The 55,802-nt window shown below is 35.4% G+C and carries 63 protein-coding genes, 4 tRNA genes and 5 pseudogenes (1 of these 72 running past the window's edge); 23 read left to right on the top strand and 49 right to left on the bottom strand.

Translation table 11 applies throughout. The annotated features are described in order from the left end of the window. Positions 1-604: 604 nt before the first annotated feature. The 9 genes from DMC01_RS00005 to rpmJ all read right to left on the bottom strand — a co-directional run bounded on the left by DMC01_RS00005 (position 605) and on the right by rpmJ (position 4,846). Complete coding sequence (locus DMC01_RS00005; protein ID WP_142692268.1) at positions 605-979, bottom strand: hypothetical protein; 375 nt, start codon at positions 977-979, stop codon at positions 605-607. 332 nt (positions 980-1,311) lie between these two features. Continuing rightward, positions 1,312-1,473, bottom strand: coding sequence for a hypothetical protein (locus DMC01_RS12895; RefSeq protein WP_185908511.1), 162 nt, complete (start codon positions 1,471-1,473; stop codon positions 1,312-1,314). A 102-nt stretch (positions 1,474-1,575) separates the two neighbouring features. After that, positions 1,576-1,713, bottom strand: coding sequence for a hypothetical protein (locus tag DMC01_RS12900; RefSeq protein ID WP_185908513.1), 138 nt, complete (start codon positions 1,711-1,713; stop codon positions 1,576-1,578). 227 nt (positions 1,714-1,940) lie between these two features. Beyond that, positions 1,941-2,294, bottom strand: a complete 354-nt coding sequence (rplQ, locus tag DMC01_RS00010) for a 50S ribosomal protein L17 (protein WP_142692269.1) — start codon at positions 2,292-2,294, stop codon at positions 1,941-1,943. Then, entirely contained in the window at positions 2,291-3,310 is a 1,020-nt protein-coding gene (locus DMC01_RS00015) for a DNA-directed RNA polymerase subunit alpha (protein WP_142692270.1), read from the bottom strand. Before DMC01_RS00015 ends, rplQ begins: the two co-directional genes overlap by 4 nt. Positions 3,311-3,321: 11 nt before the next feature. Then, the gene (rpsD, locus tag DMC01_RS00020) at positions 3,322-3,948 is read right to left on the bottom strand and encodes a 30S ribosomal protein S4 (RefSeq protein WP_142692271.1); all 627 of its coding nucleotides are present in this window, start codon (positions 3,946-3,948) and stop codon (positions 3,322-3,324) included. 13 nt (positions 3,949-3,961) lie between these two features. Beyond that, entirely contained in the window at positions 3,962-4,354 is a 393-nt protein-coding gene (rpsK, locus tag DMC01_RS00025; protein WP_142692272.1) for a 30S ribosomal protein S11, read from the bottom strand. A 3-nt stretch (positions 4,355-4,357) separates the two neighbouring features. Then, positions 4,358-4,729: a 30S ribosomal protein S13 gene (rpsM, locus tag DMC01_RS00030; protein ID WP_142692273.1), complete on the bottom strand. Its 372-nt coding sequence runs from the start codon at positions 4,727-4,729 to the stop codon at positions 4,358-4,360. Positions 4,730-4,732: 3 nt separating this feature from the next. Next, complete coding sequence (rpmJ, locus tag DMC01_RS00035) at positions 4,733-4,846, bottom strand: 50S ribosomal protein L36 (RefSeq protein ID WP_142692274.1); 114 nt, start codon at positions 4,844-4,846, stop codon at positions 4,733-4,735. Positions 4,847-5,116: 270 nt separating this feature from the next. Between rpmJ and DMC01_RS00040 the strand changes: the two genes are divergently transcribed. Then, positions 5,117-5,332: a hypothetical protein gene (locus DMC01_RS00040; protein ID WP_142692275.1), complete on the top strand. Its 216-nt coding sequence runs from the start codon at positions 5,117-5,119 to the stop codon at positions 5,330-5,332. A 220-nt stretch (positions 5,333-5,552) separates the two neighbouring features. Here DMC01_RS00040 and infA read toward each other — a convergent pair whose 3' ends face one another. The 5 genes from infA to DMC01_RS00065 form a co-directional block, all read right to left on the bottom strand. Beyond that, a complete protein-coding gene (gene infA, locus DMC01_RS00045) occupies positions 5,553-5,771 on the bottom strand; it encodes a translation initiation factor IF-1 (protein WP_142692276.1) in 219 nt (72 codons plus the stop codon). 124 nt (positions 5,772-5,895) lie between these two features. Then, a tRNA-Ser gene (locus tag DMC01_RS00050) sits at positions 5,896-5,983 on the bottom strand. A 70-nt stretch (positions 5,984-6,053) separates the two neighbouring features. Beyond that, positions 6,054-6,127, bottom strand: a tRNA-Cys gene (locus DMC01_RS00055). Between the two features lie 164 nt (positions 6,128-6,291). Continuing rightward, positions 6,292-6,379: transfer RNA gene (locus DMC01_RS00060), tRNA-Leu, on the bottom strand. 3 nt (positions 6,380-6,382) lie between these two features. Then, positions 6,383-6,457 (bottom strand) — tRNA-Gly (locus tag DMC01_RS00065). Positions 6,458-6,978: 521 nt separating this feature from the next. Between DMC01_RS00065 and DMC01_RS12905 the strand changes: the two genes are divergently transcribed. Both DMC01_RS12905 and DMC01_RS15635 read left to right on the top strand, forming a co-directional pair. Next, positions 6,979-7,125 (top strand): hypothetical protein, encoded by a 147-nt coding sequence (locus DMC01_RS12905; protein ID WP_221887113.1) that lies wholly within the window; start codon positions 6,979-6,981, stop codon positions 7,123-7,125. A 153-nt stretch (positions 7,126-7,278) separates the two neighbouring features. Further along, positions 7,279-7,404, top strand: coding sequence for a hypothetical protein (locus DMC01_RS15635; protein WP_282432199.1), 126 nt, complete (start codon positions 7,279-7,281; stop codon positions 7,402-7,404). 252 nt (positions 7,405-7,656) lie between these two features. Here DMC01_RS15635 and DMC01_RS00070 read toward each other — a convergent pair whose 3' ends face one another. Both DMC01_RS00070 and DMC01_RS00075 read right to left on the bottom strand, forming a co-directional pair. After that, the gene (locus DMC01_RS00070) at positions 7,657-8,274 is read right to left on the bottom strand and encodes a flagellar basal body-associated FliL family protein (RefSeq protein ID WP_142692277.1); all 618 of its coding nucleotides are present in this window, start codon (positions 8,272-8,274) and stop codon (positions 7,657-7,659) included. A gap of 9 nt (positions 8,275-8,283) precedes the next feature. After that, positions 8,284-9,591: an ATP-dependent DNA helicase gene (locus DMC01_RS00075; protein WP_142692345.1), complete on the bottom strand. Its 1,308-nt coding sequence runs from the start codon at positions 9,589-9,591 to the stop codon at positions 8,284-8,286. A gap of 134 nt (positions 9,592-9,725) precedes the next feature. Between DMC01_RS00075 and DMC01_RS00080 the strand changes: the two genes are divergently transcribed. The 4 genes and pseudogenes from DMC01_RS00080 (at position 9,726) to DMC01_RS00085 (ending at position 12,603) form a co-directional block, all read left to right on the top strand. Then, positions 9,726-10,232 (top strand): hypothetical protein, encoded by a 507-nt coding sequence (locus DMC01_RS00080; protein WP_142692278.1) that lies wholly within the window; start codon positions 9,726-9,728, stop codon positions 10,230-10,232. Between the two features lie 712 nt (positions 10,233-10,944). Then, positions 10,945-11,097 carry a hypothetical protein gene (locus DMC01_RS12910; protein ID WP_185908517.1) on the top strand — a complete coding sequence of 51 codons (153 nt, stop codon included), beginning with the start codon at positions 10,945-10,947 and terminating at the stop codon, positions 11,095-11,097. Next, positions 11,075-11,182: pseudogene (locus DMC01_RS14595) on the top strand (IS1595 family transposase); the annotation flags it as partial. The gene DMC01_RS12910 and the pseudogene DMC01_RS14595, both read left to right, overlap by 23 nt. Positions 11,183-11,268: 86 nt before the next feature. After that, entirely contained in the window at positions 11,269-12,603 is a 1,335-nt protein-coding gene (locus DMC01_RS00085) for an SH3 domain-containing C40 family peptidase (RefSeq protein WP_142692279.1), read from the top strand. 966 nt (positions 12,604-13,569) lie between these two features. Here the strand turns inward: DMC01_RS00085 and DMC01_RS00090 are convergent. The 3 genes from DMC01_RS00090 to DMC01_RS00100 form a co-directional block, all read right to left on the bottom strand. After that, positions 13,570-14,127: a HepT-like ribonuclease domain-containing protein gene (locus DMC01_RS00090; RefSeq protein WP_142692280.1), complete on the bottom strand. Its 558-nt coding sequence runs from the start codon at positions 14,125-14,127 to the stop codon at positions 13,570-13,572. After that, positions 14,120-14,443 carry a nucleotidyltransferase family protein gene (locus tag DMC01_RS00095; RefSeq protein ID WP_142692281.1) on the bottom strand — a complete coding sequence of 108 codons (324 nt, stop codon included), beginning with the start codon at positions 14,441-14,443 and terminating at the stop codon, positions 14,120-14,122. The genes DMC01_RS00090 and DMC01_RS00095 overlap by 8 nt, the downstream gene beginning before the upstream one ends. 444 nt (positions 14,444-14,887) lie before the next feature. Then, complete coding sequence (locus DMC01_RS00100) at positions 14,888-15,757, bottom strand: aminotransferase class IV (protein ID WP_142692282.1); 870 nt, start codon at positions 15,755-15,757, stop codon at positions 14,888-14,890. A gap of 161 nt (positions 15,758-15,918) precedes the next feature. Between DMC01_RS00100 and DMC01_RS12915 the strand changes: the two genes are divergently transcribed. From DMC01_RS12915 to DMC01_RS00115, 4 genes are all read left to right on the top strand, one after another. Then, a complete protein-coding gene (locus tag DMC01_RS12915) occupies positions 15,919-16,065 on the top strand; it encodes a hypothetical protein (RefSeq protein ID WP_185908519.1) in 147 nt (48 codons plus the stop codon). Between the two features lie 140 nt (positions 16,066-16,205). Next, on the top strand, positions 16,206-16,886 hold the full coding sequence (locus DMC01_RS00105) for a hypothetical protein (RefSeq protein WP_142692283.1): 681 nt from the start codon (positions 16,206-16,208) through the stop codon (positions 16,884-16,886). Positions 16,887-16,895: 9 nt separating this feature from the next. Next, positions 16,896-18,695: a hypothetical protein gene (locus tag DMC01_RS00110; RefSeq protein ID WP_142692284.1), complete on the top strand. Its 1,800-nt coding sequence runs from the start codon at positions 16,896-16,898 to the stop codon at positions 18,693-18,695. 790 nt (positions 18,696-19,485) lie between these two features. Beyond that, entirely contained in the window at positions 19,486-19,977 is a 492-nt protein-coding gene (locus tag DMC01_RS00115; protein WP_142692285.1) for a hypothetical protein, read from the top strand. Here the strand turns inward: DMC01_RS00115 and DMC01_RS00120 are convergent. From DMC01_RS00120 to rpsO, 8 genes are all read right to left on the bottom strand, one after another. Next, positions 19,965-20,792: a hypothetical protein gene (locus tag DMC01_RS00120; RefSeq protein WP_142692286.1), complete on the bottom strand. Its 828-nt coding sequence runs from the start codon at positions 20,790-20,792 to the stop codon at positions 19,965-19,967. The two genes, DMC01_RS00115 and DMC01_RS00120, sit on opposite strands and share 13 nt — an antisense overlap. A gap of 4 nt (positions 20,793-20,796) precedes the next feature. Further along, on the bottom strand, positions 20,797-21,738 hold the full coding sequence (rsmH, locus tag DMC01_RS00125; protein ID WP_282432201.1) for a 16S rRNA (cytosine(1402)-N(4))-methyltransferase RsmH: 942 nt from the start codon (positions 21,736-21,738) through the stop codon (positions 20,797-20,799). A 429-nt stretch (positions 21,739-22,167) separates the two neighbouring features. After that, a complete protein-coding gene (locus DMC01_RS00130; RefSeq protein WP_142692287.1) occupies positions 22,168-23,049 on the bottom strand; it encodes an aspartate carbamoyltransferase catalytic subunit in 882 nt (293 codons plus the stop codon). A gap of 551 nt (positions 23,050-23,600) precedes the next feature. Beyond that, positions 23,601-26,408 carry an excinuclease ABC subunit UvrA gene (uvrA, locus tag DMC01_RS00135; RefSeq protein WP_142692288.1) on the bottom strand — a complete coding sequence of 936 codons (2,808 nt, stop codon included), beginning with the start codon at positions 26,406-26,408 and terminating at the stop codon, positions 23,601-23,603. A 371-nt stretch (positions 26,409-26,779) separates the two neighbouring features. Then, positions 26,780-28,261 carry an ATP-dependent nuclease gene (locus DMC01_RS00140; RefSeq protein WP_142692289.1) on the bottom strand — a complete coding sequence of 494 codons (1,482 nt, stop codon included), beginning with the start codon at positions 28,259-28,261 and terminating at the stop codon, positions 26,780-26,782. Positions 28,262-28,401: 140 nt separating this feature from the next. Further along, the gene (locus tag DMC01_RS00145; RefSeq protein WP_142692290.1) at positions 28,402-29,379 is read right to left on the bottom strand and encodes an OLD family protein; all 978 of its coding nucleotides are present in this window, start codon (positions 29,377-29,379) and stop codon (positions 28,402-28,404) included. A 168-nt stretch (positions 29,380-29,547) separates the two neighbouring features. Then, complete coding sequence (locus DMC01_RS00150; RefSeq protein ID WP_142692291.1) at positions 29,548-30,339, bottom strand: sulfite exporter TauE/SafE family protein; 792 nt, start codon at positions 30,337-30,339, stop codon at positions 29,548-29,550. Between the two features lie 626 nt (positions 30,340-30,965). After that, positions 30,966-31,241: a 30S ribosomal protein S15 gene (rpsO, locus tag DMC01_RS00155; RefSeq protein WP_142692292.1), complete on the bottom strand. Its 276-nt coding sequence runs from the start codon at positions 31,239-31,241 to the stop codon at positions 30,966-30,968. A gap of 120 nt (positions 31,242-31,361) precedes the next feature. Between rpsO and polA the strand changes: the two genes are divergently transcribed. Together polA and motA are read left to right on the top strand one after the other, a co-directional pair. Beyond that, positions 31,362-33,995, top strand: coding sequence for a DNA polymerase I (gene polA, locus DMC01_RS00160; RefSeq protein ID WP_142692293.1), 2,634 nt, complete (start codon positions 31,362-31,364; stop codon positions 33,993-33,995). 60 nt (positions 33,996-34,055) lie between these two features. Then, complete coding sequence (gene motA / locus DMC01_RS00165) at positions 34,056-34,829, top strand: flagellar motor stator protein MotA (protein WP_142692294.1); 774 nt, start codon at positions 34,056-34,058, stop codon at positions 34,827-34,829. Between the two features lie 488 nt (positions 34,830-35,317). Here the strand turns inward: motA and DMC01_RS12920 are convergent, their stop codons facing one another. After that, on the bottom strand, positions 35,318-35,491 hold the full coding sequence (locus DMC01_RS12920; RefSeq protein WP_185908521.1) for a hypothetical protein: 174 nt from the start codon (positions 35,489-35,491) through the stop codon (positions 35,318-35,320). Between the two features lie 541 nt (positions 35,492-36,032). On the opposite strand from DMC01_RS12920, the gene motB reads away from it, so the two are divergent. After that, the gene (gene motB / locus DMC01_RS00170) at positions 36,033-36,782 is read left to right on the top strand and encodes a flagellar motor protein MotB (protein WP_142692295.1); all 750 of its coding nucleotides are present in this window, start codon (positions 36,033-36,035) and stop codon (positions 36,780-36,782) included. Positions 36,783-38,152: 1,370 nt separating this feature from the next. Here motB and flhB read toward each other — a convergent pair. From flhB to DMC01_RS12940, 13 genes and pseudogenes are all read right to left on the bottom strand, one after another. Further along, on the bottom strand, positions 38,153-39,229 hold the full coding sequence (gene flhB, locus DMC01_RS00175; protein ID WP_142692296.1) for a flagellar biosynthesis protein FlhB: 1,077 nt from the start codon (positions 39,227-39,229) through the stop codon (positions 38,153-38,155). Positions 39,230-39,836: 607 nt separating this feature from the next. Then, a complete protein-coding gene (locus DMC01_RS00180; protein ID WP_142692297.1) occupies positions 39,837-40,934 on the bottom strand; it encodes a hypothetical protein in 1,098 nt (365 codons plus the stop codon). A gap of 12 nt (positions 40,935-40,946) precedes the next feature. Then, a complete protein-coding gene (locus tag DMC01_RS00185; RefSeq protein WP_142692298.1) occupies positions 40,947-41,231 on the bottom strand; it encodes a hypothetical protein in 285 nt (94 codons plus the stop codon). Positions 41,232-41,403: 172 nt separating this feature from the next. After that, positions 41,404-41,624, bottom strand: a pseudogene (locus DMC01_RS00190) (hypothetical protein); the annotation flags it as partial. A 54-nt stretch (positions 41,625-41,678) separates the two neighbouring features. After that, complete coding sequence (locus DMC01_RS00195) at positions 41,679-41,960, bottom strand: type II toxin-antitoxin system RelE family toxin (protein ID WP_246058909.1); 282 nt, start codon at positions 41,958-41,960, stop codon at positions 41,679-41,681. Continuing rightward, positions 41,953-42,174, bottom strand: coding sequence for a hypothetical protein (locus DMC01_RS00200; RefSeq protein WP_142692299.1), 222 nt, complete (start codon positions 42,172-42,174; stop codon positions 41,953-41,955). Before DMC01_RS00200 ends, DMC01_RS00195 begins: the two co-directional genes overlap by 8 nt. 715 nt (positions 42,175-42,889) lie before the next feature. Then, a pseudogene (locus tag DMC01_RS14600) lies at positions 42,890-43,520 on the bottom strand (hypothetical protein); the annotation flags it as partial. Between the two features lie 74 nt (positions 43,521-43,594). Beyond that, on the bottom strand, positions 43,595-43,726 hold the full coding sequence (locus DMC01_RS15640) for a hypothetical protein (RefSeq protein ID WP_282432202.1): 132 nt from the start codon (positions 43,724-43,726) through the stop codon (positions 43,595-43,597). Further along, positions 43,727-43,879 carry a hypothetical protein gene (locus DMC01_RS12930; RefSeq protein WP_185908523.1) on the bottom strand — a complete coding sequence of 51 codons (153 nt, stop codon included), beginning with the start codon at positions 43,877-43,879 and terminating at the stop codon, positions 43,727-43,729. 253 nt (positions 43,880-44,132) lie between these two features. After that, the gene (locus tag DMC01_RS00210; RefSeq protein ID WP_142692300.1) at positions 44,133-44,498 is read right to left on the bottom strand and encodes a Cj0814 family flagellar-dependent secreted protein; all 366 of its coding nucleotides are present in this window, start codon (positions 44,496-44,498) and stop codon (positions 44,133-44,135) included. A 26-nt stretch (positions 44,499-44,524) separates the two neighbouring features. Then, on the bottom strand, positions 44,525-44,683 hold the full coding sequence (locus tag DMC01_RS12935; RefSeq protein WP_185908525.1) for a hypothetical protein: 159 nt from the start codon (positions 44,681-44,683) through the stop codon (positions 44,525-44,527). Between the two features lie 56 nt (positions 44,684-44,739). Then, positions 44,740-44,970, bottom strand: a complete 231-nt coding sequence (locus DMC01_RS00215) for a hypothetical protein (RefSeq protein WP_142692301.1) — start codon at positions 44,968-44,970, stop codon at positions 44,740-44,742. A gap of 3 nt (positions 44,971-44,973) precedes the next feature. Further along, the gene (locus DMC01_RS12940; RefSeq protein WP_185908527.1) at positions 44,974-45,123 is read right to left on the bottom strand and encodes a hypothetical protein; all 150 of its coding nucleotides are present in this window, start codon (positions 45,121-45,123) and stop codon (positions 44,974-44,976) included. Positions 45,124-45,279: 156 nt separating this feature from the next. On the opposite strand from DMC01_RS12940, the gene DMC01_RS00220 reads away from it, so the two are divergent. From DMC01_RS00220 to DMC01_RS00245, 7 genes and pseudogenes are all read left to right on the top strand, one after another. Beyond that, positions 45,280-45,876 (top strand): C39 family peptidase, encoded by a 597-nt coding sequence (locus DMC01_RS00220; RefSeq protein ID WP_142692302.1) that lies wholly within the window; start codon positions 45,280-45,282, stop codon positions 45,874-45,876. A gap of 242 nt (positions 45,877-46,118) precedes the next feature. Beyond that, on the top strand, positions 46,119-46,343 hold the full coding sequence (locus DMC01_RS00225) for a hypothetical protein (protein WP_142692303.1): 225 nt from the start codon (positions 46,119-46,121) through the stop codon (positions 46,341-46,343). A gap of 147 nt (positions 46,344-46,490) precedes the next feature. After that, positions 46,491-46,730, top strand: coding sequence for a hypothetical protein (locus DMC01_RS00230; protein ID WP_142692304.1), 240 nt, complete (start codon positions 46,491-46,493; stop codon positions 46,728-46,730). A 66-nt stretch (positions 46,731-46,796) separates the two neighbouring features. After that, positions 46,797-46,970 carry a hypothetical protein gene (locus DMC01_RS12945; RefSeq protein ID WP_185908529.1) on the top strand — a complete coding sequence of 58 codons (174 nt, stop codon included), beginning with the start codon at positions 46,797-46,799 and terminating at the stop codon, positions 46,968-46,970. A gap of 7 nt (positions 46,971-46,977) precedes the next feature. Beyond that, the gene (locus tag DMC01_RS00235; protein WP_427846079.1) at positions 46,978-47,379 is read left to right on the top strand and encodes a Cj0814 family flagellar-dependent secreted protein; all 402 of its coding nucleotides are present in this window, start codon (positions 46,978-46,980) and stop codon (positions 47,377-47,379) included. Next, a complete protein-coding gene (locus DMC01_RS00240) occupies positions 47,376-47,696 on the top strand; it encodes a hypothetical protein (protein ID WP_142692306.1) in 321 nt (106 codons plus the stop codon). The genes DMC01_RS00235 and DMC01_RS00240 overlap by 4 nt, the downstream gene beginning before the upstream one ends. 138 nt (positions 47,697-47,834) lie before the next feature. Beyond that, positions 47,835-48,074, top strand: a pseudogene (locus tag DMC01_RS00245) (peptidase C39); the annotation flags it as partial. A 487-nt stretch (positions 48,075-48,561) separates the two neighbouring features. On the opposite strand, the gene DMC01_RS16265 reads toward DMC01_RS00245, so the two are convergent. Further along, a complete protein-coding gene (locus tag DMC01_RS16265; RefSeq protein ID WP_185908531.1) occupies positions 48,562-48,735 on the bottom strand; it encodes a hypothetical protein in 174 nt (57 codons plus the stop codon). Beyond that, positions 48,680-48,918: pseudogene (locus DMC01_RS16270) on the bottom strand (IS1595 family transposase); the annotation flags it as partial. The gene DMC01_RS16265 and the pseudogene DMC01_RS16270, both read right to left, overlap by 56 nt. Positions 48,919-48,996: 78 nt before the next feature. On the opposite strand from DMC01_RS16270, the gene DMC01_RS00250 reads away from it, so the two are divergent. Then, positions 48,997-49,182, top strand: a complete 186-nt coding sequence (locus DMC01_RS00250; protein ID WP_142692308.1) for a hypothetical protein — start codon at positions 48,997-48,999, stop codon at positions 49,180-49,182. Between the two features lie 22 nt (positions 49,183-49,204). Here DMC01_RS00250 and hisC read toward each other — a convergent pair whose 3' ends face one another. The 6 genes from hisC to lysA all read right to left on the bottom strand — a co-directional run bounded on the left by hisC (position 49,205) and on the right by lysA (position 55,483). Continuing rightward, the gene (gene hisC / locus DMC01_RS00255) at positions 49,205-50,410 is read right to left on the bottom strand and encodes a histidinol-phosphate transaminase (RefSeq protein WP_142692309.1); all 1,206 of its coding nucleotides are present in this window, start codon (positions 50,408-50,410) and stop codon (positions 49,205-49,207) included. Beyond that, the gene (gene pheA, locus DMC01_RS00260) at positions 50,400-51,473 is read right to left on the bottom strand and encodes a prephenate dehydratase (protein WP_142692310.1); all 1,074 of its coding nucleotides are present in this window, start codon (positions 51,471-51,473) and stop codon (positions 50,400-50,402) included. Before pheA ends, hisC begins: the two co-directional genes overlap by 11 nt. Before the next feature lie 311 nt (positions 51,474-51,784). After that, complete coding sequence (locus DMC01_RS00265; protein WP_142692311.1) at positions 51,785-52,549, bottom strand: HAD-IIA family hydrolase; 765 nt, start codon at positions 52,547-52,549, stop codon at positions 51,785-51,787. Beyond that, entirely contained in the window at positions 52,512-53,321 is an 810-nt protein-coding gene (locus tag DMC01_RS00270) for a type II restriction enzyme (protein ID WP_221887114.1), read from the bottom strand. The genes DMC01_RS00265 and DMC01_RS00270 overlap by 38 nt, the downstream gene beginning before the upstream one ends. After that, positions 53,314-54,222: a DNA adenine methylase gene (locus tag DMC01_RS00275; protein WP_185908533.1), complete on the bottom strand. Its 909-nt coding sequence runs from the start codon at positions 54,220-54,222 to the stop codon at positions 53,314-53,316. The genes DMC01_RS00270 and DMC01_RS00275 overlap by 8 nt, the downstream gene beginning before the upstream one ends. 58 nt (positions 54,223-54,280) lie before the next feature. Then, on the bottom strand, positions 54,281-55,483 hold the full coding sequence (lysA, locus tag DMC01_RS00280; RefSeq protein ID WP_142692349.1) for a diaminopimelate decarboxylase: 1,203 nt from the start codon (positions 55,481-55,483) through the stop codon (positions 54,281-54,283). 117 nt (positions 55,484-55,600) lie between these two features. Here lysA and DMC01_RS00285 point away from each other — a divergent pair, with 117 nt between their 5' ends. Continuing rightward, positions 55,601-55,802, top strand: partial view of a DEAD/DEAH box helicase gene (locus DMC01_RS00285; protein WP_185908535.1) — the 5' portion only. It continues 4,910 nt past the right edge of the window; 202 of the gene's 5,112 nt are visible here — the first part of the coding sequence; the start codon lies at positions 55,601-55,603; the stop codon falls past the right edge of the window.

Below are 55,802 nucleotides of genomic sequence, written 5' to 3' on the forward strand. Positions count from 1 at the left end.
TTCGCTCCGAAATGTAGGGCAAAAATATATACTTGTTTAACATCGATTTTACCAACCTTTCAGCCGTAATTATATCAGCTAAAAGTATCAATCGCCAAAGAAATTGTGAATTTCTAGGGCTTTGCTAAATTTAGACTTGCCAAACTAAAAAAGAAAATTTTGTTCTTCATTTAAAAGAAATAGATTTTAGATATAAGGCGAAAATTTTAGGACAAAATTCTCATCAAAATTTATTAAGGTTGCTAAGAGAAAATTCTGTTAAAGTATATTGAGCCAATATAAAATTGCAAGGCTAAAAGCCACAGTTCCTTGTTTTAACTAAACCTCATTTGACAAAAAGGTTTCTCTTTTAGATCTTTATTTTGTCAGTTGCGCAAGATTTAATACTACAAAGAAGAACACTGTTTTCAAAAATCATATTTTTATAAAAAAATTCTTGTAGTTTTAATAGAAATTTAGATATTTTTCTAAGTTTCACTAACATTCATCTTTATCATCTTACAAGCCTAGTTTTTTAGACAACAAAATTTATTTAGAAAATCCATTTTATCCTAAGCTTACAAACCGCATTCTTGCCATATTAAAACAAGGTTAGCATTTTTAACTATAAATTCTCAGCCAAAAGTTCTTTTAAAATCAACCCATCAACCCTAAATTTATAAGCTTTTTTAAGGTTTTTTAAGGAGCTTGTGATGAGTAAGATCTTGCTATCAAAGAGATAAAACTCAGCCATCTTACTTGCCCTTTTGGCTAATTTTTCATTTTCTATTAAGATAAATTCAGCTCTGACAGCATTTGCAAGTAAGATCTCATCCTCATTTTTCGCCAAAATACCAAATTTCACATCTGCTTGTAAAGCCATTTGAATTAGCTCCTGGCTAAATTCAAAACAGTTTATGCCCTCTTGAAATTTAGCCTTTTGATCCTTTATAAGATAAAAATTTGGGCATTTTATAAGCTTGTGTCCGTAAATTAGCACTGCATATCCTTTCTTTTGTGAATTTTTATAAAAATAAAACTCAATCAAGGGTGTGAATGTATTTAAAATATTAAACAAGATAACAACTCAATTAAATTTAATAGAAGTTTATTTTATCAACTTTAATAAATTTTGATAAACACTTATCCTACATTTTTATATTATATATAAATTGGCTCAAGATATTTTAATAGAATTTTACCTTATCAATTTTAGTAAAACTTAACATAGATCTTGTCCTAAATTTTTTATCTTAATTAAGTTTTTTTTAAGTGAAGGATAAAATTTTCTTTTTTAGCTATTAAATTTAGCTAAAAAAATTTTGCAAAGCCTCAAAAATTCACAATTTCATTTATGTGGATTTGTCCCTTTGCAAACTCGTTTTTAGAGTGTTTTACAAGCTCTTGTACTTTTATTCCTTCTTGCAAAATTACAAGACGCGTAGCATTAAGTAAAAACACAGACATTTTCTTACTAGCTCCATCTGCACGCATTCTGCGCACTCTTTTTGCCTCTTTTGCTTACAGTTACAAGCAAAGCGAAGTAAAAAAGAACTATCACCCTATTCAATCTCAGCACTCATTTTAGAAAGCTTCTCATATTCTTTGGCTATAAAAATGCAAATTTGCTTTTACATGCAACTTTGATGACGAAAAAGTTAGAGGATTTTTCGCCTCTAAATAAAGGCTTCTTGCAAAGGGAGGGGACGAAAGGCTAAGTAAAAAATACTTCAAAAATGCCCTTACATTTGGCGAAGTTAATAAACTGTTCTTTGTTTTTAATAGAACTTAAAAGCCCTTTGATTTAAGTTTAATTGAGTCAAAGTAAAAATTTTAACTAAGTTATGAATTTCAAACATAAACCTAAATTATATGCGAAAAATTCAAGGTTTGTCCTTGCAAAGCATTACAAATGCTAGAATAATAATTAAAATTCACGCAATGCGTGAATTTTAATTATTTTATGCGACAAACTCCACAAAAGCCATCTCAGCAGCGTCTCCACGGCGAAGGCGGGTTTTTATTATTCTAGTGTAGCCTCCGTTTCTTTCCTTAAAATTCACAGCGATTTCACTCACTAATTTATTTGTAGCCCTTTTATCTTGCAAGCTAGCAAACACAGCCCTATGAGCGTTCGCGTCCCCTACCCTTGCCCTTGTGATGAGCCTTTCAATGTAGCTACGAAGTTCCTTTGCCTTTGGCAGAGTGGTTTCAATCTTGCCTGAATTTATGATGGCAATGCTGAGATTTTTAAGCAAAGCCGTCCTGTGAGAGCTTGTGCGTCCTAGTTTGCGGTATCCGTGTTTGTGTCTCATTGTTTGCCTCCATTTTGTGCCTTAAGCTCGGCTATTTTCTTGCTTAAAAGTTCTTTATTATCACTAAGTTTTGAGGTACCAACTGGTAAGCCTATGCTTTCCATAACGCTTTTAATTTCCTCTAAGGATTTTTTGCCAAGGTTTTTGAGAGATGAAAGCTCGGTAACGCTCATCAAGGCAAGCTCACCTATATAAGAAATATCAGCCTTTTCAAGGCAATTAAAGCTTCTTGCACTTAAATTTAAATCCGTAATATTTTGCAAAAGCTTCATATTTTCTATTTCATTGTTTGTACTTTGATTTTTAATGATAGCACCAGCGTTTGTGATCTTATTAAATACAGAAAGTTGCTTATACATAGCCTCCAAAGCGTTTTCAAAAGCCTTTTCGGGAGTGATTTGCCCATCTGTGCTAACTGTGAAAACAACCTTTTCATAGTCAGGATTATCCTCAAAAAGCACCTTTTCTATGTCATAAACGGCTTCTCTAACAGGGGTAAAAAAGGCATCAAGAGTAATGTAGCTTATGTCTGGGATGAGATTTCTTATCTCTTCACTTGGCACATAGCCTATGCCCTTTTCTATGATGAGCGTGAATTCAAGCTCAATGTCCTCATTTATGGTAGCTAGGTAGCTCTCGCCATTTACGACCTCGACTATGTCGCCGTTTAAATCAGAGCCGTGAATTTCCTTGGGACCCTTGAATTTAAAGCTTATCATCTCTTTGTCCGCGTCATTTTTAAGCTTGAAACGAAGTTTTTTAAGATTGATGATAAAAAGCGTAACATCTTCTAACATTCCCCGCAAGCTGTCAAACTCGTGGCTAACGCCCTCTATGTGCAGTGCTGTGGGTGCAAAGCCCACAGTGCTAGCAAAAAGCAAGCGGCGAAGTGGGTGTGCCAAAGTAATGCCATAGCCTATCTCAAAGGGCCAAGCCGAGATTTTAGCCGTGGTTTCGTTTATGTTGTCAATGCTAAATTGAGTAGGCGTGTTCGCTGATGTAGTGATGGTTCTCATATTTAAGCCTTTTATTTAGAGTAAAGCTCGACTATGAAGCGTTCCTCAACAGGGATAATCACTTCTTCTCGCTCTGGTGTCCTTGTAAAGATGCCAAATCTCTTGTCCTTTTCGACATCTACCCAAGCCACAATGCCTGTTTGTGCTGTTAAATCAATGGCGCGTGAAATTTGTGGGTTGTTTTTGCTCTTTTCTCTCACCTCAATTTTTGCCCCTGCCTCCACACGAAAGCTAGGTATATCAACCCTCTTGCCATTTACCAAAATGTGTCCGTGCGTAACAAGCTGCCTTGCAAAACGGCGAGTTGTCGCAAAGCCCATTCTATACACCACATTATCAAGCCTTTGTTCTAAAAGCTGAACTAGCAAAACGCCCGTGTTGCCCTCACGGCGTGCAGCTTCTGCAAAAAGGCGGCGAAACTGCTTTTCGCTAAGCCCATACATAAATTTAGCCTTTTGCTTTTCTTTGAGCTGTAAGCCGTATTCGCTGATTTTACCGCGTCTTGCACCGTGCTGACCGGGTGCGTAAGGACGTTTATCAAGCGCACTTTTACCAGCAAGCCTCCTTTCGCCCTTTAAGGCAAGGCTTACTCCAAACCTTCTTTCTAATTTCTCAACAGGTCCTCTATATCTTGACATTTTCTATCCTTTCTCACACTCTGCGGCGTTTTGGAGGGCGGCAGCCATTGTGTGATAGTGGCGTAATGTCCTTTAAGAAAAGCACCTTTATGCCCTCATAAGCACCAACGCTTTTTATGGCGGTTTCTCTGCCGCTACCCGGTCCTTGCACCTTGATGCCAACCTCTTTGATGCCGTGTTCCTTTGCCTTGCTCATCGCGTCCTCTACTGCTTGCTGTGCGGCGTAGGGGGTTGATTTTTTTGAGCCCTTAAATCCCAAGCCTCCAGCACTGCTCCACGCTATCGCGTTTCCCATTTCATCGGTAACGGTAACTAGGGTGTTGTTAAAGGTTGCACTGATATAGACTATGCCACGAGCAATATTTTTCTTAACTACCTTTTTTTTTGCTACTTTTCTTGTTGCCATATCTTATCCTTTAGCTACCGAACCAACAGTTTTTCGCTTACCCTTGCGGGTTCTTGCGTTTGTTTTGGTTTTTTGACCTCGCACAGGTAAGCCCTTGCGGTGTCTTAAACCCCTATAACTTCCTAAATCCATAAGAGCCTTAATGTCCATAGCCACTTGCTTTCGCAAATCGCCCTCCACCATATAATGCTCTTGAATTTCCTTGCGAATCGCCGCAGCCTCGTCCTCGCTTAGCTCGCTCACTCTTTTATCGTAGGAAATGCCTGTTTTATCAAGGATTTTCCTAGCACTAAACAGCCCTATACCATAGATATAGGTTAATCCATACTCCACCCGCTTTTTCTTGGGTAAATCCACACCTGCTATACGAGCCATTGCCTAACCCTGCCTTTGCTTGTGTTTTGGATTTTCGCAAATTATGCGAACTACGCCCTTGCGGCGGATAACCTTGCACTTGTCGCACATCTTTTTGACCGATGGTCTCACTTTCATAAGTATCCTTTAAGGTAAATTCCACTTCCTAGCGACCCTCATTAGGCTTGTGCCAACTATTTTCAAAACAAGTGGTGAATTTTGAAAATACTTCTTTGCTAGTTTTGAGTGTCGCAAAACGCTAATTATATCCAAAAAAGTTAAATTTCAATTAATGCTTATACAAAATTTTGTGTTTTTTTGAAACAAAGTTTTGAAATTTAGAACTTGCTTTGAATTTTTTTGGCTAGTTTTTATTAAATAAACATAAATTTGTGTTACAATGCCCATATGAGTGTCGAAAGAATAAAAGCCGAATTAGACGAGTTTAAAACATATCGCAATACTGCTATGGGCATTATAATAGCAATTTCAGGCTTTATTGTAACGACTTATAAGACAGCCGAAAATTTTGTGATAATTTGTGGCGTAGGTGCGATTATACTTTTATTGATAGTTTTGGCTGGACTTAGCTTTGCAATTAGAGAGCAGATTAAAAAACTATAAAGGAGGAAGTAATGGATTTTGTGCCTTATTTTGTGCTTGGTGTTTGCGTAGCCTATGGACTTTTCGCCTTGTGGCAAGTTAAGAGTATGCAAAAGGAATCTAAAAAATAAGCATTCATTTGCAACTTTGCTTTGAAATTAAATTTTAGCTTTTGCTAAAAAGATTCATTAAAAGTTTCTCAAATTCGCTTTTTTTAAATACCTAAAAGCCTTTCAAAGCCCTATTTATAGCGAAAGGTAATGCGTCCCTTATCAAGGCTATAAGGCGTAAGTTCTACACGCACACGGTCTCCTGGCATTATGCGTATATAATGCATCCTCATCTTGCCTGCTATGTGGCACAAAATGGTGTGTTTGTTGTCAAGTTCTACTCGAAAATTCGCATTTGGCAAAGCCTCTACCACATTGCCATCTATTTCTATGACATCATCTTTTGCCAATCTTCCCCCTTAATCTCAAATTTTAATCCTTTTAGGACAGATAAATTTAACAATTTTTATGTTTTTTGTAAATTAGATCTAAGCTTTTCAAAAAAATTGACTTTATCATACATAAAATTCACAATGGCCGAGAGAGAGGGATTCGAACCCCCGGAGGCTTGCACCTCAACGGTTTTCAAGACCGCCGCTTTCGACCACTCAGCCATCTCTCGTCAAGTTTTAATAAGGCTCTTTTAATGAAAAAGCCATTATATCACAAATTCAAGCATTTTGTTTGAATTTTGGAGGCGACACCCGGATTTGAACCGGGGATCAGAGCTTTGCAGGCTCGTGCCTTACCACTTGGCTATGCCGCCATACAGAACACAGACTACGGATTACAGAATGCGGATTGCAAAAATTCAGGGTTTGCATTGCCACACACCGCGTTTAAAACGCATAAATTCAAGACTTTGCCCTAAATGCCTTTAAAAACGCTACCAAAATTCCGTGTTTTGTTGTCCGTTTTCCATTATCTGTATGGTGCCCGAAATCGGACTTGAACCGATACGGAAGTAATTTCCGAGGGATTTTAAGTCCCTTGTGTCTACCAATTCCACCACCCGGGCACTTGGAGCGGGAAACGAGATTCGAACTCGCGACCCCAACCTTGGCAAGGTTGTGCTCTACCCCTGAGCTATTCCCGCACAAAATAAAGGCAAATTTTATCATTTTAAGCTTAAAAATGTTTTAAAGTATAGGGCTAATTATTTGATAAACTAAGCCTGTATGCCTTAAATTCAAATACTAACTTATCATTTAATATGTATTTTGATACAAAAAATTTGCAAAAATTAAAAAACGCGGAGTAAAATATAAAAACAAGCTTAAATTTTAAAGTTAAGCCAAGATAAAATTACTTAGGCTCAATATATTTTGAGTTTTTTAACTTTGCTTTTAAAAACAATACTTCAAGCCTATTTTATAAATTAAAATAGGCGATTGATACTTTTAGCTGATATAATTACGGCCCAAAGCTTGGTAAAATCGATCTTGGTATATATTTTTGCCCTACATTTTTGAGCGAAAATTTTAGCAATTTTAGAGTGCTTTTGTGCTGATATTTGCGTAAGCAAAATCGCTGTTTTGTGTAAGGTTTCTCGCCTTTGCGTGAATGCAACAGTGCGGCAAAATTTTGATAGCCAAAGGGTACGAAAAAATCTCTAAAATGAGTGGTAAGCTTGAAGTTGATGAGAGTTATTTCGGAGCAAAAAGAGTGCGTGGTAAGCGTGGGCGTGGGACTGGTCGCAAAAGTTTTTACTTCGTTAAGCCTCTTGTAGCTGTAAGCAAAAGGCTTGCTAAAACGCTAGGCTAACATTTATACATAGGTAGTAAAATGCTGCTTGGCAAAAGAGCTATTGTCTATTATAAAGAACTTTTCAAAGCTTAAAGAAAGTGAAATTTACAGAGATAAACTAAAATTCTATTATGGCTTGGTGGATTTTTTACTTCGCTAGGCTTGTGTCTTTTGCAAGAAGGAGCAAAGGCACATTATATGGTAAAACACTCTAAAAACGAGTTCGTAAATGGACTAAGCCACATAAACGAAATTGTGAATTTTTTTGCTTCGTGTTACGCACTTGCAAGTGCGTAGTATAAGGAGCTAGGCGAAGTTTAGAACTGTCAAATTTAATGGCTAAAAAAAATTTTATCCCTCACTTAAAAGAAACGCAATTAAGACAAAAAATTATGACACAACTCTCATCAAAATTTATTAAAGTTGATAAGGGCAAATCCTATCTAAGTTTAATTGAGCCAAACAAAAACAATAATATTTATTTGATAAATACCTAGCTTGCATCAAGCTTTAATGCAAGAACTACGCACTTTTTTAAAAAATGTCAAACTAAAATTCAGGGCTTGTCAAATTTGCATCTTTTAGCTGTATAGGCTGGGGGGGTATATTTGTAGGCAAGTTTTGCAAGATATTTAGATCTAGATCATCAACCGTTTTATCCTCCTCATTTAAAAGGCTATTTATGTTTGGAAGTGGTGGTATTTTAGGGATATTAATGCTTAGGTTTTGTTCTTTATTTTCTTCTTTTTTCTCTTCTAGCTTGGTTAATTTTGTTTCTTTGTTAATGTTACCGTCATCTTGTAAGAAGCTTTTAAGCTCCTCTATATCAAATTTTTCTATGCCCCTTAAAGAAAGTATGTAAATTGAGCTAATTTTAAGCTTATATTTTTTGTTTATGAAGCGAGTTAGGGTATCTTTGAAACGCAATTTTCCAAGCTCTGTAAAAAGATCCTCATAAAAAAAGCCAGATACTACTATGTTTGTAGAATCTAAAATTTTAGCTTCGTTTTTGAGCAAATCATCGCCCTCAAGCTCCAAGGAAAGCTCGATTTTTTTGAGCGAATTTTTACCCTCCTTGCTGTAAAGTTCTGTTCTTAATTTGTCTATTTTTAAGCTTTGACTAAAACAAAAGCTCATCAAAAGTCCAATAATTAGCCATTTTTTCATAACTACCCCTCATTCTAAGCTTAAAAATTCACCATTTGAGTAAAACTCAAGCACGGATTTATCAAATTTCAAAGCATTTGCAAAATACGCTCTAAAATCTCTTTTGGTGCAAAGAATTTTTAAATTCTTTGGCTCAATAGCCCTTGATAATGCTACATAAAGTTGTCCGTTTTCAAAGATATTATCTATATCACACACCAGCCTTGCTATGCTCATACCCTGAGACTTGTGGATGGTTATGGCATAGGCAAGTTTGATGGGAAATTGCGAAAATGTCGCTAGGACCTCGCCATCCTCACTAAAATTTTCAAGCTTAAACTCATAAGGAGCGATATTGACAAGGGTATCATTGTCCTTTAAGATCTGTATGTAGGTATCTCCATCCTCTTCAAAGATGGATGAAACCTCGCCTTGTTCGCCGTTATAATAACCAGCATCGTAGTTATTAACGCAAAAAATCACCCTTGCACCAATCTTCAAACGAAGCTCATCAAGCACATTTAGGCCTTTGATCCACTTTTGAAGCGTTAACTCATTTAAATTTGGATCTATCTTCTCGCAAAGCCCCTTAAAGACCTGAGCCTTGCCCTCGATTTTGGCTAGTTTTTGCTCGTTTATGGTATCTGCTTTTTTATTAATCCCACAAAGCAAGGTAAAATCATCATCAAGCTCACTTAACTCCTTTGAGCTTATAAGCATTTTTTCAAAATAAGCTAAGAGCTCCTCGCTTAAAACGCCCCTTCTCATAGCAAAAAGATGATCATAAAATTCCTTGTTGCTTGTTCTTTTTGAGATCTTTAAAAGCACATTTTTGAATTTAAAATCCACCCAGGACAAGGATGAAAAGGCATAAGTGCCTTTAAAGAGTGAATTTGCAAGCTTTTGCTCCTCTTTTAAAATAGGGGGCAATTGAAAAAAATCCCCCACCACAAGCACCTTGCCATCAAATTCACTGTTTTTCAAGCGAAAGGAAATGAGATCAAAAAGCTCAGCACTTACCATAGAAATTTCATCAATGATTAGCAAATCAAGCTTTTTTAGCACCTTGCTAAGCTTTTTAAGCTTGTCTTTTTGCTTTCTATCAAAGAGCATAAGCTCGTTTAAATTCGCACAAATTCCAAAGGCAAAGAAGCTATGAAGCGTTACTCCTCCTACATTAAAAGCAGAAATCGCAGTAGAGCCAAGAGCTACCACAGTTTTGCCCTCTTTTTTGTAGGCAAGCTTTAACTTATTTGTAAGATAAGACTTGCCAACTCCTGCTCCTCCGCTTAAAAAGACATTATTTGTTTGTAAAATTTCTCTTAGATAACTAAGTATTTTCATAAGCTTTAAGTCCAAAATTTCGCACAGATAAAATAAAATTATAACAAAGTTTTTTTAGCTTTTTTGTATATTATAAGTTTTTTATAGGATAATTTATAGTAAAATTAAAGCTTTTAAGGTAGTTAAATATGCGCATAATTTTCATCTTGCTTTTATCCTTCTTGCTTTTAAATGCCAATGAATTAAAATGGCACGAACTTGATAATAATCAAAAAAGAACAGCAAAAATCATTTATAGAATGGTTGAGGATAAGGATGAAAGGCTAGCCCTCATAGCCATAGCCTTTCAAGAAAGCAAGCTTGGTAAATTTCCTATAAATATACAAGATCCAAGTTGTGGTGCCTTTCACATCCTCTTGCCTACCTATCTTAATACAAAAAACATCATAGATAGTTCTTATAATAGAAATGTCCATTGTAGTGAGCTTATAAACGATACTGTTTTAAGCACCAAAACAGCCCTAGAAATCTTACACTTTTGGAAAAGCTATCATAGAGGAAATTTAGAAAATGCCATCAAAAGCTACAATACAGGCTTTAATTTCAATAGCCCTCAAGCAAATGCCTATCTTAAAAATGTCAAAAATAACATACAAATCATCTTAGAGCTAGTTCAAAATGGGACTTTAAGATAAAAGTTTTGATTTTTCTTAACCTTGTGCTTAAATTTAGTCCTTTGCTTTTAGCTTAAAACGATTTAGTATTTGTTTTGATAAAAGGCTTGATCTTTGAATTTATTTTTAGGGTTTTATGGATGTTATTAGGGATTCTTTTATAAAAAATGTTGGTTTATCGTATAAATTTGTGATTTAAGCCAAAAAATTCATTTTATAAAGAAACTTCGTTTTGATAGGATTAAAGTGTGCTAAGATAGATAAATATCAATGTTTTTTTAAAAGAGCCTTAAAATAAAGGCTTTCAAAAGCCAAAATCCCATTTAAGCCACAATTCATAGTAAATTAAAAACAAATCAAGCCTTACAAGCGTCCATTTTAAATTCACACAGTTTCACTTGCCTGAATTTAAGGCGATTGATGCTTTTAGCTCATATAATTTAGTTCTAAAATCTTGGTAAAATCGATCTTAGTATATATTTTTCCATACATTTGAAAGCGAAAATTTTAGCAACTCTTAGAGTGCTTTTGTGCTGATCTTTGCGTAAGCAAAATCGCACTTTTTGTAAGATTTATCGCCCTTGTGTAAATAAAATAGTGTAGCAAAGTTTTAATAGCCAAATAATGCGAAAAATCAGCAAAACGAAGTTTCTTTAGAAAATGAGTGGTGAGGTTGATGAGAGTTATTTTTTACAACGCTAGGCTCGCAACTGCGTAGTAGAAGGTGCAAAATGTGTTCGTGGCAAGCGTGGGCGTGGCAAGAAAACGTCTATGTTTTTACTTCGTTACGCCTCTTGTAACTGCAAACAGAGGGGGCTTTACAAAGGCTAGCTTAGGTCAGTTTCACGGCAAGGGAATTTTTATACCTTCATTTGAAGGAGAGTGAATTTAGATATAACGCCAAAGTTAAGAATGAAAATTTGTATAAAATTTCGTTAAAATGGCTTAGGAAAAATCCTAGATCATTTTAGCTAAAATTATCAATCGCCAAATTTAAATCTTTAAAAGGCAACATTAAGCTACTTTGGCTATAATCTTTGCTTTAAAAGGCTTTGTTGTGAAGAAATATTTATTTTTATTTTTCCTCTTTTTTTTATTCTCTTGCGTTAGCACAAAGGATGTGAAAGAACCTGAGTTTTCTAAGGAATTTTCAAAGTTTAATATGCCCTTAAAATATAAGCAAGATATAAGGATCCTAGCTGATTTTAAGCCAAGCATCGTAGAAACAAGTGCTAAAAGCTACAAGCAGTATTTTTTCTACGCTTGGAATGCCAAAATAGGCAAGATCAAGGCAAAGGATGTCTTTTGGTCCTTTAATGGATACCTAAGCAAGGAGTATTATTTTTTCAACAAGCAGCCTATACCAAGAAGCTTTTTTGAAGAAGCCATAGAAAATGCCAACTCAAAGGACTTTTTAAGGCTCAAACAAAAGGCTTTAATCACCAAAACAACATACTTAAAAAACCTACCAACAAATACCCCCATACTCCTTAATCCCCACAAACAAGGCGAGGGACTGCCCTTTGATTACGCACTTGATAGTGTTTTAAATGTAGGAACCCCTGTGCTTATTTCTCATTTTAGCAAGGATAGGCATTATGCCTTTGTGAGAGCTGAATCTGGCTGGGGCTTTGTTTTAAGCGCCGATCTAGAAAAATTCACAGATCAAAGGGCAAAAAGCTATCAAAATCTCAATTTCATCACTCCTTTAAAGGAAAAAACCCCTGTTTATGATCTAAATGGAAATTTCGCCTTTGAGACTAGAATAGGTGCTATTTATCCTTATTATGATCTTAGTGGGGGCTTTTATTTTGGAAAAATAGGTAGCATTAAATACAAGATCCCTCAAAATCAAGTAGAAAAATTCCCCTTGAAATTTAGCAACGAGGCTTTTAAGAGACAGATGTCTCAGCTTATAAATTTGCCTTATGGCTGGGGGGGGTATGATTATCAAAGAGATTGCTCACTTTTAACAAGGGATCTCTTTGCACCCTTTGGCTTGTATCTACCAAGGAATTCCTACGCTCAAAGTGTCTTTTGGCAAAGATTTGATATAAAGGATCTAAGCGATGAGGAAAAGCTAAGCTTTATAAAAAACTATGCCAAACCCTACGAGACGCTTTTATATCTTAAAGGGCATATAATGCTTTATGTTGGCACTGTGGGGGGCGAAAATGTAGCCTTTCATAGCATTTGGGGCATTAGAAGCGAGGATGATGGAAGACTACTTATAGCTAAAAGTGCTCTAACAAGCCTAGACATAGGCAAAAACGACAAGAGGGTAAAAAAAGAGGATCTAATCCTAACAAGACTAGAAGCAATTAGCATTCTAAACATAAACCCCAAAGAAAAACAAAGCATACAAGAGGCTTTAAGCACAAAAAGCTTTTAAGGATTGTAGCGACAATGATGGCAGTAAATTTGCATTTTTGCTAAATTTTAAGATGTATAGATGCTTTTAGCTAAGATTACATAGAATTTTAACTCAAGACAACTTAAGCGGATTTTCTATTATCAACTTTAATAAATTTTGATGAGAATTTTGTCTCAAAATTTTCGCCTTAATTCTGTTTCTTTTAAATGAAGTGTAAGACTATCTTTATGCCACAAACTTTAACTAAACAAATTTTCGCAAACTTCTATTACGCAGCTGCAAGAGAAAAACATTCACAATCTTGTTGATCTAATTTTATGCCTTGACAAATTCAAATTTGACGCGTTTTGCTCTATGAAGTGCATTTACTATTTCTTTTAAAATTACAAGCTAAATAAAAAAAGATCTCAAAATTTTACTTACATTTGGAGAAATTAAAGAAGGAATCATATGCTTGTTTTTAATCTAAGTCTTTATATTTTCAAATGATCTTATGTTAAATTCAAGTGTTTTTAGCCTTAGTAAATTTTAAACTAAAATTCAACAAATTTAGCTCTTTGTTGGATTTTTTATAAAAATTTCTTTCATAAAAAACTGCGAAAATTTGTCTTAATATAACAAAGCATAGCTTTTAATGTTTTTAGTCTCAAAAATGTCCTCACAAGAAGACAAGATTATACAAAAGCTTAAAATTTTTAGTCTAACAATGAGATAAAAGATGCACAAAATGCATTTTGCAAAAAGCACTGTTTTAGACAAAGTGTGGTCATTCTCAGCTAAGTAAAGAATTATAAGTGCTTTAGCAAGAAAATGCCGCAGATTAAAATTGCAAAAATTCACGCAAAACTATGAATTTTACGCTTTTTTGCCACAAAAGGCTAAGAATACTTTTTTAAAAAGCCTCATACAAAAAATGAAAAATTGCTTATGAGCCTTTGTTTTAAATTCAAAAGCTTTCAAAGGCTTATATAGTGATGAAATCACTTATTTTAAGACTTCTTTTTGGATGGTTTTAATGATTTTAAGGCTTTTTTCATCAATTTCTTCGCCCTTGCTTTTTAACTCATCGTAAATTTTAAGTATAAGTTTTTCTTGTTTTATTTTGGCGTCCTCATAGAATGAGTTTTTGTTTTTTTCGTAATATTTAAGTTCTTTTTTTAATGCGTCTTGTGAATTTTTGGTTTTGTTTTGGCTTAAAATAGCCTTTATTTGAGCTTTTATGTTTGATAAATCTTTATGTATTACTCGTTCTACAACCTCAAAAATAAGGCTATCATAATCGTGTGAAGCAATGTTTCGGCTTTTTTTGATATTGTCAATGCTTTCTGCTGAAATTTGCTCCAAAATCGCATTTTCATTTCGCTTTCGTAGTTTTTCAAACTGCTCACTAACAATGGATAAGTGCATCATAATGGCAGGTTGGGTTTCAAGTGTATTTTTTAAAGCTTTCATTACACCACCACTTTTTTGGCATAGCTTTTCTATGTTTTCTATTCTCTCTACTGCTCTTTCTAAACACTGTAAAGCTCTTTCATTAGGCATAAATTGCCCCTTTTAAAAATTCAGCCCTTTTATCCTCTTTTATGCCTGTTATATCACACAAATCAACTTCTTTATCAAAGCGTTTGGCTATATCTTGTCTTAAATCATCTAAAAAACCATAGTATTTTAATCCCTCATATTTTTCGTAGAATTTGTGAGTGCTTTTCACAAAAATATCTATATCACTATATATAGTCGCTTCCTCTTTGGCAAATGAGCCAAAAAGCCCTATTTCAGTAATACCCTCCTTTAAAAGTTTTGGCTTTAGCTCTTTAAGGTAAAGCAGTATTGGCTCTTTTATTGATTTAGGGTTCATTTTATTTCCTTTCTCTATGGCTATTTTAACATATCTTTGAATTTTTTGCCACCCTTGCAAAAAAGTGGCAAATTAAGCCTTAAAGCTTCATTCATTGCTTAAATTTTACCGTGCCACACATCTAAGGCTTAAAACTCCATATCCTTAAAAATATTTCATTGACATTTTTTGGCAAGTATTTGCATAAAGCTTAATCTTTCAATAAGGTTCTAGCATTACACAAACTATCCACACAGTAAGCTTAAATTCACAAAATATAACTTTTTTAGCTTCTTCTTAAAAATCAAATTACAAGCAAAGATTTTTTCAAAAATCCCAAAACACCTTTTGGCACAAAACAAGACCTTGCAAAACATTTTTATGCATAAAACATTTGCCCATTAATATAACAAAGAAATTTTTTACAAGCTAGCACAAAAGAAAATTCACGCAAACAGCAAATCACTAAGCCTTCAAAGAAGCCTCTTCTTTCATCTTTTGCAAGTATCTTTGCCTTAAAAGAGTGGTAAATTTGCCTACTTTGCCATCTGCTATCATCTTGCCATCAGCCTTTATGACGCCTAAAATAGGCAAACTAGCAGCACTTATAAAGACCTCATCAGCCTCATAAACCTCGCTCATAGTAAAGGCTCTTTCGCTGAGATCAAGTCCGCATTCTTGTGCGAATTTTAAGATATTTAAGCGGCGAATTCCACATAAGATCTCATTAGAAAAGGGCTTTGTGATGAGGCTTTTGTTTTTTATGATAAAAGCTGAGGAGCTTATAGCCTCTGTAACCTTGCCATTTTCCACCATAAAGCCCTCATATGCTCCTGCCTTTAACGCAACTTGCTTGGCATAGCACTGTGCTAGCAAAGATATACTCTTTATATCCCTTCTTTTCCAGCGAAGATCAGGCACACTCACCACAGCTATGCCAGTTTTTGCAAACTCATTATCCTCTATCTTTGCCCTATAAGCAAAGGCCATTACAGTTGGCTTAATGCCTTTAACAAAGGCAAAGTCCCTACTAGCAACCCCTCTTGTAATTTGCATATAAACCCCACCCTCTTGTAAGTCATTTTTAGCAATCAGCTCATTTAAAATCCCCTCAAATTCAACCTCTTCATAAGGCAGATCAAGCTCAATAGCCTTCAAACTTCTCTTAAATCTTTGCCAAAACTCGCTCTTATCAACCAAAACCCCACTCATCACAGGCACGACCTCATAAATACCGTCTCCAAAGATAAAGCCTCTGTCAAAAATGCTAATATTAGCGTCATTCTTTTGTAAAAACTCTCCATTTAAAAAAACCAAATCGCATTCTTTCATCATACTAGCTCCTTTTTTGAATTTACACATAAATTTAGCAATTTTTAGTTGAAATTTAGCATATTTAACAAAAATTACTATAATTTTGCCTAGTTTTTAAAAAATTGATTAAATTCACGCAAGCAACATAAACGCAAAAAATTCACGCCAAAGCGTTAAAAAAGGTGCAAAATGCAAAACATTATAATCCAAACAAAGAACAAAGACACAGAGAGCTTGAAGGGCTTATTAAAAACAAGCCACAATGCCTTGATGATAATTTGATTTTTGTTCTAAGCATAACCCCCCCCCCCACAACACACACATTTTAATAGCTTTACCACACAAACACTATTTAAAATAAGCTCATCAAAGCCAGGCTATACAAATTTTAAGTCCAAACTTATCAAACTCATAAAAAATTACTCAAAAACTACACAAAGCATTTTAAAATACCTCAAAAGGATAGCTTATGCAAATTGTTGAATTTTGGCAAGCCCTTGTCAACCAAACGGTCTCATTTCCCTTTTTTAAGCTCTTTATTGCTGGCTTAATTGTTTTTGCACTAGCATATTTTGCTATATCCAAAATCCCAAAGCTAACAAAAATCGCCCTTTGTGCCTTCTTTGGCTTAATCATTTATGCGTATTATGATTTAATACCTGGGCTTTATTATCCCATTTTGCTTGGCATTTATTTTTTTGTTATGCTAGGGGCAATGAGCCTTAGTAGCTTTCTTGCAGAGCTTCAAAATTATATACTTGATGAAAGCCTTGCATTAAAAAAGCTCATTCGCAATGTGCGAATTTTTTACGCTTTAAGCTTTGTTTTTGCTTATCTTGGTGGGATAAATTTACTCTTTTATCCACTAACTGATGGGATTTTTACCTATTTTATGCCTATGTTTGGGCTACTTATTATAGCCTTAATTGGCGATTTGTTTGATTTGGAAAAAATTTATCAAAAATTACAAGACTTTGTAAGTGCCACAAAGGAAGGGCAGTTTTTTAGCTTAGAAAAGATTTATGATGATTTGGATATTTATGGCAAACGTGCAAAATTCAAGGCTTTTGCCCAAGAAGTTATTGAAGGCTTTGAGTATCAAGGTGAGCTTGTGAGTGTCAATCTTTACGGAGATAATTTTTATTTCTAGCAAAAACATTTGCAAAAGCTCATCACAAAAACCGAGGCTATTTTTAAAGAAGACCCCAAAATGTCTTTAAAAGACGGGGCAAATGAGATAAGCAAGATTATATCTTTACCAGCTACGCATTTAGAAGATTTTATCAAGGTGGGTGGCAAGATCAGCAAATACAGCTTTGATGATGGGGCGTATTTTATCCACAATATAAATTTAGATAATTTTGCGATTTGCTCATCTTGTGGCAAGGTGGAGGATAAAAGCACCAAAAATGACATTGAGGGTGAGTGGTTTTGCTCTTCTTTATGCGAGGATACGGAAAATCGTTGTTTAGAAATTAGTGAGGATTTAAATCCTGTGATTTTAAAGAATGAAAGCTATGAGGCTTACAAAAAAAGATTGAGTAAAAAGCTCTCAAATGCGACTTCTACAACTGCGACAAACTTGGGCGTTTTTGAGGTATGGGCGAAAAATTTTGCTACCTTGCAAAATGCAGATACAGGACACGGACTTGCCACAGAAATTATGAATAACGAAAATGATATATTCTCTGGCAAAAATGCCAAAATAGTAGGTGGTGATAATGCCCTAAACGGTGCAGATAGGCTTGTAGATGGCATTGAGATACAAACTAAATATTATAAAACTGCTGCTAGAAGTGTAGGTGCTGGTTTTGATAATAAAGGCAGCGGAAATTATAGATACTATAATAAAGAGGGCAAGCCTATGCAACTTGAAGTGCCAAAAGAACAATACGAAAAAGCGCTCAAGGTTATGGAAGAAAAGATTAAGCAAGGCAAGGTGCCCGGAGTTACCAATCCAAAAGAAGCAAAAGCCCTTATTAAAAAGGGTAGTGTAACTCTGCAAGAGGCAAAAAATTACTCTAAATTTTGCACAAAAGAAAGTCTAAAATTTGATGCAAGAAACGGAGCTGTTGTCGCTGGTGTAGCCTTTGGCGTGAGCTTTGTTATCAACACAAGTCTTTGTTATTTTAGAGAAAAGGACATAAAAAAGGCCTTAAAAGAATCCCTTGTCATAGGCATAAAAACAGGTGGCAAAGCCTTTGCTATATTTATGGTAGGAGCTCAAGCTCAAAAAATCCCTGCCCTAAATAAATTTTTACAACAAGTGATAAATTTTAATTTTAATGGCAACGCAGTGGGTAGAGCCTTAGCCGAAGTAGGCAAAGGTGCATCAAGTGCAGGTAAAGGAGCGGTTAATAGTGCAGCAAACAGCGCACTTCGTGGCACTATAGTAGTAGCAGCTGCGACTATGGCGGTTACTTCTAGCATAGAGCTTGTGCAGATGATGAGAGGACAAATCTCTGGTATGCAATGCGTGAAAAATATAGCCGTCAATGCTGGTGGCATAGCAGGTGGTGCGGCTGGAGCCTTAGCGGGTGCTGCTGCACTTTCATTTATACCAGGTGTTGGGACAATAATAGGTGGTTTAGCAGGTGGTATCATCGGTGGAATGGGAGGTGGGGCTATGATAAAAAAGCTTATGGATAAGTTTATAGAAGATGATTTAGCCAAAAAACAAAGGGTATTTTTTGAGCATATGATAGAGCTAAGTGTGTTATTTAAGCTATCCAAAGAAGAAGGAAGTGAATTTGCTGAAATTGTAAATAAAACCGTGCAAGATGATGCAGACTTTTTTGGCAAAAAATTCACAGTCAAAGAAATGCTGCCTTACGCAAATAGCATCTTAAAGCCCATAGTAGTAGCCATAATCTCGCAGCGTCCAAAACTACCCCTCATTAGCTTTGAAAGAGAGGAAATCATAGATGTAGCTTATGAGGTAATAAATGAGGCTTCATAGTGACTTTTAAAAACTGAGTTTTAAAAAGCATTTAAAAGGGGGGTGAATTTGGCTGAATTTAAACAAAATTTAAAGCGAAATTTTAGTCTAAATTTAATCACTCTTTTAGGCTAAACTCAAAATAAATTCTAATTTAAATTCAAAAGCAAAAAATTGTAGCCCAAATTCAAAGCCAAAATTCAAGTTAATTTTAAGAAAATTTTAAGCAAAATTAAAGACTCGCTTAAAATGAAAAGGCTCTTTTCTAAAAAAGCATTAAATTTAGCGCTAAATCTTGTCATTTTAAGCTTTTGCTAAAAAAGCAACCCAAAGAGTTACTAGGATAAGCTTATACAAAAAAATCTTTGAATTTTTTTGAGATACTTTGCTTTACTTGTGTATTTGCAAGAAGACACATCGTAGAGTAAAACAGATCAAATTCAAGTTTGCAAAGGCAGTAAATCACATAAATGAGATAGAAAGCCTTTCTACCTCACTAAGGCTTATAACTGAGTAGTGAAAGAAGCTTTTTTTAAATTTATGCTTGCCAAAGTTCGTGGCATAAAGAAGATTTTGCTCTTCGCTTAAAAGCAATAAAATTAAGAAAAAAAATTTAGGACAAAATCTCTATCAAAGTTTATTAAAATTGATAAGCCAAGATCATATTAAGCTTAATTAAGCCTTCCATTAAAACACCTTGCACCCTTTAAAATAAGCATTTAATTTAGCTAAATTTGGGAATTTTGTCTAAAAACTAGGCTTAAGATGGGTATTTTTTGATATAATTTAGGCAAATTTTTAAGGCATTCTTATGAAGATCAAGAAAAGATTTTTAGCTCTTTTGTTTAAGATCTCTGATTATCCTGTTTTGTTTAGAGACCTTTTAGAAGCAAATGCACTTTTTAATGAAGGCATGCTTGTTGATACGGCTAAGCTTAATTATAAAATTAAAACCCTAAATGCCTACTTGCTTTACGCAGCTTTTTGTTCTCTTATCTTGCTTCCCCTACTTTTCATAACGCATTCTTCTTTTACCCTGATCGATTTTCACCTAAGCATTATCAGTGCTGTGCTAGTAACTGCTTGTGTTTTTATAGGCTTTGATATATTTAGAGCTTATGCGAGAAAGCTTATGACAAAAAGGCTTATTCAAAGGGCCTGGGTGCTTCATTTTCCACATTTTCCTTATGAAAAATACTCAAAGATCCTAGCTGAAATTTACAAGGAAGCAATCAAAAAAGAAATCCCACGCAATGCCTTAAAAAACTATGTCTTAGAGCAGATCATAACTCATTCTAAATAATCTAAGATCTGATTTTGAAATCTCATATTTTCAAGTGCCTTTTTTAACTCCTTGTTTTCCTCGCTCAAAACGCTTTCTTGACTTCTTAGAGTGGCTATTTCTCTACTTAGATAGTAGATATTATTTCTTATATAAATTTGTGGCACAAAGATCACAATGGCAAAGCCTATAAGTAAGATGGCAAATAAGAGCTGATTGAAATTAAAATTCCTCTCCTCATTCATAGCCTCGCTGTAAGTATCAAGCAAGCTTTCCTTAGCCTTTAAGCTGGTATTATCAAGAGGCTTTTGCACTTCTTTTAGCACTTGTTGTTGAGGGGTGATTGAAATGTTTAATCTTTCTTCTTTTTTTAAATTTATTTTTGTTAAAACTTCTTTTTTGGGCTCAAAGCTTCTTGTTTGCATTAAGCCTTCTTCTTTGTTGTCTTGCTTTTTTGGTAAGCTATCAAAGCCTTTTGCAAGGCTTTTTGCTTTTTCTAGCTCTCTTTCTTTGGGAGCTTTTTTTTTGAATTTTGCTATAATTTTAGAGCTTAATGATCTTCTTTCTTCTAATTTTACATTTATTAGATCTTCTTTAAGATAGATGCTTTTTTCCTTTTTAAACTCCTTAGGCTCCTTACTTGGTGCTTCAAGCTCCTCAATATGAAGTTCGTTAAATAAGGTTTTTTTGCTCCTTGTCAATCTTTCTTTTAAAAGATCATTTTTAGGCTCTTTTGGGGTATCTATGAGGACAGCTCTTCCTTCTTTGATCTGTCTTGAGTATTTAAGCATCTTTTTGCGGATATCTTCTTTTTCCCTCAAAAACTCATCATCCATCTTTTCAAACCTCATTAAAGCAAAAAAGTCTAAGTTTTGCGCTACTTGATCTAGAATTTATGATTAATTCAGCCTCACTTGGTCTAAGTGGCTTTTTTGTGAGTATTTTACCTAAATTATGATTATTTTGACAAGTACAACGCAGGGCAAACTTAGGGCAAATACAGCTTTTAGCCCATTCTTTAAAGGCATTTTTCACAAGCCTATCCTCAAGCGAGTGAAAACAAATGATGGCTAAAACACACCCACTTAGCCTAGCATTTTTTATGCTAGTTAAGAGGCTTTGCAAGGCATTAAGCTCGTCATTTACAGCTATTCTAAGAGCTTGAAATACTAAAACAGCCTTTGAAACGCTGCGTCCGCTTAGCTTGTCAAAACCAATGATACTAGCTAGATCCTTGCCACTTTGAATTTGCCCTCCTTTGCGAGTCTGACAAATTTTAAAAGCCAAATTTTTAGCCTCTTTAAGCTCACCAAAGTCCTTTAATATACCCTCAAGCTCACTTTGAGGGGCATAATTTACAAGCTCAAAGGCACTTGTTTCACTTTTAGCATTCATTCTCATATCCAAAGTGCTAGAATTCACGCTAAAGCCCCTTTTGTCGCTATCAAGCTGCCAAGAAGATACACCCAAATCAGCCAAAATTCCCTTAACTTCTCTTGTATCAATGCCTTGTAAAAGCCTTGAAAAATTACAGTGATGAAACTGCACTCTATCCTTGAATTTAGCAAGTCTTTGTCTAGCAAAGCTAAGAGCTTCTAGATCTTGATCGCAAGCTATAAGCTTGATCTTCTCATTTGCATTTAAAAGTGCCTCGCTATGTCCCCCAAAGCCCACAGTAGCATCTATGATCACACCTTCTTTTAGCCCCTTAAAAGCACTTAAAATTTCATTTAACATAATGGGGATGTGAGGGGGCTTATTTATATTTAATTTATCTTGCAAACTCTCAACCTTTTTTGAAACAAGTGCTTGAATTTAAATCATTTTAAATAGCTTGTCAAGGATTTTTTGTTTTATAAAGACTTTTTTTGAAGCCTCATTTTAGCCCTACTTAATCTTAGATAAATTTAGCTTAATTTTTAAATTTAAACCTTTTTAAAATTAGCTTAAAACGACAGTTTAACTATAAATTCACAAGTTTAAATTCAAAAACCCAAAAGGTGCAAAAATTCACAAAATATCATTTTCAACTTAAACAAATATTAAACATAGAAGCTCTTTTGAAAATTCAAGCTTAAAATTCTTTAAAATTTTTGTGTTTAGCAAAACAAGGACATTAAATTTAAAGCTTCTTGTTTTAGTATTTTTAAAAACTTGTTGATTAAATTTAAAACTAAGACTAGCTAAAATTCGCAAAACTTAGAATTCAAGCTAGTCATTTTCTAAGATTAGCTTTTTTAAGGCTGCCATTCTTATTGCCACTCCGTTTTTTACCTGTTTTAACACCAAGGATCTCTCATCGGCTAAGACCTCATCGCTAATGTCTATGTTGCGATGCACAGGTCCTGGATGCAAGATAATCACCTTTTTGTCCTTAATCCTCTCCTTTGTGATACAAAAATCACTAGCATAATCCTTCAAAGACCCATACATTTGCGTTTCATGCCTTTCTGTTTGAGTACGAAGGCTCATTATGATCTCAGCTTGTTCTATGCCCTCGTCTAAATTATAACACTTTGGCAAATTCACAGTTGGCATAAAATGAGGAGGTGCAACCAAGATCACCCTTATGCCAAAGCGAGTTAAAAGCTTTATGTTTGAAGCAGCAACCCTTGAATTTTTAATATCCCCAACTATAATAAGCGTTTTTCCCTCTATATCACCCTTAAAATGCTTACGAATGGTAAAAAGATCAAGCAAGGCTTGTGTGGGATGAGCATGTTTGCCATCCCCTCCGTTTAAAACAGGGCAATTAACATACCTAGCAAGCTTAAAGGGGACCCCACTTTTGGAATGCCTCATCACAATGGCACTTGGTCCCATAGCATCTAAATTTGCAGCTGTGTCATAAAGGGTTTCGCCCTTACTGGACGAGCTTCTAGAAACATCAAGACGCAAAACCTTAGCATCAAGCCTTTGCGCTGCTGTTTCAAAGCTTGAGAGTGTGCGGGTGGAGTTTTCAAAGAAGATCGTAGTAACGGTTTTTCCCTTCAATAAGCTTCTAGGTCTTTCATCCAAAAACTCCTCTGTGTCCTTAAAAAGCCCTAGGATCTCGGCATTGCTTAGATCCTTAGTGGTGATTAAATGTCTCATTGCCTCTTCCTTTCTTTTAATTTTAGCAAGGATTAGTGTTAAAAACTGTTAAATTTAAAAAATCTTTTATAAAAGTTCTCATTTTTTATTTATCTTATCATAAACAAGATCTTAAAGCCTAGTTTCTTTGTAAAGCGAAGTTTCTTTAAAAAGACAGTTTTCTCAAATAAAGCTAAACTCATTTAAAAACAAACTCTCTTTAAAAATATCTTTTTAAAAAACTGAGTTCTAGGACAAACAAAGATCAACACTTTTTAAAAAAGCAACTCAAATAAACAGTTTTGAATTCTTATTCAAAAAGATATTATTTTGTCGTTTCAAGCACTGAAAAGAAACTAAAAAAATTCAAGCCCTTGTGTGAATTTTAGAAAATACCTTTAATTTCTTGCATTTTCTTGCAAAAATTCCTAGCTTCATTCATTGAAAATTATCTTTTATTAAACACCAGCAAGAAATTATTTTTAAGGCTTTAAGATAAGACATTTTATCTAAGATCAATACTTTTTAAAAATTAACTAAAACAAACAAAAAATATCACTTAAATTTTACCCTCAATCCTCCAAACTCAAATAATACCCCGTATATGAGCCTGTCTTTTTGTGCGTTTTAGCTATCTTTTCAACACTCCCACAAGCGATGATTTTCCCGCCCTTTACGCCTCCTTCTGGTCCCATATCTATGATATAATCAGCGTTTTTAATCACATCTAAATTATGCTCGATTACAAAGACTGAATTTCCAAGCTCCACCAAATGTTGAAGCACGAGTATGAGTTTATTTACATCCTCAAAATGAAGCCCTGTGGTTGGCTCATCGAGTATATACAAAGTCTTTCCTGTGTCTGTGCGGCTTAGCTCTTTTGCTAGCTTTATGCGCTGAGCCTCGCCCCCACTTAAAGTGGTGGCATTTTGCCCCAAGGTAAGATAATCAAGCCCCACCTTCACAAGCGTATCAAGCTTTTGATGAATTTTAGGCACGCTCATAAAAAACTCATTTGCCTCCTCTATGCTCATAGCCAAAACATCGGCTATGTTTTTGTTTTTGTAGCTTACCTTAAGCGTGGCTTCGTTGTAGCGTTTGCCCTTGCAAGCATCGCAAACCACCATTACATCGGGCAAAAAGTGCATTTCTATCTTAATCTCGCCATCCCCTTGACACTTCTCACAGCGCCCACCCTTGACATTAAAGCTAAAACGCCCTGCCTTGTAGCCTAGCATCTTCGCCTCTTTTGTCGCAGCAAAAAGATTGCGAATCTCATCCATAGCACCTGTGTAGGTGGCTGGATTTGAGCGAGGGGTTCGCCCTATTGGGCTTTGATCTAGGTAAATCACCTTATCAAGCTGCTCTAAGCCCTCAATTTGCACACCCTTTAGCTTTTTAATCTTCTTAGCCCTGTTTAATTCCTCTTGGGCAAAGGGCAAGAGCGTTTGCAAGATAAGAGAGCTTTTGCCAGAGCCTGACACGCCTGTGATGGCTACTAGATTTCGCAGGGGAAATTTGGCGTTTAAATTCACAATGTTATTGATATGGACATTTTTTAGGCTTAGCCACTCGCTTTGCGGACGGTCTTTTCGGTGATTTATGCTTTTTTTATGAGTGAGATAAAGTGCGGTTTGGCTACCACCTTGAATGAGCTTTTCATAGCTTCCTGCAAAAACCACCTCGCCTCCAAATTTACCAGCCTTTGGACCAATATCGACTATGAAATCAGCCTCTTGTATGGTCTTTTTGTCGTGTTCGACAACGATGAGGGTGTTGCCTTTGGCTTGCAAATTCCTTAAGGTTTTAATGAGCTTTTGGGTGTCTCTTTCGTGAAGACCAATGCTAGGCTCATCTAAAACATACATTACTCCGCTTAAACCGCTTCCTATTTGAGAGGCTATGCGAATTCTTTGAGCCTCGCCTCCGCTAATGGTGCGTGCATCTCGTCCCAAAGATAAATAGCCAAGTCCCACATCAAAAAGAAAGTAAAGCCTCTCGTTAATTTCTTTTAAAATGGGCGCTGCGATGAGCTTTTGCTGCTTTGTGAGATACTCAAAATTGCTTGAATTTGAGAAAAAATTCACGCAGTCCTCAATGCTCATTTGCAAAATCTCCCCTATGCCCTTATTCGCCACTCTTACAGCAAGGCTTTGAGGACCTAGGCGAAATCCCCCGCAGTCCTTGCAAACAAGCTCTGTCATAAAATTTTCCAAGTCCTTTTCATCTTTAAGCATATCATAAGAAAACTTCACAACCCCCTCAAAATGCCTTTTAAGGCGGTGTCTTTTCCAAAAAAAGTCAATCTCTTTTGAGTTGCCATAAAGGATTATCCTTTGTTCGCTCTCATTTAGCTCGCAAAAGGGCTTTTTTATGTCTATGTAATTTTGCTCACAAAATGCACACAAAAACTTGTAATAATAGCTCTTGTTAAAGCCATACATAGTCTTAATCGCCCCGTTTTCAATGCTTAAATTCTCATCAATGAGCCTCTTCATATCAAGAGAAAAGCGAATGCCAAGCCCATCGCAATTCTCACAAGCACCCTTTGGGGAGTTAAAAGAAAAGCTCAAAGGCTCAAGGGGCAAAAAAGAGATCTTACAGTCAAAACAAGCATTATGCTCGCTATAATGAAAATGCTTTGAAATGCCTAGCTCCTCAGCATTTAGCACCTCAACCTCAAGCTCGCCAAAGCTCTCAACAAGCCCTTTTTCAACATCACTTGCCAAACGGTTTAACAAGTCCTCCTTAATCTCAAGCCTATCAATGACTAGCTTTATAGTGTGCTTTTTACTCTTTCCTAGCTCAATTTCCTCATCAAGCCGCACCATAACCCCATCAATTTGCGCCCTCACATAGCCCTTTGCAAGCAAGCTTTCTAATAAGTCGGTGAAAGTTCCCTTTTTCTCACGCACAAGGGGGGCAAAGATGATGATTTTAGCCCCCAAGGGAAGCTTTAAAATCTCATTTACTATGTCGCTTGCACTCATACTAGATACCACCTTGGCGCACTTGTGGCAGTGCTGAATGCCCACCCTTGCATACAAAAGCCTGAGATAATCATAAATTTCAGTGATGGTTCCAACTGTGGAGCGAGGATTTTTGCTAGTTGTCTTTTGATCAATCGCAATAGCAGGGGTTAAGCCCTCGATTTTATCAACATCTGGCTTGCCAACCTTGTCTAAAAACTGCCTTGCGTAAGCACTGAGACTTTCTATGTAGCGGCGCTGTCCTTCTGCATAAAGAGTAGAAAAGGCAAGTGTGCTTTTGCCAGACCCTGAAAGCCCTGTGAAAACGACAAGCTGATTTTTGGGGATTTGTAGATTTATGTTTTTGAGGTTGTTTTCCCTTGCACCGATAATCTTAATGCTTTCGTTCAAAGCCTTGTCCTTTATGAATTTAATCAAACTTTGATTATAGCACTTTTTTGCTTAAATTTTTTAACTGTTTTTAAAGTACTTGTAGCTTGGGTTCTTGTGTATTTAAAATTTTGACTGTGGGTTTATGTTAAGTTCTTGCTTTGTGAATTTAAACAGGTCTTTAAAACAGTTAAACTTTGTAAAAAAAGATTATAAAAATTCAAGCTTGTTTATAAACACAAAGCCCTTAAAAGTAAATTCAAGCTTTTTTAAAACAAAAATAGATTAAATGTAGTACGAAGGCAAGAAACTTGAAAGGAGGCTTAAATACCCCCTTTTTTAGCCATTTAAAAACTGTAAAAATATAAGCCTTCAAATAAAGCAAGTTAAATTCAAGCCTCATTTTTTTCAACAAAGTCATTAAGGTATTTTAAAAGCTTAAAAAAGTTTTCTTTGCTTTTATCATCTGGGGTGTAATTATTTTTATAGTTTTGACTTGACAAAAAACTTTTACGATCTGTGTTTTTCCCCAAGTCTAGCCCTTCTAAGACCTCGTAATCTTTTTGAGAAAATAAATCTTCTATTTCAAGCTTGTTTGTGGCATTTTTATCAAAATCAACCGTAATGACAGCTAAATCCTTACTATTTTTGACATAGTCTCTTAGAGCCCGTCCTGCCTTGTCATTATCCACTAATAAAATAGCCTTATCTTTGTTTGCCTTAGCGATTTTGGGCAGCTCTTCTATGAGTAGTTTTTGCTTGTCAGTAAGGCTTTCTTTGCCCTCTTCAAATTTACCAAGCCCATTTACAGGCAAAAAGGCAAAATTTAGCCTTTCTCCCTTTTCTTTCTCAAAAAGTTGCTTAAATTTCGTAAGGTAATTATAATCCGTTATCCCCTCCACAAAGACAAACTGTTTTGCCTCCCACAAATGCTGCACCCCAAAGGCTTGTTTAATCTCTTTTAGAGCATCGACATTATCATCTGCTGAAAAAAAGTAGTTTATAATTTCACTACTGCCATCCCCCTTTTGCCTAATGATTCGAAGCTCATCCAAAAAGTCCATATCTGCAAGAAAGGGCGAGTGCGTGCTTATGATGAAAGATATACCACTTGTTTTGGCAAATTCTTTCAAAAATTCACGCAAATGTCTTTGTGTAGGCACACTAAGAGTAGCCCCAAGCTCATCTATAAGCACCAGATCGCCTTTTTCTAAGCTTTGAGTGTGTAAAAAATTAAAGAAAAAGTTAAAAAACCACCTAAAGCCCACGGACTGCTGAGAGAGTTTTTGGGATTTTTCGTTTTTAAGAAGATAAAATTCAAGTTTATTGTCCTCTAAACCAAGCTCAAAGCTGTAAATTTCATCTTTATCCGTGCCATAATAAAGCTCGTTAAAACATTTTGTAACCGTGCTTTTTAATCGCTGATTTATGTTTTTTATAAGCTCTCGTCTTTGAAAGAATTTTTGGCTATCATAGTGTTTTTTTATCATTTCTCTACACTTTCCATCATCTGCTAAAACCTCAAAAAGACTGTTAAAAAAGCCTGACTCATCCAAATTTTTAGGCTCTATGTATAAATCATCATCTTTAAGCTCTTTTTCATCATAAACAATCACTTTCGGACAAGGTTTTATGCCAAATTTGTTTTCAAGCTCGTAGCGTATAAGGCGATCTGCTTCGCCCTTGGCAAAGAAGATTTGTGCTAATCTATTGTGATATGCTTTAAGATCTGCTAAGTGATCTTCGCTTAAATAAGAATGTCTATTTAAAATATCCTTTCTTAATGTTTGCCATTCCTTATATACAGCATTAAATTTATCTTGCTTTTTACCCAAATCAAAGTTTGCAAAATACTCAAATTCCTCATCAAGCAAGTTTATATTATCCTTTGTTCGATACCTATCTTTGTAATAAGAATCCCTAATCCAAGCAAGATTAAAAAATATCGCTTTTAAGTCTTTATACCACTGTTTAATTTTAGAGATAAATTCCTCATTAGAGCTAGCTTTGCTTTCTAATTCAGACTCGTTGGGGGGGGGGGGGTAGCACCTTGCAAAGTGGTAGTTTCTTGCAAATAGATAGTGCCTTGAGTAGTTTCTTGCAAAGAAGCCGGTAAAAAATCTTCGCTAAGCTTTTCTAACTCGTTTAGTTGATTTAAAGCCTTTTTGCCAAACTTGCTATCATTTACAAATACTTTCATATAAGAGATCTTGTCTTGCAAGGCTTTAATAGAGGCTTTTTTGTCTATTATGCTAGTATCTAACTCCTCATAAAGAGGATTTATAGGAATTTTTGATTTTTTAAAATCATCCTTTAAGAAGCTTATTAAATTCACACCATTACCAAGAGTTTTTGAGTTATTGGAGTTGATAGTAAAGTGGCAATTTGCGACAAAGGCTTTGTCATAGTTTTTTACCTCGCTTAAATTGCCAAAAGGCATAGTGCGAAAGCATTTAATGCTTTTGCCAGTATTAGACTCAGCCGAGCAAAGAAGCATTAAATTTTTATCCTTTAAGATAAGGCGAATTTCCTCTCTTGGATTTTCCTTGTCTTTGTCTAAATCAAACAAGCAAAGCACAGAAGAGCTTTTAAGCAAGTTCTTTAACTGTGTTATGTACTCCTCAGTTGACATTTTTTCTTTTTTTGCCACTGTTTCTAGAGAATTTTCGCTAAAAACTATATTAAAAACCTTGTCCTTAAAGCTCTCATCAAGCTGTCTAAAATAGCTATCTATAAGCTTTTTAGAGCTATGTACTAGCCTTAAACTAGGCTCTTTATCCTCATCAATAAAATTTGGCTTATCATCTTCGCTTATGCTTTTATCCCCAAAGGCTTGCAAAGCACCTAAAACATTGCTCTTGCCTGAATTGTTCTCGCCTACAAGGATGATTAAATCGCCCTTTGTGGCATCTGCGTTAAGTTCTAAATTTTCCACCTTGCCTATGCCAAGATTGCGAAAATTTGCTATTTCTAGCTTTCTTTGTAGTGTCATTCTTTGTCCTTTCTTATTAAAATTTGTCATTTGCGTGAATTTTACTAATTACACGACTTTGAATTTTAGCTTTTTATTTGTAAGTTCTGTGAATTTTTTGCCTTTTTTGTTGCAAGTTTAAGCACTAACTTGCAAATACCCATAAATCTAGCGAATTGTAGCCTTAAACTAAAAATTCACAATGCCCATCTTGCGAAGTAAGCCAAAGCTAGTCATTAAAATAGAAAGTGCATAGATACTAAGCATAGCCACTCGGTGAAAGCTAAGCTTCATCCTTTCTAGGATCTTAATTCCCAAATAAACCCCTATAAGAGAGCCAAGTCCAACGGTTATGCCATATTGAAATACAGTCTCATCTAAAACCCCCTCACGCCAAAAAGATAAGCTTCCAGCCACGCTTGCAAAAAGCACATAAAAAAGGGATATTCTAGTAACTTGTTTGCTATCATAGCCCAAGAAAAAGCCCAAGATCATAGCGATTTGCACCCCACCTCCTATGCCCAAGGATATGGCAAAAACGCCCATCACAAGACCAGAGCAGACTAAAACCAGCCTTGTGAAAAACACGCTCACTTGTTTTTGCACTGCTACATTTTTTTTGCCAAAGAAGTATTTAAGAAAGAAGATAATGCTAACACATAAAAACACAGCAGTTAGGGTAAGATCTGAAAACAAACTTACAATCACCCCACTAAAACTAGCCCCCACAAGCCCACCAAAGCCCACAAAAAGCCCCTCTTTGACATTTAGGGTCTTCTTTTTGTAGTTAAGATAAGAGCCAAAAACAGAGGAAAAGATCATTTGAATAACGCTTATGGCTATGGCATGATGTGAGCTTTCTCCAAGTATGAGGGCAAAGGGGACTATAATCATACCCCCTCCTATGCCAAAAAGCCCTGAGCTAAGCCCTGCTACTATGCCTATTAAGGCATATGGTAGCTGTGTAAGTAAAACTTCCATTTTTCCTCCCAAAAGGCTGAATTTAAAGGCATAAGGTGCTTTTTAAAAAAGTGTCGATCTTAGATAAAATTTGTCATTACAAAAAGCTAGGCATTTTCGCAAGAAAGGCTAACAAGCTAAAAGCACAGTTAAAAATTCACGCTTTTGCTTAAAATTTTAAAGTTTCTTTATCGCAACTTGAATTTTTAAAGTTGCTTTCCCAAAATAGAGCTTTGCAATGACAAAGCAACGCCATCTTTTAAAGCTGGGCATAAATTTGACTGAATTTAGGCTTTAATTCAAAGACTGAATTCAAGCTTAAATTCAAGGCTAGTTTCTTAAGCTATGTCTTGTTAAGCCTCAAACAAAGCATCCTAAATATAATTTCTTTGCAAAACGAAGTTTCTTATCAAAGCAAGGTTTCTTTGAAAAAAGAAAAGTCTTTATGAAACAAGCCTTCTTTAAAAAGCAAAAGTTCTTTTGAATTTAAGATCTATTTAGCAAGTGCGTTTATTTTAAGCTTTAATACCTTGCCAACAAGCAAAACACAAGTTTTGCAAAAGCCAAACAAAGTGAATTTATAAGGCTTTTTAAGAAGAAAGCCTTTAAATTCAGCTTAAATTTAGCCTCTCTAAAAGCTTGAAAATTTAACTTTTATCTCTTATTTTAAGCTCACTTACAAGCTTAGCGTAGCGGTTATAATCTCTTCTTTTAAGATAGGCTAAAAGCCTCTTTCTTTGCCCTACAAGCTTTAAAAGTCCAAGCCTTGATGAAAAATCCTTGCTGTAAATTTTAAGATGTTCTGTAAGATCGCTTATCCTAGCACTAAGTAGGGCAATTTGCACCTCAGCTGAGCCTGTATCTCCTTCTTTCCTAGCGAATTTCGCAACTATAGCAGCCTTTTTAGCCGAATCCAAAGCCATTTTAGACCTCCTGATTGGTATAAATTAAAAGGCACATTATAGCAAAAATTCAGCCTCTAAGCTAAAAATATGCAAATTTTTTGCTATAATATCTCTTTATTTTAAGGCAAAGAAGATACAGTGAAAACCCTAACCATCATCGATACCTTCGGCTTTTTTTTCAAACTTTTTTATGGGGTAAAGAGCTTAAAGACTAGTTCTGGTAAGCCTAGTTCTATGGTAAGTGGCTTTTTAAACTTCGTTTACTCCCTAAAAAAAGAGCTTAAAAGCGATTATTTGATATTTGCCCTTGATAGCAAGGGCAAGACCTTTCGATCTCAAATTGATCCAAACTACAAAAGCAACCGACAAACCCCACCAGATGAGCTTTTAGAGCAAATTCCTGTATGTATAAATGCGATCAACAAAATGGGACTTTGTTCCTATTCAAAGGAAGGCTACGAGGCAGATGACATCATAGCCTCTGTGGTTAATTTTTGCAAAAACAAGGAGATCTTTGTCCGCATTGTAACTCACGATAAGGATCTTTATCAGCTAATAAAAGATGGCAAGGTTAGCATTTATAGCCCCATTTCTAAAAAAGATTACAACGAAGCAGCTTGCATAGAAAAACACGGGGTTAAGCCCTCTCAAATAAAAGACTTTTTAGCACTTTGTGGAGATAGTGCAGATAACATACCAGGTGTGAAAGGCATTGGAGCAAAGGGGGCTAAAACCCTGCTAGATGAATATGAAAGCTTGGAGGGCATTTATGAGAATTTGCTTTTAATTCGCAATGAAAGAACAAAAAATCTACTAGCCCAAGGCAGGGAAAATGCCTTTTTAAGCCAAAAATTAATAAACCTATATGACACGCTTGAGGTGTCAAGTTTGCTTGAAGGGGCTGAATTTAAAGATGAGGAGCCTCTTTTAAAGGTGCTTGATCTTTTGCAAGATTACGAGTTAAAGACGCTTTTAAACAAAGTAAAGCCTAAAAACAAGGATAAAATTTTAGGCTTTAAGGCAAGGTTAATCAGCGATGAAAACGAGCTTTTCACTCTCTTGCAAGGACTTGATGAGAATAAGATCATAGCCTTTGACACAGAGACCACAGGACTTGAAGCAAATGCTGATATAGTAGGCTTTTCCTTTGCCTTAAATGAAGAAGAAGCTTATTATGCCCCAATTGCACACAGCTACATAGGTGTAGGCAAACAGCTTTCAAAAGAGGCGGCAAAAAGGGCTATAGAGCTTATTTTCAAGGGCTTTGTGGTGGGGCATAATCTTAAATTTGATTTTAAAATCGTGCAGAATAATTTTGGACTGCAAATACCTGCAAACTTTGCTGACACTATGATTTTAGCCTGGCTTTTAAACCCTAGCAAGCGCGTAAATATGGATAATTTAGCAAAAAGGCTTTTTGATTATGAATGCATAAAATTTGAGCAAGTTGTGCCAAAGGGTGCAAATTTCGCAGCCGTACCCCTTGAAAATGCCACAAAATATGCAGCAGAGGATGCTTACATAACTTTAAGATTTTATCTTTATTTTGTCAAAGAGCTTGAAAAGCCACTTTTAGAACTAGCCAGTAAGCTTGAATTTCCTTTCATAAAGATCATTATGGATATGGAAAAAAATGGCATCAAGCTTGATACAGTGCGTTTAAATGAGCTTATGGGACACTTTTCAAAGGATATAAGAACGCTTAGCGATGAAATTTATGCCCTTGTGGATGAAAAATTTAATATAAATTCTCCCAAACAAGTAGGCGATATTTTGTTTGTAAAATTAGGCTTACCAAGTGGTAAAAAAGGCAAGAGTGAGCTTTTATCCACTGATGAAAGGGTGCTAAATGAGCTAATTGACAAGCACCCTGTGGTGCCAAAACTTCTTGATTATAGAGAACTTGCCAAGCTTTATTCAACCTACTGTGAGCCTCTTTTAAAACTAGCTAAAAAGGATGAAAACTCACGCATTTACTCAAATTTTATACAAACAGGGACGGCAACTGGAAGACTGGCAAGTAAGGATCCAAATTTACAAAATATCCCAGCTCACGGACAATATGCCAAAGATTATAAATCTTGCTTTGTAGCCCAGGAGGGCTTTAGCTTTTTAAGCCTTGATTACTCACAAATTGAGCTTAGAATGCTTGCACATTTTAGCGAGGATGAAAAGCTCTTGCAAGCCTTTGCAGAGGGGGCTGACATACACGCAAGAACTGCTGTGATGATCTTTGGGGAAAGTAATTACGAGACAAGAAGTATAGCTAAAAGCATAAATTTTGGGCTAATTTATGGAATGGGCTTTAAATCTTTAAGTGCAAATTTAAAAATAGAACCAAGCCTTGCAAAGTCTTATATAGAGAAGTATTTTAGCAATTTTACAAGCATAAAGCAGTATTTTGAAAGGGTTAAAAACGAGGCATATAAAAATGGCTTTGTTGAAACGCTCTTAGGGCGAAAGAGGTATTTTGACTTTGAAAATGCAAGTGCTATGATCAAGGCTTCTTATGAGAGAGAAAGTGTGAATTCTATCTTACAAGGCTCAGCTGCTGATGTGATAAAACTTGCTATGCTTGAAATTTCGCCACTCTTAGATGAAAACAAAAGGCTGATCTTGCAAATTCACGATGAGCTGATCTTTGAGGTTAAAGATGAAATGATAGAAAATTTTGCAAAAAATTCACAAGATTGTATGGAAAATGTGGTAAAATTAAGGCTAAATTTAAAAACAAGCTCAAGCATAGCCAAGAATTTAGCCAAGTTAAAATAAGGCTTTTTATGAAATTTTAAAGCAAATTGAGCTTGAATTTAAATAAAACAAGGAGTAAAAATGGATTTAACGACCATACTGGGAATGATCTTAGCAACTGCAAGTATCTCTGTGGGGGACATTATGGAGGGTGGAAACCCCTTGCATGTTATACATGTTAGCTCCTTGCTCATTGTGATTCCAACTGCTGGCTTTTGTGCTATGACAGCAACCCACAAAAGTGCGGTAAAAGCAGCCTTCAAAGAGCTTAAAATAGCCTTTACAGGAGCAAAGGTGAATTTGCCTGAACTAATAGCTCAGCTTGTGGATTTTTCAACCATAGCAAGAAGAGATGGGCTTTTGGCTTTGGAAGGAAAGACAGGTGAGATAGAAAATGAGTTTTTGAAAAGTGCCTTGATGATGCTAGTTGATGGAAAAAGCTTTGATGAGATTAAAGATTCTATGGAAATTCAAACAGAGGAGCTTGAAGAGCATTATAAGGAGGCGGCTGAGTATTGGCTTCGCTTTGGCGAGACCTGCCCTACGATGGGGCTTGTTGGAGCGGTGATGGGGCTTATGCTAGCACTTCAAAAGCTTGATAATCCGCAAGAAATGGCACTTGGTATAGCAGGTGCTTTTACTGCGACGGTTACTGGGATTTTTGGTTGTTATGCCCTTTTTGCACCCTGGGGCAATAAGATGAAAGCAAATGGAATGGAGCTTGTAAAAGAACAAAGGGTTATAACAGAGGGCATAAAGAGCATAGCTGAGGGGGCTAATCCTAGGGACTTAGAGGCTAAGCTTTTTAATTTCTTGCCTCATGGGGCTGTGAAGATTTCTCAGTTTGATAAATAAAAATTGATGTTTAAAATTGCCTTGTGGAGTTTTTTGAATTTTAGATATTTTTTGGGCTTGAATTTGTTTTGATTTTGGCATTTCTCGCAATTTTGCGATAAAGTGCTTTTGCGAAACTTGATAGACTAGTATATCTTATCTATGTCCCACAAAAGCACTTTCAAAAATACTTCGTGCGTAGAAATGCTTTATTTTAAATGTTTTTATGTTGAGCTTTGTAATTTTTTAGATCTTTTTTATAAAAAATTCAAGCAAGATGTGAATTTTTGCTTTTGTTTTGGCGTTTGTAGTGTTGAGTTTTTTATGAATTTTTAATTAAAAAAGCTATCTTGTGAAGTATGCGGTGATACTTCAAAAAGTGTGATAAAATCGCCACTTGTAAGTGAGGCAAAATCCCTTGCAAGTTAAAACTGCAGACAAGGTTCCTACCTTTCGGAGAACTTATGTGGATGGGTCGTCATTATGAAAGGACAAAGTCGGCGTTGCAGCTAGAATGTAGCGGTTTTGCCTAGCAAAAATGTCTTAGCAAAAGCGTAGCACGAAGCAAGATACAAATTCACGCAAAGCTTGAATTTTCGCAATTCGTTGTCAGTAGTCCATATTCTGCACTCCCTTGCAAAGATGGTTTGGGGGTGGGTAAGCTTGCTTGAATTTAAATTCACAAGGTAGTTAATCCGTTCGGATTATGGAATAGTGAAAACAAAATAAGAGCTTTTTTTGCAAAGTAAATTCGTGTAAAATTAAAATCTATTTTTTATTTTTCGTAGTCTGTGTTTTGTATGCACTTTAATATTTTTTTAACAAAAAATTCAAGCAAAGCGTAAATTTTCGCTTTATTTTAAGCGTTTGCTTTTAATTTTTTCGCAAAATTCGTAGCTAATGTTTGAAAGTCCCTCCCTTGCGAAGGGTTTTACTTTGCAAGGCTTACAACCCATTGGGTGGGTCATCATTATGAAAGGGCAAAGTCGGTTTGGCAATACAAATTCAAGCAAAGCTTGAATTTACGTAATTCGTTGTCAGTCATTTGTATTCTGCATTCCCTTGCGGAGGGGTTTGCTTCGATGCACTAATAATTCTTTGAGTTGATGTTTTGCGTAGCAACAAGCTAAATTCAAGCAAAGCGTGAATTCTCACTTTGCTTTTGTCATTTTTGAAGTTGAATTTATAAAAAGTTTGAAGTTAAACTTATAAAAAGGAGCTAAGATGGCTAAACATAAATGTCCTGAGTGTCCAGCGGGTGAGAAATGGGCTGTTCCATATGCTGACTTTTTGTCCTTATTACTTGCGCTTTTTATCGCACTTTGGGCGATAAGTGAGAGTAATCCTTCCAAAACAGAAGCCCTAAAAACAGAGTTCATTAAAATTTTTGATTTTACCCCAAGTCAAACAGTACAAGAAGATAGTGCCAATCAGCAACGTTTCAAAGGAGCCTCCAGAAATCCTCAAGAACAAGAGGAACTTGAAGCCTTAAAAAGCCTCACAGCCTCCCAACAACAAACCATCCAAAAGCTAAAACAAGCCCTAGATCAAAGCGAAAATCAAGTAGCCTTGCAGCTTCCTGCTAGGGTTGAATTTGACAGAGGAAGTGCTGAGATCAAATCAAGCGATGTGCAAGATTTTTTAAAATACATGGTCGAGTTTTCATTAAGGCTTCCTAGCACAGTGCAAATTGAAATAAGAGGCTATACAGATAATAGCGACACAGCCTCAAATAGCTTTAATCTAGGCTATGATAGGGCTAAGAGCGTGGCTGATTATTTCATAAGTGGGGGTGTGAGCGTTAAAAATATCAGCATAAAAAGCTATGGTTTAAACTCGCCCTTAGAAAATAACGATGCAAACTCACTTAGAAACAATAGGGCTGAAATTTTTTACAAGATAGAAACCACAGATCAGCAAACTCAAAGATCGGTCTTAGAGAATTTAAATCAATTTGAGGGCAATGTAGAATAGCTAGCCCCAAAAATGATTATCTTAGCGTTTATAAATTTTAAGCTCACTTATACTTGATGGCTTGAAATTTAGCCTTTTTGCAAAAAAGCATATATTTGTCATTTTAAGCCTCGTGTAAAAGAGGCTTAAAAAATTCAAGCAAAAGCTTGAATTTTTATAATTTTAATTTGTGAAATGTTGTTGCTAAAATGCCTAGTTTCTTATCAAATGACAAAGATGGCATTTTGTCTAAGATAAATCTTGTTTTAAAAAACCTAGTCTTAATAAAATTTTAGCTTTAATTAAGCTTGGTTTAAGATGCTGGGATTTTTTATTAATTTTAGGCTTAATTAAACTTAACAAGATTTTCTCTTATCAATTTTAATAAATGGCTCAAGATACTTTAATAGGATTTTGGCTTATCAATTTTAGTAAATTTTGATGAGAATTTTGTCCTAAATTTTTCACATTCATTTTATTTCCTTTAAGTAATGGATAAAATTGTTAGACATTAAATTTGACTAAACGAAACTTCGCAAACTTCTACTACACAGTTGCGAGTGTGTAACACGAAGCAAAAAAGTTCACAATTTCGTTTATGTGCTTGTTTTCTTTGCAAACTAGTTTTCACTATGTTTTACAAGATCTTGTGCCTTTGCTCTTTGCTTTACGAAGTTGCAAGCCTAGCGTTGCAAAAAATCCACTAATACTTCATAGGCTTTGAAACACTCCTATAAATCTCAGTTTTGCCAAGCTTTTCAAATTTTCATATAATCCACAGTAACTCAGCCGTCAAACAATACTTTACAATCTGCGTTCAAACGCAACAGTTTCACTACAACATTCCTTCTCGCAAAGGGACAAGTAACACGAGCAAAACACAGACATTTTGCGATTAGCTCAACGCACACTCTTAGCTCACAATTTTTTGTCCCTTGTGTTACACAGTTTAAATTCAAGGAAAAAAAACTTTCCTTAATTTCAAACTCATCTTTAGTTTTCTAAACAAATTTATCCTTGCTAGTTTTTTAAACAAGCTTCGTTTTGCTGATTTTTCACATTATTTAAGGATTAAAATATGAATTTGACGCAAAATTATATTTCCGCAAACACGAGGCATTTGACAAAATTCAGCAATTTTATTTGAATTTAAATTAAGAGCTTTTTGAAAAAGAAGATGCATTAGGTAGAAACATACTTCAAAATTACCCTAACTTAGATCTGCTAAATTCACAAATTAAGCCTTGTTGTTTCACATACATTAGCTTAAAATTGATTTAAGCTTAATTGAATCTATTTTTCATAAACAGTAACTTAAAAAAACACTTTGCTTTAAATTTAGAAAAAAGCTACGCGCAAAAATTCACAGTTGATTTAATCTTAAATTTAAGCTATCTCAAACGACTTGCAAATTTTTTCTTGTTTGAGGTATAAACAAAGCTTAATACCTCAGCCACAGCCTTAAAAAGCTCCTTTGGTATAAGCTCACCCACCTCGCAACTTTTATAAAGCTCTCTTGCTAGGCTTGGATTTTCATAAACCAAGACGCTATTTTCATAGGCTAATTCCTTGATTTTTAGGGCTAAAAAATCCACCCCCTTTGCCAAAACCTTAGGGGCAGCTTCCTTGGTATTATCATAACGCAAGGCTATGGCGTAGTGGGTTGGGTTGGTAATTACCACGTCAGCACCTGCTACGTCTTGAACCATCCTTCTTCTTGCTGCTTCCATTTGTAAGCGGCGAATTCTCCCCTTAACCTGAGGATCTCCTTCCATTTGCTTATATTCATCCTTTACTTCTTGTTTGCTCATTCTCAAGGACTTAAAATACTGAAAGCGAACCAGCAAAAGATCAAGTAGCCCAATGCCAAGAAAGGCTATGATAACCACAGCAGCAAGGATGATGGCCTTTTCTTTAAACCAGGCTAACTGATCTGCTATGGCAAAAAGCTCCACCTTTGGAAGCTCTCTCATAAAGCTTAATAAAAACACAAAGGCTATGCTAAAAACAACCCCCACCTTCAGCACTATTTTCACAGCCTCTATGGCCTTTTTCATTGAAAAAAGATTTTTTAAGCCCTTGATGAAATTAATCTTATTAAGATCTGGGGTGATGGGCTTTGTGGTAAAGATAAAGCCAAATTGCATTAAATTTCCCAAGATACCTGCTATCATAATGCTTAAAACTATAGGCAAAAGCATAATTAAAACCTCTGTAACTGTTTTTATGGTGATAGCTTGTAGGATTTTAAGATCAAGCTCAACGCCTATTAGCCCTTGATAATAGCGATATAAATTTATGATTCTTTCTGACAAAAAGCCTATCATAAAAAGCACCACAACAAAGGCTACTATGAGAGTAAGCACAGCAGAGGCATCTTGGGACTTAGGCACATTGCCATCCCTTCTTGCATCTGCTATTTTTTTACTCGTGGCTTCTTCGGTTTTTTCTTGATCCTCTGCTGCCATTTAGCTCCCTTTGATGAAAAGTTAAAATTTTAAAAACACTAAGAATTTAGGCTTAATTAAACTTAATTTTATCTTATCAGTTGAAAGAAAATTCAATAAAGATCTTATTTAAATTCTTGCCATTATATCTAAATTCTATTTTTAAAGTAAGGGGCAATTTTTCTTTGTGCTATGAATTTTAGCTAGGTAAAATTCACAAAGACATTTTGTAGCTGTAAGCTTGTAAAACAAGGTCAAAAAATTCTCTATTTTGCCGATCTTTATTTACAAACTAAGTTTTGTTTGATCTTGTAAGTAGCTTTTGCTTTTTCTTGTAAATTTATGGGTGCAAGGAAGTGAGCTTGATGTTTTTGGCGATTGATACTTTTAGCTGATACACTTAGATCTAAAAGCAAAGAAACTTAATTTAGATCTAAGATCAAGCTTAAAAATAAAATTTTGTTAAAATGGCTTATGAAAACTCCTAACTCATTTTAGCTAAAAGCATCGATAACCTTTTAAATTTATCCTTATGGATTAAAAACAAACTTTGTTTTTTTATAGTTTATTGATTAAAAATTCTATGATTTAAGTTTGATTGAGATATGAATTTGGACAAAGCGTAAATTCACGCTGAAATGTCTACTTTCAAGGCATTTGTCGCTTGTTCTTTGATTTCAGCTATAAGGGCATTTAGATCCTTTGTGAAACTTGCATTGTCAAGATTGTTGATGACAAGTTCCTCACTTACTTTAAGCGATATTGAAATGCTTTGAATGCCTTGAATTTCTTTTTCAAGGGACCTAAAATACTCATCTACACTAGCATAATTTTTGGCATTTAGGATCTTTTCATAGTCTATGTCAAGCTCTTTAACTGTCTCTTTGTTCTCTTTTGACATTCTTTCAAGTAATTCCTCTAAGCTTTTAATCATATCAGGTAGCCCCCTAGACTTACCCTCTATGTTTTTTTGCGTTAAAGCTATGATTTCTTCTTTGCTTTGAAGCTCGCCCAGAGTCAAATATCCATCCATATTTGCATCCGCTTTTAAAGTGGAGTTGAGCACCTTTTCTATGGTGTTGGGCAAAGTTGTGTCATAGTGTTTGTTATAGGCTAAGTAGGATGAAATGCCTTGCATATAAACAAAGCTAATATTAAAGCCTTTGCCTACAGCAAAATTACCCTCTGTGCTGTATCCTGTTAAAGTGTCTCCCTTTTCGCTGTCGTTTAAAAAGCCATTTTTATCGGTGTCTGCGCCCACATAGTTTCTTTTGTAAGCTATGTCACCAAACCAGCCTGAGACAAAATTTTCAGCCTCGCCTTTAAGGGTGATTTGTCCGTTTTTGTCTTTGTCAAAATTTTGTGAGCCAAAATATGTTTTAAGCCTTTCTAAATTCTCAGTGCTAAGCCTTAAATTTATTCTGTTGCCACTTACCTTATCTTTGAATGAAACTTCATTTGCAAATTCATAGTGTTTTTCTAAATCAGAGCTTGTTTTTATCTCGCTTTGACTGTTTAAATTGAGATTTTTTTTGACTATATTTGAAAAACTTTCCAGCTTGTCTTGATTTAAATTTGAAAGGCTAGAATATACCGTTTTGCTTTGCATGCCGTTGAGATTAAATTTAGTGCCATTGAAGGTTAAATTTTTTCTAACAAGTCCAAAAGAAGAATGGCTAAAATACCTAGTATCAGCCCCAACGCTAGTATCAAGATAGCTTGACATCGCACTTAATCCTCAATAACAACCAGCATAAATAGGCTGTTTAAGCGTTTGCGGCCTCGTGCAAGCCTTATGTTTGTTGCGCTGAGGCATGAGATAGTGGGTATATACATACCAATTCACACTGCCTATCTTATAACCACCCACAACCTCAGACATTTCAGCTTCACTCAGCTTTTTCACGCCCACAAAATTCTCGCTCAAAACCCCATTACTTATCTTTGTAAGCAGATCATCAGCCAAAGAAAAAGTAGAAATTAAAACACTCAAAAATGCTAACTTGAAAAGTGCTTTTGACATATTTTAATTCCTAAAATTTGAAATTTATTTATAAGACACAGTATATATCGACTTATTTACTTAACACTTTATATAAATGAAAGCTAATTTTTTGCAAATTACAATTTAATAAGACTAAAATTTATTTTCTAAAAAATTTAAGTTTTCTTTTAAGAGAGAAAAAGCTTGAAAGCTAAAATTTCTTCCACAAACTAATCCCAAAGATAAAATCAGGAGAAGCAGAGCTACCACCAAAACTAGCACTAAAGCCGTGTTTGAGTTTATGCTGTAAGTAGAGCCAAGGCTCAAAGTAGGTATATAGCGAAGTTCAGAGTTTTGCTCTCCGTTTATTAGCTGTGGGCTTTGCAATCTTTGCTCTGCTCCTAGATCAAGAGTGATTTTTGGACTTAAAACTGTGAGCTAGATTATTTGGCTTTGATTTTTTGAAATTTATGCTTGAAATCTCGCTCATTTGTAGGTGTCCTCGTCCTTTTTGCCTATGTATATAATTTGCAAAACATATACAACGCCCTTTTCTACTTCGGCGATTATGCGATGATTGCCTAACCGCCATCGATAGCGATTTTTAAAATTCACTAGCTTTTTGCAGTTTGGCATTTTTAAAGGCTCTTTGGTGTTTATCAAATCCTCAAAAATAAAGTCAGCGATTTTGAAATAATCGTCTGGATCTTTTTTTTTCAGCTTTTCTAGCGTTTTGTATGGAGTGTGTTTAAAGTTAATTTCATTCATCATCATACTTCGCATTCATTTCAGCTGTTTTAATACCTCTAATTTTAGCTATTTTCTCTGGCGACAAAGTCTTTTTAAAGCTCTCATATTCCCCCCTTACCTTTTTAATCGGAACGAAGTCGCTTTTCAAATTCTTTGCCATTTCACTAATTTTTGATTGCAAGAAACTTGTAAGCTCTTGTGATTGTGCGATTTTCGTTTGAAAATTTTGCACGAGCTTATTAGCTTTCTTATTCTCGTTCTCGAGCGATATGATTAATTGCCTTAATGTCATATCCTCGTACTTGCTGTAATCAATTTTAGAAGTCATTGCTACTTTCCCCCCCCCCCTTTTTTTTAATTTTTTGCTATATGAGCTTGCGAATTATAGCACAAAATTAACAAAAGCAAATTATCAAACTTTGAGCTTGCGAAATGTTTGGATAATTTGCCCTGCGTGGCTTTTCAAAAATCTCACAAGCTCGATTTTTGCTTTTAATGCTATAGCAAATTAAGCGAAGCTTGTCAAGTGTAGCTTCTTTTAAAATTCAAATTTACCCCCCCTTTTTTTTATAATAAAACTTACTTTTCGGCGTGTGGACATTGTCTATAAGCGTGGTAGAATAGGGCTTTCACCTCGTCCCACATTTTCCGACAAATTCAATACAAATTTTTCTTCTTTTACAAATTCAGCGAGGCACTTTTTTTTGAAAAATTTTCTATTTTTCGTTTTTTTCGCTGTAAGATAGGAAAACACGGACTTAGTCCGCTTTTTTACTAATTAAATGCCTATTTTATAGATATTTAATTAGTATAATGCTACGAATTACATTGATTTATCGGCACACTGCGTGTGCTTGTTGTAGGCTACTCCTAAAAAAAAGGGGGGGAAAGTAATTTAAGTTCCCTTTTTACCTTGATTTGATTATTAGTTTTTTGCTATTGTGTGAATTTAACTTTATGGATAAATCCCCACCCACATAAAAGCTGTTGCCATAGCGGATCTTCATAAATTCAAACCTCCTATCAAGATTATACGAAAAGCCCATATAAATACACCACAGGGTCGCTATATCCGCGTAGGCTTATTTGAGACGAGTAGGAATTAACATAAAAAGTTTTTAGCTCGTCTATGATTTTTTCTCGTGAAATTATAGAAGTTTGCAAAGAAAGCTGTGGCACAAAATCTAAAAATGAACTTCCAGTATAAATAAAGCCTAGCCATAAAGAATTAAAGCTTGTATCATATTCGTGGCTGTAAGCATTTGTAGTGAAATTTGTAAATTCTTTGCGTGCAAACGAACCACCGAAGGCCACGAGCAGATCAAGCCTTGAAGTGAGAGTGTAGATGAGCGTTTGATTAAGCGAGAGTTGCTTTGTGTCATTCCATATAGTTGGGTCGCCACTAATGCTAATGTTGGGGTAAAGATTGTATGAATTTGCATTGCCAGTGCTTAAAAGGGAAAGATTTGTGATACTTCTTAAGCCTACTTGCTTTTTGAAAAGTGAATCTACTGTTATGGCATCAGAGGCAAAAAGCTGAATATATAAAGCAAAGATTAGCCATAAAGGCTTTTTCACATTTAAGCCTTTATATCAAGCTTAGTTTGTCGTTTCATAGCCTTTTTTGCCATCTCTTTGTTAAATTTAGCGATTTATTCAAGCATCATTTGTATAGGATCCTTGTAATTTGCCAAAAAATCATCATAGTTTTTTCGATCTGTTCCAAATGATCTTTCTACCATTTCACCAAATTGTTTATTAACAAGAGCTAAGTTTTCACGCATTTAGCTTAAAGTTCTATCATGTCCTTTACCCCAAGATCTTGTTTCACCTTCTGTTAAATATATATTTGCATTTAAGACAGCAATTAACAAACCTCCCTTTGTGATGGAACCGTCGCTTTGAGTGTATTTATCAGCTGTGGTGTCCCAGTGCATTCCAGCAGGCTCTGTTGATTCTTTGCCTGCGTTGTGATTATTAAAAATATCAATTGCACTCTTATCTCAAAAAACATTAAAAAATAAACTATTTAACCCCTCTCTATTTTTTTCTGCTTGTGCATTATCATATCTTTGTGCCACACTGTGTAACTCGCCACTTGTATTGTAAATTTGTAAAATTTCAAAGCTTTGCTTATTATACTCATAACCTTGTGGAAAGCTTGCTATTTCTTCCTTACTAAAACTATTCTTAGAATTTAAAACCTACAACCTGAGAAAGGATGGCATAGGCATTGCCTACGCTTTTGGCTATGTCTATACTGTCAAAGGTTCTAAAAAAATTATTTTGATTTGCTCCCATTTTAGCAAAGCTTTGCATGGTGCTTGAATGTATCTTGTAGTCATTTGGGATGCCTGCTATTTTGTTAAATTCCTCCGTGAAATAACCATCCTTGTCTATTTTATAGCCTAGAACCTCAGTGCTTGAATTTTTAGAGCTTATTTGGCTTGAAAGCTTGGAATTTAAAGTTGATGAGCTTTTATCCTCGCTGTTTCTTACATTGATCTTGATGTTTGAGAAAAAGTTGTTATAATTTGTGCTATTAAAATTTATCATAGAGTTTCCTTAATTAATTTACTAAGCTAAAAGCCATTAATTAAGATCATATTTAGCCTATTTTCATAAGCTTTTTTGACTTCTTGCATTATCCTAGCATTCATATTGACATTATTAATTCTATATATTTTATTTTGATAGCTTCCTACAACAACAGCCTTTGTGCCAAATTTATACTGTGGCAACCCAAAAAGCCCCCTAGTTGTAGTTTTGGAAGCTGTTACGGCTATATATCTATTATTTAAGGGATTTGCGATAGAATAATTTTTTGATATGCATTTTGTGCGTGATAGTAGCCAACATTACCCCTGCATTCACCAACAACACCCAAGCCACAACTTGTTCTATTAGCTATTTCATACGAGCTAAAGCCAACTATAACACCAATTTCAGCATATTTCACAAGATTAGCATTGATATTTTCAAATATTATATAGCCTCTATCTCCACCATATACATAATATCCACCCACAACCTAACTAGCTTCTTCTTGTGTCAACACTTTAACCCCAGCAGACTTATCACTCAATGCACCATTTGTAAGTCTTGCAAGTATATCATCAGCCAAAGAAAAAGTAGAAATGAAAACACTCAAAAATATAGCTTTAAAAAATGTTTTACACATTTTTACATCCTTAAATTTGAAATCTGTTTACAACTATAACACATTTTTAAAAATTCATATAAATTTTACTTAAAATATTTGATAAAATTTCGCAAATTTTATCTATAAAACAAGAATTTTTTAAGGTCTATAACATTTTAAAATTTAGGTATCTTTATGAAAAATATTTTTTTGCTCTTTTTGCCCTTATTTTTAAGTGCTGAATTTGCGGTAAAATCATACCAAGAACTTAGAAATAAAGAACTTATTAAACAAAATTATGAGCAATCTTGCGGCACAGCAAGCCTTGCCACGCTTTTAAATATGATAGATGTGCAAAAATTTAGCGAGCTTGAAATCTTGCAAATGATGAGCGAAAAAGAGCTACGCACTGATATGGTAAGCTTTGCTGACTTAATAGCCGTGTTTGATAAGCTAGGTTACGAAGGCAGTGCATATCAAATCACGCGTCAAAGCCTTGACAAACTACTTGACATACCTTTGTTGGTAAAGATAGAGGATGATCCACGTTTTCCGCATTTTGTCATCATCATCAACAGCAAAGGAAACTTCTTGCAAGTGTTTGATCCAAGTTTTGGTAGATACCTAAGCTTAAAACGACAATTTTTCAGCATATGGGACAAGCACAAAGAAGGCGGTTTTGCACTCATCGTTTTGCCTAAAAATGAACTGCAAAAAAACGCTTTGCAAATACCTAAAAAACAAATGCCTAGTAGCTTGCATTTTGAATTTACGCCGTTTAGCTTATTTTAAGGTAAGTTTGCCTTACTCACAGTGACAAAACGGCCAAACATTTTAAAAGATCAAAAGCCACTCAAAAGCAAGACATAGATATAAGTTCGAGATGATTTTTGCTTGATTTTAGCACCAAAATGTTTGAAAATTACAAGATAAAACCATAAAAAATTCACATAAAATTTCAAATTTTAGACAAATTTTATTTTAACATTTTAAAATTTTATGATATAACTGCGAAGTGATTTCAAAATTTCAAAATGGCAAAACTACTTAACAAAATTCTAAACCTTGTACTTACAAGTACGCCAATTTCTACTCTTTCTTTGGCTGATGATCTACTTGCAAGACTTACAAATGGTACATTGAGTGATACTTCAATCGGCGTTAAAAAACTTACAAACGATGAAGCAAAGCAAGTTGTGGGTGGTTACAAAGCGTATTTTGTGGAGTTGAGAAACACTTCTCTTGGAATGCTTCCATGATGAAAATAGGTACAATAGCTCTTTTAAGTGATAATGAGCTATTATATAAAAGGGTTTGTAATTTGAGAGTTACTACCAACTAAAAATGCCTACGGACAAACAACTGCTACTTATTCAATAAGCGTATGTTATAATGAGTTGGTTTTTGTGGCTGATCATGCGAAAAATCAATTTGTGGCATTTAGTGTAACGCAAACTTATAGCACAGCAAATCCTTATCGTCCTACCATTACGCACACAGTAACGAATATGATATTGGGAGCAACAAATTTAAACACCGTTTATAAAATTCGCTCAAATACCTTCTATAACAAAATAGTCAATGAGATGCGTTCTGCGTATGAAAAAACCATAAAAAATTATCTCGCTACTAAACTGATGAGATAAAAAGTAGGTTTCCCCCTTGACTCTTTGGTTAAGGGATAAAAAAATTATTTTCAAGGATAGGAAAATATGATAAATTTCAACACAAACTCATTTAACCCACTTGCAAATTTAAAAGTAAGCGTAAGAAATACAGAAAATAAAAGCATAAATTCCAACCAAAACACCAATTCAAATCAAAATTCAAACAATATTCTAGGCTACGAAGTAAGTAAAGATTGGCTATTTTACAAGCGAATTTAACGAAGCAGTGGGAATTCCAAGCGATTATAAAATCCATTCAAGCACTATGCAAAGTTTAGTCAATGCAAATACAAGTGGCTTTACAAGGACTTTTAATAGCGTAGATATAGCCAAAAGCGTGGGTAATGCTTACAAAATACCCTCTCAAGTCGTGGGATATAATGTTTTAAATTCAAACTATAGCTTTACAAAAGATGAAATCTCGCAGTTTTCGCAAGGCTATGAATTTAACTACCAAAGCCTTAAGGTAAATAAAATTTACAACACAAAAAGTAAGCTAATCACAGCCATAGAGGGTTTTGACTATGAAAGTGCCTTTAAAAATAGACAGGGCATAAGCACAGTATTTCAATCAAACACAAACATTTTTAACAACTTGACTGGTGGCGAAGAAAGCGGAGTGCATTGAGCGATAACAGCGGACAAATACACCAACAAAGACGGCTCTATCTCAAAGGGTGGGCTTTTAATCGGTGTTTTGAATGGAATTTATACTTGGTGGAGGGCGAAACGACAAATTTTGGCAAGCTGACAGACTTTGACAAAAGCCTAAATTACCAAGAGATGATGCAATATGGGAAAAAATTTGCCAAAGAATTTGCAGCCCTTGAAATCGATGAGGCGTCTTTTGGGTTAAGTGGCTTTTTTGGAAACGATGAGGAATATAAAGACCCCACACAAATGATACTTGAAGAAATCGCTAAATTGAATGAAAAAAATGGCTAAAAAAGCGATAAAAAGCAACTTGAAAGTGTTGATATAAAAGCGTGAGCTTGTTTGTTTAATGGGCTTTTATCGCCAAAAAATTTTAAGCCAAAATTGTAAAAAATTTACAAAAAAAAATTTATAAAAAAGTCTAAATTTATGAAAAATCTTTTTTTGCTCTTTTTGCCCTTATTTTTAAGTGCTGAATTTGCGGTAAAATCCTACCAAGAGCTTAAAAATAAAGATCTTGTTAAACAAAATTATGAGCAATCTTGCGGTGCAGCAAGTCTTGCAACTCTTTTAAATATGATAGATGTGCAAAAATTTAGCGAGCTTGAAATCTTGCAAATGATGAGTGAAAAAAAACTACGCACTGATATGGTAAGCTTTGCTGACTTAATAGCTATGCTTGGGGCTATAAAAGTATAAAATGGATAAGTTTAAATTTGCTTTTAAAACTGCTTTGTTAAGATAGAAGATAAGCCTCGTTTTTACACTTTGTGGTGGTGATAAATCTAGGCGATTGATGCTTTTAGCTAAAATGACCTAGGATTTTTCCTAAACCATTTCAACAAAATTTTATACAAATTTTCGTTTTTAACCTTGACATTAGATCGAAATTCACTCTCTTTCAAATGCGTGAAAAATTCCCTTGCCGTGAAACCCCCTAATCTAGCCTTTGTAAGGTCCCCAGAAATTCACAATTTCGTTGATATGGTTTCGCCCAGTTACAAACTCGTTTTTGCTATGTTTTACTCTGTAATGTGCCTTTGCTCCTTCTTGCAAAGTTGCAAGACGAAACGAAACAAAAAATCTACCAAGGCACCGTAGGCTTTAAGCTTATCGCTGTAAATTTCACTTTCTTCAAGCTCTGAAAAGTCCTTTATTATAGGCAGCAGCTATTTGACACAGCAAGTGTTTGAGCGTATAAACGCAGCCGTTTCGCTTTAGCATACCTTCTGCTTGCAGTTACGAGTGCGTAGCACGAAGTAAAAACACAGGTGTTTTTTTCCAGCTCCACGCCCACGCTTTCCACGCACACCACCGAAGTAGCTCTCATCAACTTCGATTTCACCGCTGAGATTTTTTCACACTCTTTAAGGGTTAAAAGCTTGCTGCACTATCCTATTCACGCAAGGGCGAGACACCTTGCAAAGAGGGCGATTTTGCTTACGCAAATATCAGCACAAAAACACTCTAAAATTTGTCTAAATTTACGCTTTCCAATATAGTGCAAAAATATATACTAAGATCGATTTTACCAAGCTTTTAGCTGTTATTATATCAGCTAAAAGTATCAATCGCCAAAATCTAAGATTTTGTGCGAATTTTAGACCCAAATTTTGGTGCTTATTTATCCTCAAAAAAGGAATTTTTTTCGGACAAAAACGAACAAGGTGGCTATGCCTTAATCATCTTGCCAAAAAATCTTACTCATTTTAAGGGACACGACAAGCCTTATTTTTTCAATGTCCATTTGCTTGATAAGAACAAATTGCGTTTTTAAAATGCTTAAAATTAACTTAAATCTAGCTTAAAAGCCCCTTGAATTCCTTGAAAAATGCCTCATTTTCGCTTTGAAGTCCTATGGTGATGCGAATGGCATTAAGCCCATAGCTTTTTAAGTCCCTAATGATAATGCCCTTTTTAAGCAAGGCATTTGCTAAGTCTGTGCTGTTTAATCCTTTTTGCGAACTTGCCACTGAATTTAAGCTTGAATTTTTGTCTAAATTCTGTGCCACATTCATTTTAGAATTCAGGCTTGAATTTTTTTCTAAACTTGAATTTTCACCCTCATCAAGGAAATAAGTAATGAAATTTGTATAAGAATTAATGAATTTTATGCCATTTTGCCTCGCAAAGTCCTCATAAAGCCTCATTTGAGTGAAATTATTTTCAAGGGTTTTTGCCACAAATTCTTTATCATCCAAAGCCGCACAAGCGGCTTTTAGGCTTAAATTTGCTACATTAAAGGGCGCTCGCAATTTATAAAAAGCCTTGATTATTTGCTCCCTTGCGATGCCATAGCCCACACGAAGCCCTCCAAGTGCGTAAAGTTTTGAAAAAGTGCCAAGATAAAGGACATTGTCGTATTTGTTTATTAGCTCGCGGGGGTTTAAATGCTTTTTGCTGTCCTTAAAACTTGCAAATTCATTGTAGGCGCAGTCTAAAACTACCAAGCAGTCCCTATCTACAAGCTCGATAAATTCAAGCACCTCGCTAGTGTTTAAGCACTCGCCTATGGGATTGTTTGGCACGCATAAAAAAACAACCTTTATTTCATCTTTATGCGCGGTGTAAAGTTCTTTAAATTCAGCCAACTCGTGCGTTATGCTTGGCGTTTTGTAGCATTTTGCACCCACTTGCCTTGCATAAATTTGATACATAGCAAAGGTGGTTTTGCTTTGCAAAAAGGCGTTTTTTGAATTTAGCTTTGAATGCACTACAAATTCAATGATTTGATCGCTTCCTGCCCCTATGATAAGCTCGTTTTCGCTCACCTCGTAATGCCTTGCTAACTTCCCCTTTAACTCGCTCATACTATCATCAGGGTAAAGATGAGCTGTGTTGGCAAACTCTTTCAAGGCTTCTACGACCTTTTTGCTTGTGCCAAGGGGGTTTTCATTGCTTGCTAGTTTGATGACTTTTTTAAGCCCATACTCACGAGCAATCACCTCTATATCCTTGCCCGGCTCGTAGTTTGCTAAATTCTTTAAATGCTCGTTAAAGTTCATTGTTTTCTCCTGTTAAATATGACCCAAGCCACACTATGTCGGCGTTTTTAGCAAGTATTTCTTGGACATTTTCATCATCAATATGCCCCTCAAAGTCTATGTAAAAGCTGTATTCAAAGGCACGGCTTTTTACAGGGCGGCTTTCAAGGCGGGTTAGATTTATGCAAGATTTTTTAAAATCATTTAAAAGCTCGCTCAGGCTTCCTGGCTTATGTGCGGTGTGAGCTAGGATGGAAGTCTTGCAGCCTTGCATTTTGGGAAACTTCTCGGTGCTTAAAATCAAAAATCTCGTGCGATTTGCCGCATTATCCTCAATGGTTTCAAAGAGTATGGGTAAATTATTTAGCTTTGCAGCGATTTTAGAGCAAATCGCAGCCGCATTTGCGTCCTTTGAGGCTAAAAAAGCAGCGTTTGAGGTGGATTTTGAAGCTATAAATTCAAGCTCAGAAAGATTATGAGATTCTAAAAACAAGCGACATTGATTGTAGCCTTGAGGATGAGAAAAAATGCGTTTAATGCCCTTTAAATCGCTATTTAAACTAGCAAAAGAATGATGAATGTCCATAAAAAGCTCGGCAAAAATCTTGACATTTTGATACTTGCTAAGGCAGTCTAGGGTGTCGCCAACCCCTCCTGCTGTGTTGTTTTCTATGGGAACTACGGCGTAATTTACTTGCTTGTTTGCAAGTTCTTTAAAGACAGCTTCTATGTTTGCAAGGGGCAAATAAGCACTACTTGCCCCAAAGCGGCTCATCGCTGCTTGATGCGTGTAGCTGCCCTCAGGTCCTAAATAAGCCACGCTTTGAGGCTTTTCTAGGTTGCGAGAAAAGGCAAAGATTTCTTGGTAAATGCTTTCTATTGCCTTTGCTGTTAAAAGCCCTGAATTTAGGGCTTCAAGCCTTTTTATAATGGCTCTTTCTCTTTCAGGGCGGTAGATTAGGCTTTGGGTCTTATCTTTTAACTTGCCAATCTGCTTGACAACAGCCATTCTCTCGTTTAAAAGGGATAGTATTTGCTCGTCAAGGGTGTCTATTTGCTGTCTTAGCTTTGCTAAATCTGGCATTTGTGTCCTTTGTTTTTTGTGAATTCTACAAAAAATTCACAAAGTTTGTGTAAAAATTCACGCAATCGCTAAAATTAAGGCGAAAATTCACGCATTTTTAACACTCAAATTCACACATTCGCTTAAAGGCGTGGATTTTCCGTTAATTAAAGGCATAGGATTTGAAGTAAGAAATTGATTTTAGCGGACGAAAGGCAAGAGCGGTAGCGGTCTGCCGAGTTCGCTAAAATCAATTTATCGCCCAAAGCCGAGCCAAGCCGAATTTAAAAAGCCCACAAAAAAAAGTTTAAATTCACAGCAAAACATTAAATTCAAGCCCCTTTCAACTCTTTTAAATACTCCTTCACACTAGCATACACCCTATCCTCATCTTTCAAATCAAGCCCCTTTGTTGAGTTTATCTTTCCGCTTAAAACCAAGGCTATCTTCATTCCTAGCTCCTTTGCCTTTACTAAGTCTCCCTTAAAATCATCGCTTATTATTAATATATCGCTAAATTTAGCCCCTTTTTCTTGCTTTTGAAGTAGCTCTAAACCCAGCTCATAAAAGGCAACACTAGGCTTTCCAAAGACCTCATACTCAGCATTTGTAGCATAGTGAAGCATTTGCATCATAGCACCAACTCCAGGATAAGCCTTATCGCCCTTTTTGTAAATGCTTGTTTCATGCATAGCAATGAGCCTAACGCCCTTTTTTATAAGCTCTATCATCAAGGCAAAGTCATCAAAATGAAACTGATCCCAACTTGCCACGATCAAAGCCTCAGGCTCCTCATAATCAAGGCTGAAATTCAGCTCACAAAGGGCATTTTTAAATTTCTTATCCCCAAAAGCCGCTACCTTGCAAGGCTTTAAGCTTTCTTTTAGCACAAAAAAGGGATCTAAATAGGCATTTTCCTTAATCTCAAGCCCTTTTTTTCGTAAATTTTCTAAGAAATTCAAGTCCTTGGTGTTGTTTGTGATGATGAGATAAGGAATTTGCTTTGAATTCAAAAAGCTCACAAGCTCGCAAGCCCCATCAATACAGCTTTTATCCACATCACTTATTAAAGTCCCTTGCACATCTACAAAAAGCATTATTTTTCCTTAATTTTAAATTTCGCACTTTGTTTACAAAAAATGCTATTATAGTCAAAAATATCCTCAAAACCAAATTCCCATAGCAAAAACTCATTGTCTCTTTTTTCAAAAAAAAGAGAGTAATGACTTCTTTTTGTGTGTAAATGCTCCACTGCCTCATCGGATAGTAAAGCTGACGAATTATGACATTTTGCGTATGTGAATTTTTGGCTTCGACAAGCACGACTTTATCTCTCCCCTCAAAGCCACTATCCACTTCGGTTTGCACGGATACCACGCTAATATTTTGATACAAATTTGTATTAAAGTTGAATTTTGGCGTGTATTTTCGCCCACGAATGCTTAAAACAAGGCTATCATCGCCCAAAAACGAACGGATAAGCGATGAAGCATAGGCAAAGTCCAAGTGTTGCATTTCGCTGTCGCCTATTTGAGAGCTTTTAAGCTTAAAATCTAGTTTGCTTGTGTAGTCTAGGCAAGGTGTGTGAATTTCAGGGATATTGACATAGCCCTCACCCTTGCAAATGATATATTCGCCGTTTTTTATAGGTAAAATAAACAACTCATTGTCGATAAAAACTTGTGGGCGTTCCTCACGACTATCTTGTTTGCAAAGCACACGCACTTCTTTTTGCGAAGTTTTGGCAAAGTCTTTGACACAAATTTTAATCTGCTCGGCACTTATGAAAAATGGAGCTTTGCTAAAACAGTGCTTTGCAATGCCTAAATCTTTATAGATTTTCGCCCAGCTTTGATTATTTTTACTCATTTTCACCCCTTATAATCAGCTCGCTTACCTCGCCTCTTTTATCGCCCTTGCAGTTTATAGCCCTTTTGGCTTGCACGGTTTGAATGTCAAAATTTGCATATAATTTTTTAATGAATTCTGTGTTTGAATTACTTTGCAAGAGCTTTACCTTGCTTGAATTTAAAGCTTTAAAAAGCTCGCAAAGCCTTATTTGCTCGTTTTGTAAAAAATTATCCGTGTAGCTAACAAAGCTAGAAGTAGGATTTAGCGGAAAATAAGGCGGGTCAAAATACACAAAATCTCCTTTTTGAGCTAAATTTCGCACGAATTCAAAATCCTCATTTAAAATAAGAGCATTTTTTAGGGCAAAATGAGCGTTTAAAATCAGCTCTTCATCGTAAATTTTGGGGTTTTTGTAGCTACCCATAGGGGCGTTGAATTGCCCTTTTGCGTTGTAGCGACAAAGCCCATTAAAGCAGGTTTTGTTAAGATAAATAAATCTTGCTGCACGGAAAATAGGGCTTAAAGAGTGAAAATTCTCTTTTCTATCTAGCAAACGAATGCTGTAAAAATGCTCTTTATTATGGGCTTTTTGCATTAAATTTAACTCTTTTAAAAGCTTTTTTGGTGTGCTTTGGATAATCTTGTAAGAGTTGATTAACTCGGTATTTTTGTCATTTAAATAAATCTTTTTATCTTGCAAAAGCCCAGCACTTACAAGATGAAAAAAGAGTGCTCCGCCACCTAAAAAAGGCTCAAAATAAGCATTAAATTTTTTAGGCATTAGACCAAGTAGGATTTGAAGTAGCCCTCTCTTGCCTCCAGCCCACTTGACAAAGGGTTTTACGCTAAATACACTAGTGCGAATTTGTGTTTTTTCAATAAAATCATTTTCATACAAATCATAATTTAATGTATTCATCAAAAGCCTTTACAAAATGTTTTATTGTAACAAAATTCAACTTTTTTCTCATTAAATTTTACTTCAAAAACCCCACTTCATTTTCTATAAGCTGCCTAAAGCTCTCTCTTTTGCGAATTTGACGAATTTGTCCCTTTTCAAGGGCTAGCTCGCAAGCTCTTGGGCGGGTGTTGTAATTACTACTCATTGAAAAGCCGTAGGCGCCAGCGTCTTTGATGATGAGAATGTCGCCATTTTTAGCCTTTGGCAGGGCTCTATTTTGAGCGAAAAAATCACTACTCTCACAAATGCCCCCCACCACATCGCAAAGGCTCATTTCACCGCTGTTGTAAGGCATTTCAATGGCGTGATAAGCCTTGTATAAGCTAGGACGCATAAGATCATTCATAGCAGCATCTACTATGACAAAGCGTTTGTCGCCGTTCATCTTTTCATAAAGCACGCTAGTTACTAGCTCTCCGCACTTTGCGACTAAAAAACGCCCTGGTTCTAGGCAAATGGTTAAATCAAGCCCACTTAAACTAGCCAAAATGCCCTGTGCGTAGGCATTTAAATCAGGCTCGCTCTCATTTTGATAAACCACGCCAAGCCCACCTCCGACATCAAAGAATTTAAGCTCGATTTTGGCTGCATTAAGCTCTCTAACCAGCTTTGCGGTTAGCGTAGCAGCCTCAAAAATGGGCTTTAAATCAGTAATTTGCGAGCCTATGTGAAAATGCACCCCCACAGGCTCTAAAAACTCGCTTTTGGCGGCGTAAAGATAAATCTTTTTAGCCTCATCAAGCCTAACGCCAAATTTGTTTTCTTTAAGACCTGTGGATATGTAAGGATGGGTTTTTGCATCGACATTTGGATTTAAACGCACTGAAATTCTCGCTTTTATGTGAAGTTTTTTGGCGATTTTTTCAAGGCTTTTCATCTCCTCAAAGCTTTCTAAATTTATGTATAAAATGCCAAGTTTTAAAGCCTCTTTAAGCTCGGTTTCATTTTTTGCTACCCCGCTAAAAATCACCTTATAAGGCTTTGCACCCGCTTTTAAAGCCCTTTTTACCTCGCCTATGCTAACACAGTCAAAGCCACTATCAAGGCTTGCTAGCATTGAAAGCAAACTTAAATTTGAATTTGCCTTCACAGCATAAAAAATTTGAGACTTTCTGGCTCTAAAAGCCTCTTTGAGTGCCTTAAAATTTGACCGAATTTTATCAAAATCATAAAGATAAAAAGGCGTGTTAAATTCCTTTGTAAGTGCTTTGTAATCAATCTTTGTTTGCATTTAAACCCTTTCTTAGCTTAAAAAAAGCTTATTTTAACAAAACTAGGTGTAAAAACATTAAACAAAATTTAAGCTATAATTTATCCTTAAATGAGAAGGATTTGTATGCAAGATAATGCAAAAATAGCCTTTTTAGACACTGAAATTAGCACGATAAGTGGTAAAATCGAAAACATAGGCTTGTTGTTTGATGAGCTTTGCTATGAAGGGCTTAGCCTTTTAAATTTAAAAGAAATCTTTGACAAAAACAAGATAGCTTTTATCTGCGGACATAATTTTGTGAATTTTGACAAAAAATATCTTGAAA

The sequence above is a fragment of the Campylobacter troglodytis genome (assembly GCF_006864425.1).
Classification (GTDB): Bacteria; Campylobacterota; Campylobacteria; order Campylobacterales; family Campylobacteraceae; genus Campylobacter_D; species Campylobacter_D troglodytis.

What these genes read in the sequence shown, in the direction of transcription:
- DMC01_RS12895 (WP_185908511.1), bottom strand. Translation starts at nt 1,473, where the DNA reads ATGCGTGCAGATGGAGCTAGTAAGAAAATGTCTGTGTTTTTACTTAAT.
- rplQ (WP_142692269.1), bottom strand. Translation starts at nt 2,294, where the DNA reads ATGAGACACAAACACGGATACCGCAAACTAGGACGCACAAGCTCTCAC.
- DMC01_RS00015 (WP_142692270.1), bottom strand. Translation starts at nt 3,310, where the DNA reads ATGAGAACCATCACTACATCAGCGAACACGCCTACTCAATTTAGCATT.
- rpsD (WP_142692271.1), bottom strand. Translation starts at nt 3,948, where the DNA reads ATGTCAAGATATAGAGGACCTGTTGAGAAATTAGAAAGAAGGTTTGGA.
- rpsK (WP_142692272.1), bottom strand. Translation starts at nt 4,354, where the DNA reads ATGGCAACAAGAAAAGTAGCAAAAAAAAAGGTAGTTAAGAAAAATATT.
- rpsM (WP_142692273.1), bottom strand. Translation starts at nt 4,729, where the DNA reads ATGGCTCGTATAGCAGGTGTGGATTTACCCAAGAAAAAGCGGGTGGAG.
- rpmJ (WP_142692274.1), bottom strand. Translation starts at nt 4,846, where the DNA reads ATGAAAGTGAGACCATCGGTCAAAAAGATGTGCGACAAGTGCAAGGTT.
- DMC01_RS00040 (WP_142692275.1), top strand. Translation starts at nt 5,117, where the DNA reads ATGAGTGTCGAAAGAATAAAAGCCGAATTAGACGAGTTTAAAACATAT.
- DMC01_RS12905 (WP_221887113.1), top strand. Translation starts at nt 6,979, where the DNA reads ATGAGTGGTAAGCTTGAAGTTGATGAGAGTTATTTCGGAGCAAAAAGA.
- DMC01_RS00070 (WP_142692277.1), bottom strand. Translation starts at nt 8,274, where the DNA reads ATGAAAAAATGGCTAATTATTGGACTTTTGATGAGCTTTTGTTTTAGT.
- DMC01_RS00080 (WP_142692278.1), top strand. Translation starts at nt 9,726, where the DNA reads ATGCGCATAATTTTCATCTTGCTTTTATCCTTCTTGCTTTTAAATGCC.
- DMC01_RS00090 (WP_142692280.1), bottom strand. Translation starts at nt 14,127, where the DNA reads ATGCCTAATGAAAGAGCTTTACAGTGTTTAGAAAGAGCAGTAGAGAGA.
- DMC01_RS00095 (WP_142692281.1), bottom strand. Translation starts at nt 14,443, where the DNA reads ATGAACCCTAAATCAATAAAAGAGCCAATACTGCTTTACCTTAAAGAG.
- DMC01_RS00100 (WP_142692282.1), bottom strand. Translation starts at nt 15,757, where the DNA reads ATGATGAAAGAATGCGATTTGGTTTTTTTAAATGGAGAGTTTTTACAA.
- DMC01_RS00105 (WP_142692283.1), top strand. Translation starts at nt 16,206, where the DNA reads ATGCAAATTGTTGAATTTTGGCAAGCCCTTGTCAACCAAACGGTCTCA.
- DMC01_RS00115 (WP_142692285.1), top strand. Translation starts at nt 19,486, where the DNA reads ATGAAGATCAAGAAAAGATTTTTAGCTCTTTTGTTTAAGATCTCTGAT.
- DMC01_RS00120 (WP_142692286.1), bottom strand. Translation starts at nt 20,792, where the DNA reads ATGGATGATGAGTTTTTGAGGGAAAAAGAAGATATCCGCAAAAAGATG.
- DMC01_RS00130 (WP_142692287.1), bottom strand. Translation starts at nt 23,049, where the DNA reads ATGAGACATTTAATCACCACTAAGGATCTAAGCAATGCCGAGATCCTA.
- DMC01_RS00145 (WP_142692290.1), bottom strand. Translation starts at nt 29,379, where the DNA reads ATGACACTACAAAGAAAGCTAGAAATAGCAAATTTTCGCAATCTTGGC.
- DMC01_RS00150 (WP_142692291.1), bottom strand. Translation starts at nt 30,339, where the DNA reads ATGGAAGTTTTACTTACACAGCTACCATATGCCTTAATAGGCATAGTA.
- rpsO (WP_142692292.1), bottom strand. Translation starts at nt 31,241, where the DNA reads ATGGCTTTGGATTCGGCTAAAAAGGCTGCTATAGTTGCGAAATTCGCT.
- motA (WP_142692294.1), top strand. Translation starts at nt 34,056, where the DNA reads ATGGATTTAACGACCATACTGGGAATGATCTTAGCAACTGCAAGTATC.
- motB (WP_142692295.1), top strand. Translation starts at nt 36,033, where the DNA reads ATGGCTAAACATAAATGTCCTGAGTGTCCAGCGGGTGAGAAATGGGCT.
- flhB (WP_142692296.1), bottom strand. Translation starts at nt 39,229, where the DNA reads ATGGCAGCAGAGGATCAAGAAAAAACCGAAGAAGCCACGAGTAAAAAA.
- DMC01_RS00180 (WP_142692297.1), bottom strand. Translation starts at nt 40,934, where the DNA reads ATGTCAAGCTATCTTGATACTAGCGTTGGGGCTGATACTAGGTATTTT.
- DMC01_RS00185 (WP_142692298.1), bottom strand. Translation starts at nt 41,231, where the DNA reads ATGTCAAAAGCACTTTTCAAGTTAGCATTTTTGAGTGTTTTAATTTCT.
- DMC01_RS00195 (WP_246058909.1), bottom strand. Translation starts at nt 41,960, where the DNA reads ATGAATGAAATTAACTTTAAACACACTCCATACAAAACGCTAGAAAAG.
- DMC01_RS15640 (WP_282432202.1), bottom strand. Translation starts at nt 43,726, where the DNA reads ATGCGTGAAAACTTAGCTCTTGTTAATAAACAATTTGGTGAAATGGTA.
- DMC01_RS12930 (WP_185908523.1), bottom strand. Translation starts at nt 43,879, where the DNA reads ATGCACTGGGACACCACAGCTGATAAATACACTCAAAGCGACGGTTCC.
- DMC01_RS00210 (WP_142692300.1), bottom strand. Translation starts at nt 44,498, where the DNA reads ATGATAAATTTTAATAGCACAAATTATAACAACTTTTTCTCAAACATC.
- DMC01_RS12940 (WP_185908527.1), bottom strand. Translation starts at nt 45,123, where the DNA reads ATGTGTAAAACATTTTTTAAAGCTATATTTTTGAGTGTTTTCATTTCT.
- DMC01_RS00220 (WP_142692302.1), top strand. Translation starts at nt 45,280, where the DNA reads ATGAAAAATATTTTTTTGCTCTTTTTGCCCTTATTTTTAAGTGCTGAA.
- DMC01_RS00225 (WP_142692303.1), top strand. Translation starts at nt 46,119, where the DNA reads ATGGCAAAACTACTTAACAAAATTCTAAACCTTGTACTTACAAGTACG.
- DMC01_RS12945 (WP_185908529.1), top strand. Translation starts at nt 46,797, where the DNA reads ATGATAAATTTCAACACAAACTCATTTAACCCACTTGCAAATTTAAAA.
- DMC01_RS16265 (WP_185908531.1), bottom strand. Translation starts at nt 48,735, where the DNA reads ATGAGAGCTACTTCGGTGGTGTGCGTGGAAAGCGTGGGCGTGGAGCTG.
- hisC (WP_142692309.1), bottom strand. Translation starts at nt 50,410, where the DNA reads ATGAACTTTAACGAGCATTTAAAGAATTTAGCAAACTACGAGCCGGGC.
- pheA (WP_142692310.1), bottom strand. Translation starts at nt 51,473, where the DNA reads ATGCCAGATTTAGCAAAGCTAAGACAGCAAATAGACACCCTTGACGAG.
- DMC01_RS00265 (WP_142692311.1), bottom strand. Translation starts at nt 52,549, where the DNA reads ATGCTTTTTGTAGATGTGCAAGGGACTTTAATAAGTGATGTGGATAAA.
- DMC01_RS00270 (WP_221887114.1), bottom strand. Translation starts at nt 53,321, where the DNA reads ATGAGTAAAAATAATCAAAGCTGGGCGAAAATCTATAAAGATTTAGGC.
- DMC01_RS00275 (WP_185908533.1), bottom strand. Translation starts at nt 54,222, where the DNA reads ATGAATACATTAAATTATGATTTGTATGAAAATGATTTTATTGAAAAA.